Source organism: Streptomyces sp. NPDC001056, assembly GCF_053598955.1.
In genome coordinates this window covers 113,648-169,942 of the sequence record NZ_JBSFLI010000011.1, presented here as the reverse complement: position 1 = coordinate 169,942, position 56,295 = coordinate 113,648, and the positions used below count along the sequence as shown (strand labels likewise).

The 56,295-nt window shown below is 71.6% G+C and carries 56 protein-coding genes (2 of these 56 only partly in view); 42 read left to right on the top strand and 14 right to left on the bottom strand.

What is annotated here, in order from left to right; translation table 11 throughout:
* From mraY to ACWDD7_RS16090, 11 genes are all read left to right on the top strand, one after another.
* Positions 1–697: the 3' portion of a phospho-N-acetylmuramoyl-pentapeptide-transferase gene (gene mraY / locus ACWDD7_RS16140; protein WP_285553910.1), read on the top strand. 377 nt of this gene lie to the left of the window's left edge; 697 of the gene's 1,074 nt are visible here — the last part of the coding sequence; its start codon lies beyond the left edge, outside the window; it ends in the stop codon at positions 695–697.
* Complete coding sequence (gene murD, locus ACWDD7_RS16135; RefSeq protein WP_351876891.1) at positions 679–2,115, top strand: UDP-N-acetylmuramoyl-L-alanine--D-glutamate ligase; 1,437 nt, start codon at positions 679–681, stop codon at positions 2,113–2,115. Before mraY ends, murD begins: the two co-directional genes overlap by 19 nt.
* Before the next feature lie 68 nt (positions 2,116–2,183).
* On the top strand, positions 2,184–3,545 hold the full coding sequence (gene ftsW / locus ACWDD7_RS16130; protein ID WP_450457752.1) for a putative lipid II flippase FtsW: 1,362 nt from the start codon (positions 2,184–2,186) through the stop codon (positions 3,543–3,545).
* Between the two features lie 6 nt (positions 3,546–3,551).
* The gene (gene murG / locus ACWDD7_RS16125) at positions 3,552–4,640 is read left to right on the top strand and encodes an undecaprenyldiphospho-muramoylpentapeptide beta-N-acetylglucosaminyltransferase (RefSeq protein WP_351876893.1); all 1,089 of its coding nucleotides are present in this window, start codon (positions 3,552–3,554) and stop codon (positions 4,638–4,640) included.
* Between the two features lie 26 nt (positions 4,641–4,666).
* Positions 4,667–5,461, top strand: a complete 795-nt coding sequence (locus ACWDD7_RS16120) for a cell division protein FtsQ/DivIB (protein WP_450457751.1) — start codon at positions 4,667–4,669, stop codon at positions 5,459–5,461.
* 279 nt (positions 5,462–5,740) lie between these two features.
* Complete coding sequence (ftsZ, locus tag ACWDD7_RS16115) at positions 5,741–6,949, top strand: cell division protein FtsZ (RefSeq protein WP_285553903.1); 1,209 nt, start codon at positions 5,741–5,743, stop codon at positions 6,947–6,949.
* A complete protein-coding gene (gene pgeF / locus ACWDD7_RS16110; RefSeq protein ID WP_450457750.1) occupies positions 6,946–7,710 on the top strand; it encodes a peptidoglycan editing factor PgeF in 765 nt (254 codons plus the stop codon). The genes ftsZ and pgeF overlap by 4 nt, the downstream gene beginning before the upstream one ends.
* Positions 7,711–7,716: 6 nt before the next feature.
* Positions 7,717–8,436: a YggS family pyridoxal phosphate-dependent enzyme gene (locus ACWDD7_RS16105; RefSeq protein WP_392211216.1), complete on the top strand. Its 720-nt coding sequence runs from the start codon at positions 7,717–7,719 to the stop codon at positions 8,434–8,436.
* Positions 8,437–8,563: 127 nt separating this feature from the next.
* Positions 8,564–9,205 (top strand): cell division protein SepF, encoded by a 642-nt coding sequence (gene sepF / locus ACWDD7_RS16100; RefSeq protein ID WP_450457749.1) that lies wholly within the window; start codon positions 8,564–8,566, stop codon positions 9,203–9,205.
* A gap of 59 nt (positions 9,206–9,264) precedes the next feature.
* On the top strand, positions 9,265–9,555 hold the full coding sequence (locus ACWDD7_RS16095; RefSeq protein ID WP_285553895.1) for a YggT family protein: 291 nt from the start codon (positions 9,265–9,267) through the stop codon (positions 9,553–9,555).
* A 54-nt stretch (positions 9,556–9,609) separates the two neighbouring features.
* Complete coding sequence (locus ACWDD7_RS16090; protein ID WP_351876898.1) at positions 9,610–10,833, top strand: DivIVA domain-containing protein; 1,224 nt, start codon at positions 9,610–9,612, stop codon at positions 10,831–10,833.
* A gap of 304 nt (positions 10,834–11,137) precedes the next feature.
* Here ACWDD7_RS16090 and ileS read toward each other — a convergent pair whose 3' ends face one another.
* Positions 11,138–14,281, bottom strand: coding sequence for an isoleucine--tRNA ligase (gene ileS, locus ACWDD7_RS16085; protein WP_351879742.1), 3,144 nt, complete (start codon positions 14,279–14,281; stop codon positions 11,138–11,140).
* A gap of 592 nt (positions 14,282–14,873) precedes the next feature.
* Between ileS and ACWDD7_RS16080 the strand changes: the two genes are divergently transcribed.
* From ACWDD7_RS16080 to ACWDD7_RS16055, 6 genes are all read left to right on the top strand, one after another.
* Complete coding sequence (locus ACWDD7_RS16080; RefSeq protein ID WP_450457748.1) at positions 14,874–15,884, top strand: TraR/DksA family transcriptional regulator; 1,011 nt, start codon at positions 14,874–14,876, stop codon at positions 15,882–15,884.
* Between the two features lie 67 nt (positions 15,885–15,951).
* Positions 15,952–16,530: a signal peptidase II gene (gene lspA, locus ACWDD7_RS16075; RefSeq protein WP_351879736.1), complete on the top strand. Its 579-nt coding sequence runs from the start codon at positions 15,952–15,954 to the stop codon at positions 16,528–16,530.
* An 84-nt stretch (positions 16,531–16,614) separates the two neighbouring features.
* Complete coding sequence (locus ACWDD7_RS16070; RefSeq protein ID WP_392211221.1) at positions 16,615–17,559, top strand: RluA family pseudouridine synthase; 945 nt, start codon at positions 16,615–16,617, stop codon at positions 17,557–17,559.
* On the top strand, positions 17,556–18,017 hold the full coding sequence (locus ACWDD7_RS16065) for a GNAT family N-acetyltransferase (RefSeq protein WP_450457747.1): 462 nt from the start codon (positions 17,556–17,558) through the stop codon (positions 18,015–18,017). The genes ACWDD7_RS16070 and ACWDD7_RS16065 overlap by 4 nt, the downstream gene beginning before the upstream one ends.
* Positions 18,018–18,147: 130 nt before the next feature.
* Complete coding sequence (locus tag ACWDD7_RS16060) at positions 18,148–19,734, top strand: Na+/H+ antiporter (protein ID WP_450457746.1); 1,587 nt, start codon at positions 18,148–18,150, stop codon at positions 19,732–19,734.
* 96 nt (positions 19,735–19,830) lie between these two features.
* A complete protein-coding gene (locus tag ACWDD7_RS16055; RefSeq protein WP_351879724.1) occupies positions 19,831–20,571 on the top strand; it encodes an SDR family NAD(P)-dependent oxidoreductase in 741 nt (246 codons plus the stop codon).
* An 84-nt stretch (positions 20,572–20,655) separates the two neighbouring features.
* Here ACWDD7_RS16055 and ACWDD7_RS16050 read toward each other — a convergent pair whose 3' ends face one another.
* Positions 20,656–21,762 (bottom strand): mechanosensitive ion channel family protein, encoded by a 1,107-nt coding sequence (locus ACWDD7_RS16050; protein ID WP_450457745.1) that lies wholly within the window; start codon positions 21,760–21,762, stop codon positions 20,656–20,658.
* A gap of 175 nt (positions 21,763–21,937) precedes the next feature.
* Here ACWDD7_RS16050 and ACWDD7_RS16045 point away from each other — a divergent pair, with 175 nt between their 5' ends.
* Positions 21,938–22,516, top strand: coding sequence for a dienelactone hydrolase family protein (locus tag ACWDD7_RS16045; protein ID WP_392211226.1), 579 nt, complete (start codon positions 21,938–21,940; stop codon positions 22,514–22,516).
* 26 nt (positions 22,517–22,542) lie between these two features.
* Here the strand turns inward: ACWDD7_RS16045 and ACWDD7_RS16040 are convergent, their stop codons facing one another.
* The gene (locus tag ACWDD7_RS16040) at positions 22,543–24,213 is read right to left on the bottom strand and encodes an alkaline phosphatase D family protein (protein WP_450457744.1); all 1,671 of its coding nucleotides are present in this window, start codon (positions 24,211–24,213) and stop codon (positions 22,543–22,545) included.
* Between the two features lie 316 nt (positions 24,214–24,529).
* On the opposite strand from ACWDD7_RS16040, the gene ACWDD7_RS16035 reads away from it, so the two are divergent.
* Positions 24,530–24,856: a hypothetical protein gene (locus ACWDD7_RS16035; protein WP_450457743.1), complete on the top strand. Its 327-nt coding sequence runs from the start codon at positions 24,530–24,532 to the stop codon at positions 24,854–24,856.
* Between the two features lie 87 nt (positions 24,857–24,943).
* On the opposite strand, the gene ACWDD7_RS16030 is transcribed toward ACWDD7_RS16035, so the two are convergent.
* The 3 genes from ACWDD7_RS16030 to ACWDD7_RS16020 form a co-directional block, all read right to left on the bottom strand.
* Positions 24,944–25,768: a DsbA family protein gene (locus ACWDD7_RS16030; RefSeq protein ID WP_450457742.1), complete on the bottom strand. Its 825-nt coding sequence runs from the start codon at positions 25,766–25,768 to the stop codon at positions 24,944–24,946.
* 74 nt (positions 25,769–25,842) lie between these two features.
* A complete protein-coding gene (locus tag ACWDD7_RS16025) occupies positions 25,843–26,526 on the bottom strand; it encodes a hypothetical protein (protein ID WP_351873842.1) in 684 nt (227 codons plus the stop codon).
* An 89-nt stretch (positions 26,527–26,615) separates the two neighbouring features.
* On the bottom strand, positions 26,616–27,941 hold the full coding sequence (locus ACWDD7_RS16020; RefSeq protein ID WP_450457741.1) for a DUF2252 domain-containing protein: 1,326 nt from the start codon (positions 27,939–27,941) through the stop codon (positions 26,616–26,618).
* Between the two features lie 224 nt (positions 27,942–28,165).
* On the opposite strand from ACWDD7_RS16020, the gene dnaE reads away from it, so the two are divergent.
* Positions 28,166–31,705 carry a DNA polymerase III subunit alpha gene (dnaE, locus tag ACWDD7_RS16015; RefSeq protein ID WP_351873836.1) on the top strand — a complete coding sequence of 1,180 codons (3,540 nt, stop codon included), beginning with the start codon at positions 28,166–28,168 and terminating at the stop codon, positions 31,703–31,705.
* Between the two features lie 95 nt (positions 31,706–31,800).
* Here dnaE and ACWDD7_RS16010 read toward each other — a convergent pair whose 3' ends face one another.
* Complete coding sequence (locus ACWDD7_RS16010) at positions 31,801–31,980, bottom strand: hypothetical protein (protein WP_285553863.1); 180 nt, start codon at positions 31,978–31,980, stop codon at positions 31,801–31,803.
* Positions 31,981–32,205: 225 nt separating this feature from the next.
* On the opposite strand from ACWDD7_RS16010, the gene ACWDD7_RS16005 reads away from it, so the two are divergent.
* The 4 genes from ACWDD7_RS16005 (at position 32,206) to ACWDD7_RS15990 (ending at position 36,216) form a co-directional block, all read left to right on the top strand.
* Positions 32,206–33,426 (top strand): NYN domain-containing protein, encoded by a 1,221-nt coding sequence (locus ACWDD7_RS16005; RefSeq protein ID WP_450457740.1) that lies wholly within the window; start codon positions 32,206–32,208, stop codon positions 33,424–33,426.
* Between the two features lie 190 nt (positions 33,427–33,616).
* Positions 33,617–34,630, top strand: a complete 1,014-nt coding sequence (locus ACWDD7_RS16000) for an ABC transporter ATP-binding protein (protein WP_351873828.1) — start codon at positions 33,617–33,619, stop codon at positions 34,628–34,630.
* 73 nt (positions 34,631–34,703) lie between these two features.
* Positions 34,704–35,525 (top strand): ABC transporter permease, encoded by an 822-nt coding sequence (locus ACWDD7_RS15995; RefSeq protein WP_450457739.1) that lies wholly within the window; start codon positions 34,704–34,706, stop codon positions 35,523–35,525.
* A 34-nt stretch (positions 35,526–35,559) separates the two neighbouring features.
* Complete coding sequence (locus ACWDD7_RS15990; protein ID WP_450457738.1) at positions 35,560–36,216, top strand: AAA family ATPase; 657 nt, start codon at positions 35,560–35,562, stop codon at positions 36,214–36,216.
* 29 nt (positions 36,217–36,245) lie between these two features.
* On the opposite strand, the gene ybaK is transcribed toward ACWDD7_RS15990, so the two are convergent.
* The 4 genes from ybaK to ACWDD7_RS15970 form a co-directional block, all read right to left on the bottom strand.
* Positions 36,246–36,752 carry a Cys-tRNA(Pro) deacylase gene (gene ybaK / locus ACWDD7_RS15985; protein ID WP_450457737.1) on the bottom strand — a complete coding sequence of 169 codons (507 nt, stop codon included), beginning with the start codon at positions 36,750–36,752 and terminating at the stop codon, positions 36,246–36,248.
* Positions 36,753–36,763: 11 nt separating this feature from the next.
* Complete coding sequence (locus ACWDD7_RS15980) at positions 36,764–37,504, bottom strand: LON peptidase substrate-binding domain-containing protein (RefSeq protein ID WP_450457736.1); 741 nt, start codon at positions 37,502–37,504, stop codon at positions 36,764–36,766.
* Positions 37,505–37,515: 11 nt separating this feature from the next.
* Positions 37,516–38,601, bottom strand: coding sequence for a hypothetical protein (locus ACWDD7_RS15975; protein WP_450457735.1), 1,086 nt, complete (start codon positions 38,599–38,601; stop codon positions 37,516–37,518).
* A gap of 195 nt (positions 38,602–38,796) precedes the next feature.
* Entirely contained in the window at positions 38,797–40,374 is a 1,578-nt protein-coding gene (locus ACWDD7_RS15970; RefSeq protein ID WP_450457734.1) for an oxidoreductase, read from the bottom strand.
* 195 nt (positions 40,375–40,569) lie between these two features.
* On the opposite strand from ACWDD7_RS15970, the gene hisD reads away from it, so the two are divergent.
* The 10 genes from hisD (at position 40,570) to ACWDD7_RS15920 (ending at position 48,528) form a co-directional block, all read left to right on the top strand.
* Positions 40,570–41,895 carry a histidinol dehydrogenase gene (hisD, locus tag ACWDD7_RS15965; protein ID WP_351873807.1) on the top strand — a complete coding sequence of 442 codons (1,326 nt, stop codon included), beginning with the start codon at positions 40,570–40,572 and terminating at the stop codon, positions 41,893–41,895.
* Positions 41,892–43,004: a histidinol-phosphate transaminase gene (locus ACWDD7_RS15960; protein ID WP_450457733.1), complete on the top strand. Its 1,113-nt coding sequence runs from the start codon at positions 41,892–41,894 to the stop codon at positions 43,002–43,004. The genes hisD and ACWDD7_RS15960 overlap by 4 nt, the downstream gene beginning before the upstream one ends.
* Complete coding sequence (gene hisB, locus ACWDD7_RS15955) at positions 43,001–43,594, top strand: imidazoleglycerol-phosphate dehydratase HisB (RefSeq protein WP_351873802.1); 594 nt, start codon at positions 43,001–43,003, stop codon at positions 43,592–43,594. Before ACWDD7_RS15960 ends, hisB begins: the two co-directional genes overlap by 4 nt.
* 3 nt (positions 43,595–43,597) lie before the next feature.
* Positions 43,598–43,762, top strand: a complete 165-nt coding sequence (locus ACWDD7_RS15950) for a hypothetical protein (RefSeq protein WP_285553840.1) — start codon at positions 43,598–43,600, stop codon at positions 43,760–43,762.
* Positions 43,753–44,403 (top strand): imidazole glycerol phosphate synthase subunit HisH, encoded by a 651-nt coding sequence (gene hisH, locus ACWDD7_RS15945; RefSeq protein WP_450457731.1) that lies wholly within the window; start codon positions 43,753–43,755, stop codon positions 44,401–44,403. Before ACWDD7_RS15950 ends, hisH begins: the two co-directional genes overlap by 10 nt.
* A 3-nt stretch (positions 44,404–44,406) precedes the next feature.
* Positions 44,407–45,132 carry a bifunctional 1-(5-phosphoribosyl)-5-((5-phosphoribosylamino)methylideneamino)imidazole-4-carboxamide isomerase/phosphoribosylanthranilate isomerase PriA gene (gene priA, locus ACWDD7_RS15940; protein WP_351873796.1) on the top strand — a complete coding sequence of 242 codons (726 nt, stop codon included), beginning with the start codon at positions 44,407–44,409 and terminating at the stop codon, positions 45,130–45,132.
* Entirely contained in the window at positions 45,129–45,524 is a 396-nt protein-coding gene (locus ACWDD7_RS15935; RefSeq protein WP_450457730.1) for a RidA family protein, read from the top strand. Before priA ends, ACWDD7_RS15935 begins: the two co-directional genes overlap by 4 nt.
* Before the next feature lie 6 nt (positions 45,525–45,530).
* A complete protein-coding gene (gene hisF, locus ACWDD7_RS15930) occupies positions 45,531–46,301 on the top strand; it encodes an imidazole glycerol phosphate synthase subunit HisF (protein WP_351873790.1) in 771 nt (256 codons plus the stop codon).
* 126 nt (positions 46,302–46,427) lie between these two features.
* Positions 46,428–47,018: an ArsR/SmtB family transcription factor gene (locus ACWDD7_RS15925; protein ID WP_351873787.1), complete on the top strand. Its 591-nt coding sequence runs from the start codon at positions 46,428–46,430 to the stop codon at positions 47,016–47,018.
* Positions 47,019–47,277: 259 nt separating this feature from the next.
* A complete protein-coding gene (locus tag ACWDD7_RS15920; RefSeq protein ID WP_450457728.1) occupies positions 47,278–48,528 on the top strand; it encodes an MFS transporter in 1,251 nt (416 codons plus the stop codon).
* Positions 48,529–48,531: 3 nt separating this feature from the next.
* On the opposite strand, the gene ACWDD7_RS15915 is transcribed toward ACWDD7_RS15920, so the two are convergent.
* Both ACWDD7_RS15915 and ACWDD7_RS15910 read right to left on the bottom strand, forming a co-directional pair.
* Entirely contained in the window at positions 48,532–48,930 is a 399-nt protein-coding gene (locus ACWDD7_RS15915; RefSeq protein ID WP_351873781.1) for a VOC family protein, read from the bottom strand.
* A 16-nt stretch (positions 48,931–48,946) separates the two neighbouring features.
* Positions 48,947–49,582 carry a TIGR03085 family metal-binding protein gene (locus tag ACWDD7_RS15910; RefSeq protein WP_351873778.1) on the bottom strand — a complete coding sequence of 212 codons (636 nt, stop codon included), beginning with the start codon at positions 49,580–49,582 and terminating at the stop codon, positions 48,947–48,949.
* A gap of 82 nt (positions 49,583–49,664) precedes the next feature.
* On the opposite strand from ACWDD7_RS15910, the gene hisI reads away from it, so the two are divergent.
* Entirely contained in the window at positions 49,665–50,114 is a 450-nt protein-coding gene (gene hisI, locus ACWDD7_RS15905; protein WP_351873775.1) for a phosphoribosyl-AMP cyclohydrolase, read from the top strand.
* A gap of 11 nt (positions 50,115–50,125) precedes the next feature.
* Complete coding sequence (locus ACWDD7_RS15900; protein ID WP_450457727.1) at positions 50,126–51,622, top strand: anthranilate synthase component I; 1,497 nt, start codon at positions 50,126–50,128, stop codon at positions 51,620–51,622.
* A gap of 13 nt (positions 51,623–51,635) precedes the next feature.
* On the opposite strand, the gene ACWDD7_RS15895 is transcribed toward ACWDD7_RS15900, so the two are convergent.
* Positions 51,636–52,844, bottom strand: a complete 1,209-nt coding sequence (locus tag ACWDD7_RS15895) for a S53 family peptidase (protein ID WP_450457726.1) — start codon at positions 52,842–52,844, stop codon at positions 51,636–51,638.
* Between the two features lie 258 nt (positions 52,845–53,102).
* Here ACWDD7_RS15895 and ACWDD7_RS15890 point away from each other — a divergent pair, with 258 nt between their 5' ends.
* The 6 genes from ACWDD7_RS15890 to trpB form a co-directional block, all read left to right on the top strand.
* Positions 53,103–53,741, top strand: coding sequence for a TIGR02234 family membrane protein (locus ACWDD7_RS15890; RefSeq protein WP_392211250.1), 639 nt, complete (start codon positions 53,103–53,105; stop codon positions 53,739–53,741).
* A gap of 167 nt (positions 53,742–53,908) precedes the next feature.
* Positions 53,909–54,172 carry an HGxxPAAW family protein gene (locus ACWDD7_RS15885; protein WP_351873763.1) on the top strand — a complete coding sequence of 88 codons (264 nt, stop codon included), beginning with the start codon at positions 53,909–53,911 and terminating at the stop codon, positions 54,170–54,172.
* A 136-nt stretch (positions 54,173–54,308) separates the two neighbouring features.
* Entirely contained in the window at positions 54,309–54,860 is a 552-nt protein-coding gene (locus ACWDD7_RS15880; RefSeq protein ID WP_450457725.1) for a DUF2752 domain-containing protein, read from the top strand.
* A gap of 135 nt (positions 54,861–54,995) precedes the next feature.
* Positions 54,996–55,805, top strand: coding sequence for an indole-3-glycerol phosphate synthase TrpC (gene trpC / locus ACWDD7_RS15875; protein ID WP_351873757.1), 810 nt, complete (start codon positions 54,996–54,998; stop codon positions 55,803–55,805).
* A 20-nt stretch (positions 55,806–55,825) separates the two neighbouring features.
* A complete protein-coding gene (trpM, locus tag ACWDD7_RS15870) occupies positions 55,826–56,029 on the top strand; it encodes a tryptophan biosynthesis modulator TrpM (RefSeq protein WP_285553815.1) in 204 nt (67 codons plus the stop codon).
* 70 nt (positions 56,030–56,099) lie between these two features.
* Positions 56,100–56,295: the 5' portion of a tryptophan synthase subunit beta gene (gene trpB, locus ACWDD7_RS15865; protein ID WP_351873753.1), read on the top strand. 1,088 nt of this gene lie beyond the right edge of the window; the window shows 196 of its 1,284 coding nt (coding positions 1–196); the start codon lies at positions 56,100–56,102; its stop codon lies off the right edge, out of view.

The following is a 56,295-nucleotide window of genomic DNA, read 5'->3' as shown; positions in this document are numbered from 1 at the left end:
CTTCGCCGTGCTGGCGCTGATGTTCCCCGACGCCCGCGGCAACACGCCGGCCTCCACCAAGCTGTCGTTCATCACGGACTTCGGCTGGTCGATCGGCCCGGTGCTGTTCGTGATCTGGGCGCTGTTCATGATCCTCGCGATGTCGAACGGCGTGAACCTGACCGACGGTCTGGACGGCCTCGCCACCGGCGCCTCCGTCCTCGTCTTCGGCGCCTACACCTTCATCGGCGTCTGGCAGTACCAGGAGTCCTGCGCCAACGCGCAGACCCTGACCAACCCGGCCGCCTGCTACGAGGTGCGCGACCCGCTCGACCTCGCCGTGGTCGCCTCCGCGCTGATGGGCGCCTGCCTGGGCTTCCTGTGGTGGAACACCTCGCCGGCGAAGATCTTCATGGGCGACACCGGCTCGCTCGCCCTCGGCGGTGTCCTCACCGGTCTGGCCATCCTCTCCCGCACGGAGCTGCTGGTGGCCATCATGGGCGGCCTGTTCGTCCTCATCACCATGTCGGTCGTCATCCAGGTCGGCTCCTTCCGGCTCACCGGCAAGCGCGTCTTCCGGATGGCACCACTCCAGCACCACTTCGAACTCAAAGGCTGGTCCGAGGTCCTGGTCGTGGTCCGCTTCTGGATCATCCAAGGCATCTGTGTGATCGTCGGACTGGGCCTCTTCTACGCGGGATGGGCAGCGGAAAAGTGACCACCGGCTCGGCGCCCTACGACTTCCAGGGCAAGCACGTCACCGTCGCGGGACTCGGCGTCTCCGGCGTCCCGGCGGCCAAGGCGCTGCACGCGCGCGGCGCGATCGTCACGGTCGTCAACGACGGCGACGACGCCCGCGCCCGCGAGCAGGCCGCCGGCCTCCAGGCGCTCGGCGTCACCGTGCGCCTGGGCGACGGGGCCACCCTCCCGGAGGGCACCGAGCTGATCGTCACCGCGCCCGGCTGGCAGCCTGGCAAGCCGCTCTTCCGGGCGGCCGCCCAGGCGGGCGTGCCGGTCTGGGGCGACGTGGAGCTGGCCTGGCGGCTCAGGGGGCCCGACGCGGCCCCCTGGCTGGCCGTCACCGGCACCAACGGCAAGACCACCACCGTGCAGATGCTCGCCTCCATCCTGAAGGCGGCGGGCCTGCGTACGGCGGCCGTCGGCAACATCGGCGTCTCCCTGCTGGACGCCGTCCTCGGCGAGGAGACGTACGACGTCCTGGCCGTCGAGCTGTCCAGCTACCAGCTGCACTGGGCGCCCTCGCTGCGCGCCCATTCCGCCGCCGTCCTGAACCTAGCGCCCGACCACCTCGACTGGCACGGCTCCATGGAGGCCTACGCCGCCGACAAGGGCCGCATCTACGAGGGCAACAAGGTGGCCTGCGTCTACAACGTGGCCGACAAGGCCACCGAGGACCTGGTGCGCGAGGCCGACGTCGAAGAGGGCTGCCGGGCCGTCGGGTTCACCCTCGGCACCCCCGGCCCCTCCCAACTCGGCGTCGTGGACGGCATCCTGGTCGACCGCGCCTTCGTCGAGAACCGGCAGAAGAACGCGCAGGAACTGGCCGAGGTCTCCGACATCCACCCGCCGGCCCCGCACAACATCGCCAACGCCCTCGCGGCGGCGGCCCTCGCGCGCGCCTTCGGGGTGCCCGCCCAGGCCGTACGGGACGGACTGCGCGCCTTCCGGCCGGACGCCCACCGCATCGAGCACGTCGCCGACCTCGACGGCGTGGCCTACGTGGACGACTCCAAGGCGACCAACACCCATGCCGCGCAGGCCTCGTTGGCGGCCTACGAGTCGATCGTGTGGATCGCGGGCGGCCTCGCCAAGGGCGCGACCTTCGACGAACTGGTCGCCGCCTCGGCGAAGCGTCTGCGCGCCGTCGTCCTGATCGGCGCCGACCGGGCCCTGATCCGCGAGGCCCTCGCGCGACACGCGCCGGAAGTACCCGTGGTCGACCTCGACCGGACCGACACTGGGGCGATGCTCCAGGCGGTGACGGAGGCCAGGCGGCTCGCGGTCGCCGGCGACACGGTGCTCCTCGCTCCGGCCTGCGCCTCCATGGACATGTTCACCAACTACAACCAGCGCGGTGACGCGTTCGCGACGGCGGTCCGCGAACTCCGCGCCTGACCCCGGCCGCCCGCCGGGCGGATCCTGGGAGGGACGCGTGGGGCGGCAGACGTCCAGTGGAGGCGCCGATGGCCAGTAGCCGTACCGGAAAGCCCCCTGTGCAGCGGGCGTCCCGGCGTCCCGCCGTCCCCGGATCCGCGCGCGAGAACCCCGTGCAGCGGCTCGTCACGCGCGCCCGGCGGGCCTGGGACCGGCCCCTGACCGCCTATTACCTGATCGTCGGCGGCAGCATGCTGATCACGGTGCTCGGCCTGGTGATGGTCTACTCGGCGTCCCAGGTCACCGCGCTCCAGATGTCGCTGCCCGGGTCGTACTTCTTCCGCAAGCAGCTGCTGGCCGCCGTGATCGGCGGCGTCCTGCTGTTCGCGGCCTCCAGGATGCCGGTGAAGCTGCACCGGGCGCTCGCCTACCCGATCCTCGCGGGCGCCGTCTTCCTGATGGCCCTGGTGCAGGTGCCCGGGATAGGGATGGCGGTCAACGGCAACCAGAACTGGATCTCGCTCGGCGGCTCCTTCCAGATCCAGCCCAGCGAGTTCGGCAAGCTCGCGCTGGTGCTGTGGGGCGCGGACCTGATCGCCCGCAAGCAGGAGAAGAAGCTCCTGACCCAGTGGAAGCACATGCTGGTGCCGCTGGTGCCGGTCGCCTTCCTGCTGCTCGGGCTGATCATGCTCGGCGGCGACATGGGAACCGCGATCATTCTCACAGCGATCCTGTTCGGACTGCTGTGGCTCGCGGGCGCCCCGACCCGGCTGTTCGCGGGCGTGCTGTCGATCGCGGTCGTGATCGGGGTGCTCCTGATCGAGACCAGCCCCAACCGGATGGCCCGCCTCGCCTGCATCGGCGCCACCGAGCCCCGGGCCAAAGGCGCGGACTGCTGGCAGGCGGTGCACGGCATCTACGCGCTCGCCTCCGGCGGACTCTTCGGCTCCGGACTCGGCGCGAGTGTGGAAAAATGGGGCCAACTGCCGGAAGCGCACACCGACTTCATCTTCGCGGTCACCGGTGAGGAACTGGGCCTGGCGGGGACACTGTCGGTGCTCGCCCTGTTCGCGGCTCTAGGCTATGCGGGTATCCGCGTGGCCGGACGCACGAAAGACCCCTTCGTGAGGTACGCCGCGGGAGGCGTGACCACCTGGATCATCGCTCAGGCGGTGATCAACATCGGTGCGGTGCTCGGTCTGCTGCCGATCGCCGGCGTCCCGCTCCCGCTGTTCTCCTACGGAGGATCCGCCCTGCTGCCGACCATGTTCGCCATCGGGCTGCTGATCGCGTTCGCGCGCGACGATCCCGCTGCGCGGACGGCGCTTGCGATGCGGCAACCTCGCTTTGGTAGAAAGCGGGCGGGAGGCTCCGGTGCGGAGCGGGGGCCTCGGAGATGGAACACGATGCGACGGCGTGCCTCGGCGGCGCGTCCGTCCGGAGAGCGGTGAATTTCGGTGCATGTCGTACTCGCCGGTGGGGGGACCGCCGGCCACATCGAGCCCGCGCTCGCCCTCGCGGACGCCCTGCGCAGGCAGGACCCGAGCGTGGGGATCACGGCCCTGGGCACGGAGCGCGGCCTGGAGACCCGGCTCGTCCCGGAGCGCGGCTACGAGCTGGCGCTGATCCCGGCCGTGCCGCTGCCGCGCAAGCCCACTCCCGAACTGATCACCGTCCCGGGCCGGCTGCGGGGCACCATCAAGGCCGCCGAGCAGATCCTCGAACGCACCAAGGCGGACGCCGTGGCCGGCTTCGGCGGCTACGTCGCGCTGCCCGCCTACCTGGCCGCCAAGCGGCTCGGTGTGCCCATCGTGATCCACGAGGCCAACGCGCGCCCGGGTCTGGCCAACAAGATCGGCTCCCGGTACGCGGCCCAGGTCGCCGTCTCCACGCCGGACAGCAAGCTGCGCAACTCCCGGTACATCGGCATCCCGCTGCGCCGCTCCATCGCCACGCTGGACCGCGCCGCCGTCCGCCCCGAGGCCCGGCACCGCTTCGGCCTCGACCCCAACCTGCCCACGCTGCTGGTCTCCGGCGGCTCGCAGGGCGCGCGCCGGCTCAACGAGGTCGTCCAGCAGGTCGCCCCGTGGCTCCAGCAGGCCGGCATCCAGATCCTGCACGCGGTCGGCCCGAAGAACGAACTGCCGCATGTGCAGCAGATGCCGGGAATGCCGCCCTACATCCCGGTAAGTTACCTGGACCGGATGGACCTCGCGTACGCCGCGGCCGACATGATGCTCTGCCGCGCGGGCGCGATGACCGTCGCCGAACTCTCCGCCGTCGGGCTCCCGGCCGCCTATGTCCCGCTGCCCATCGGCAACGGCGAACAGCGGCTGAACGCCCAGCCGGTGGTCAAGGCAGGCGGCGGACTCCTCGTGGACGACGCGGAACTGACGCCCGAGTGGGTGCAGCAGAACGTGCTGCCGGTGCTCGCCGACCCGCACCGGCTCTACGAGATGTCGCGCGCCGCAAGCGAGTTCGGCCGCCGGGACGCCGACGACCTGCTCGTCGGCATGGTGTACGAGGCCATCGCCTCGCGCCGTTAGGACCGTATGACGAAAGGGCAGTGAGCGTGGCCGGACCGACGACCCGCGAACGCGGGGAACGCCAGCAGGAGTCGTCCGGCCCGCCGCTCGTCCGAAGGATCAGACGACTACGTCTTCGTACGACCGTCGTCCTGGCCGTGGCCGTGGCGCTCGCAGCGGCCGGTTCCCTCTGGGTGTTGTACGGCTCCTCGTGGCTGCGCGTCGAGCGCGTCCCGGTGTCGGGCACCCGGACGCTGACCCCCGGCGAGGTGCGCGACGCGGCCGCCGTTCCGGTCGGGGCGCCGATGGTGTCGGTCGACACCGATGTCATCGCGGCCCGGATGCGCCGGAAGCTGCCCCGGATCGACACGGTCGACGTGTCCCGTTCCTGGCCGCACGGCATCGAGCTGAAGGTGACCGAGCGGACCCCGGTACTGCTCGTCCGCAAGGGCGGGGACTTCGTCGAAGTCGACCACCAGGGCGTCCGGTTCGCCACGGTCGCCCAGGCGCCCACAGGCGTTCCGCTGCTGCGGATGTCCGTGTCGGCGTCGGGCCCGGCCGTCGCGAGCCTGCGCCGCTTCGGCACCGGTCGGCTGGTGCGCGAGGCGGTCCGGGTGGCCGGCGAACTGCCGGGTCCCGTCCGGACCCTGACCCGCACCGTCCAGGTCCGCTCCTACGACGACATCGAGCTGGAGTTGGCCGACGGCCGCACCGTCGCCTGGGGCAGCGCGGAGAACGGCCGTGCCAAGGCACGGACCCTCACCGCACTCATGAAAGCAGCTTCCGGCGCACGGCACTTCGACGTCAGCGCCCCCACAGCCCCTGCGTCATCCGGGAGTTGACGCACATCAGCGCAGGCCAGCACCCTGGTTGGGCACCGCTATGGCTGATCACATAGGGTGAAAAGAAAAACGGGAGGTTCGGCGTGTTCGTTGAACGGGCGCCACTTGTCGACTTAGTGTCCTGTTCAGAAGACTCCAGGGAACAGACACACTGGTAACCCTAAACTTCAGGCTTAGGGTTCGGGTCGGCGCTACGGACCGTCCCATTCGGCATCTGTCGTCCCGGCGCGGGGAACCGCCCGGCGGCGACGACGTAATTCGAGGCGAGAGGCCTTCGACGTGGCAGCACCGCAGAACTACCTCGCAGTCATCAAGGTCATCGGTGTCGGCGGCGGTGGTGTCAATGCCATCAACCGGATGATCGAGGTCGGTCTCAAGGGTGTCGAGTTCATCGCCATCAACACCGACGCGCAGGCGCTGTTGATGAGCGACGCCGACGTCAAGCTGGACGTCGGCCGTGAACTCACCCGCGGACTCGGCGCCGGCGCCAACCCGGCCGTCGGCCGCAAGGCCGCCGAGGACCACCGCGAGGAGATCGAGGAGGTCCTCAAGGGGGCCGACATGGTCTTCGTGACGGCCGGTGAAGGCGGCGGCACCGGCACCGGCGGCGCGCCCGTCGTGGCCAACATCGCGCGCTCCCTGGGCGCCCTCACCATCGGCGTGGTCACGCGCCCGTTCACCTTCGAGGGACGGCGCCGCGCGAACCAGGCCGAGGACGGCATCGCCGAGCTGCGCGAAGAGGTGGACACCCTCATCGTCATCCCGAACGACCGGCTGCTGTCCATCTCGGACCGCCAGGTCTCGGTCCTGGACGCCTTCAAGTCCGCCGACCAGGTCCTGCTCTCCGGTGTCCAGGGCATCACCGACCTCATCACCACTCCGGGCCTGATCAACCTCGACTTCGCCGATGTGAAGTCGGTCATGTCCGAGGCGGGTTCGGCCCTCATGGGCATCGGTTCGGCCCGCGGTGACGACCGCGCGGTGGCCGCGGCCGAGATGGCGATCTCCTCGCCGCTCCTGGAGGCGTCCATCGACGGCGCCCGGGGCGTGCTGCTGTCCATCTCCGGCGGCTCCGACCTCGGCCTCTTCGAGATCAACGAGGCGGCCCAGCTGGTCAGCGAGGCCGCGCACCCCGAGGCCAACATCATCTTCGGCGCGGTCATCGACGACGCCCTCGGCGACGAGGTCCGGGTCACCGTGATCGCGGCCGGCTTCGACGGCGGCCAGCCGCCGGCCCGCCGGGACAACGCGCTCGGCTCGGCCTCGACTTCGGCCCCGGCCCGCCGCGAGGAGCCCGCTCCGGTACGGCAGCCCGAGAGCCGCCCGTCCTTCGGCTCGCTCGGCAGCGTGAAGCCGAAGGAGGAGCCGGAGCCGGCCCCCGAGCCGGTGGCCGACATCCCGGTCGCCCCGCCGATCACCCCGGCGCCGCGGCCCGCCTACTCGGACAGCGCGGCCGAGGAACTGGACGTCCCGGACTTCCTGAAGTGATAGGACAGCGCGAGAGCGTGAGCGGCGCGCACTTCGCCTTCACCGACAGGTGGGGCGGGGTGAGCGCCGCTCCGTATGAGGAGCTGAACCTCGGGGGCGCGGTCGGCGACACGCCCGAGGCCGTGAGGGCCAACCGGGAGATCGCCGCCAAGGCGCTCGGCCTGGACCCCGCCCGCGTGGTGTGGATGAACCAGGTGCACGGCGCCGAGGTGGCCGTGGTGGACGAGCCCTGGGGCACGGGGGTCCACCCGATCGAGCGAAGCCGGGACGGGGGGAGCCCCGTGCCGGAGGTCGACGCCCTCGTCACCGCCCGGCGCGGACTCGCCCTCGCCGTGCTCACCGCCGACTGCGTGCCGGTGCTCCTCGCCGACCCCGTCGCCGGCGTCGTCGCCGCGGTCCACGCGGGCCGGCCCGGCATGGTCAAGGGGGTCGTCCCCGCCGCCGTACGGGCCATGGTCGAACTCGGCGCCGCGCCCGAACGGATCGTCGCCCGCACCGGACCGGCCGTCTGCGGCCGGTGCTACGAGGTGCCGGAGGCGATGCGGGCGGAGGTGGCGGCCGTGGAGCCGGCGGCGCACGCTGAAACCAGCTGGGGCACTCCGGCGGTGGACGTGAGCGCCGGAGTGCACGCGCAGCTCGAACGGCTCGGGGTGTGCGACCGGGCGCAGTCGCCGGTGTGCACGCTGGAGTCGGGCGACCACTTCTCATACCGTCGCGACCGCATCACCGGGCGGCTCGCGGGCTATGTCTGGCTGGACTGATGGGGAATGACGGACCGTAAGACCGAACTCGCCGAGAATCTGGCGAATGTGGAGGAGCGCATCGCCGGCGCCTGCGCGGCGGCCGGGCGGGGGCGTGAGGAGGTGACCCTGATCGTGGTCACCAAGACCTACCCGGCGAGCGATGTGCGGATTCTGTCGGAACTCGGTGTGCGTCACGTCGCCGAGAACCGCGACCAGGACGCCGCGCCGAAGGCCGCGGCTTGTGCCGATCTGCCGCTGACATGGCACTTTGTCGGTCAGTTGCAGACCAACAAGGTGCGTTCCGTGGTCGGTTACGCCGATGTCGTGCAGTCGATCGACCGCGCCCGGCTCGTCACCGCGCTGTCCAAGGAGGCGGTGCGCGCCGAGCGCGAGGTGGGGTGCCTCGTCCAGGTCGCGCTCGACGCGGACGCGAGCGGGCGGGGCGAGCGCGGAGGCGTGGCTCCCGGGGGAATCGAAGAGTTGGCCGATCTCGTCGCCGGTTCGCCGGGACTGCGGCTCGACGGTCTGATGACCGTCGCCCCGCTCACCGGGGAGTACGCGGGACGCGAACAGGCCGCGTTCGAGCGCCTCATGGATTTGTCGACCGACCTGCGCCGGGCCCATCCGGCTGCGACCATGGTGTCGGCAGGGATGAGTGCGGACCTCGAACAGGCCGTGGCTGCCGGGGCGACACATGTGCGCGTCGGCACTGCGGTACTCGGTGTCCGTCCCCGGCTCGGGTAACGTCGCCAGGAAGTCGGACCACAGCAGAAAATATGGTCAGTGTTCGCGAAACGGACACAACGACCGCGTGGATCGCGGGCACTTGGCAGTCGTCAGCCGATCCACCACAGAGCGGAGGACTCAGAGCATGGCCGGCGCGATGCGCAAGATGGCGGTCTACCTCGGCCTCGTGGAGGACGATGGGTACGACGGCCGCGGATTCGACCCCGATGACGATTTCGAGCCCGAGTTGGACCCGGAGCCCGAGCGGGACCACCGACGGCATGAGCCGTTGCATCAACCACATGAAGCGCATCAGCCCCAAAGGGATGAATCGGTGCGAGTGGTGCAGCCTCCGGCGCCGCGCGAACCGGTCTCCCGGGCGGCTTCGACGGCCGCGGAATCGGGCCGCCCGGCGCGGATCGCGCCCGTGGCGTCCATCACACAAGAACGTCAGTCCCTGGAGAAGAACGCGCCGGTGATCATGCCCAAGGTCGTGTCGGAACGAGAGCCTTACCGGATCACCACATTGCACCCGCGGACCTACAACGAGGCCCGTACCATCGGGGAACACTTCCGTGAGGGCACCCCGGTGATCATGAATCTGACTGAGATGGACGACACAGACGCGAAGCGACTTGTCGACTTTGCGGCCGGTTTGGTGTTTGGTCTTCACGGCAGTATCGAGCGGGTGACGCAGAAGGTGTTCCTGTTGTCTCCTGCTAACGTCGATGTCACGGCGGAGGACAAGGCCCGCATCGCAGAGGGCGGGTTCTTCAACCAGAGCTGAGACGCAGACCGGACCGCAGTACGCAAGAGCATGGAAACAGGGGAGAGGGAAGCGCAGCCATGAGCGTGTTCGCGCAGGTGATCTACATCGCGCTGATGGTGTTCCTCGTCGTGCTCATCTTCCGGCTGGTCATGGACTACGTCTTCCAGTTCGCCCGCTCATGGCAACCCGGCAAGGCGATGGTGGTCGTACTGGAGGCCACCTACACTGTCACCGATCCACCGCTGAAGCTTCTGCGGCGGTTCATTCCGCCGCTGCGTCTCGGGGGCGTGGCGCTCGACCTGTCCTTCTTCGTACTGATGATCATCGTCTACATTCTCATCGCCATCGTGCAGAACTTCGTGAGATGAGCCTGTGGACGATCCGGTCTTGCCGACTGCCGATGACTACGTTGAGGTGAAGAGATGCCGTTGACCCCCGAGGACGTGCGGAACAAGCAGTTCACGACCGTCCGCCTCCGAGAAGGCTATGACGAGGACGAGGTCGATGCCTTCCTCGACGAGGTCGAAGCCGAACTGACCCGTCTGCTCCGGGAGAACGAGGATCTGCGCGCGAAGCTGGCCGCTGCCACGCGGGCCGCCGCGCAGAACCAGCAGAACTCCCGGAAACCTCCGGAGCAGGAGCAGCAGCAGGGCATGCGAGGTCCCGGCGCTCCGGTACCCGCCGGGATATCGGGCCCGCCGCAGCAGCAGATGGGTGGCCCCATGGGTGGTCCGCCCCAGCTGCCGAGCGGTGCCCCGCAGCTGCCCGCCGGTCCCAGCGGTCAGGGTGGTCCACAGGGTCCCGGCCCGATGGGCCAGGGCCCCATGGGTCAGGGTCCCATGGGTCAGGGTCCGATGGGCCAGGGCCCCATGGGTCAGGGCCCGATGGGTCAGGGTCCGATGGGCCAGGGCCCCATGGGTCAGGGCCCGATGGGCGGCCAGTCGCCCATGCAGCAGCAGATGGGCGGCCCCATGGGCGGTCCTATGGGTGGCCCGATGGGCGGTCCTATGGGTGGTCCCATGGGCGGTCCCGGTCAGGGCCCCGGTGGCGACAGCGCCGCCCGTGTCCTCTCGCTGGCCCAGCAGACCGCCGACCAGGCGATCGCCGAGGCCCGCTCCGAGGCCAACAAGATCGTCGGTGAGGCTCGCAGCCGCGCCGAGGGTCTGGAGCGTGACGCCCGTGCCAAGGCCGACGCCCTGGAGCGGGACGCGCAGGAGAAGCACCGCGTCGCGATGGGCTCCCTGGAGTCCGCTCGCGCCACGCTGGAGCGCAAGGTCGAGGACCTGCGCGGCTTCGAACGCGAGTACCGCACGCGCCTGAAGTCGTACCTGGAGTCGCAGCTGCGCCAGCTGGAGACCCAGGCCGACGACTCGCTGGCCCCGCCGCGTACCCCGGCCGCCGCGTCCCTGCCGCCGTCCCCGGCGCCTTCCATGGCTCCGGCCGGCGCGAGCGCCCCGTCCTTCGGCGGCAACCAGACGATGGGCGGCTCGCCCGCCCCGGCGTCCGGCCCGTCCTACGGCGGTCAGCAGCAGATGACGCCCGCCATGACCCAGCCGATGGCTCCGGTCCGTCCCCAGGGCCCGTCCTCGATGGGCCAGGCCCCGTCGCCGATGCGCGGTTTCCTGATCGACGAGGACGACAACTGAGCACCGGGAACGGTGAGTAGTACGCCGTAGGCGTCGGCAGCGCTGAGGACGCGGCCCCGGATCGATGGATCCGGGGCCGCGTCCTTTTGTCTGCGTCCGTGTGTCTGCGGCGCGGTCTTCGTACCGGGGCGCGCTCTACGCGTGGGGCGCGTGGGGCGCGTGGAAGCTTCAGGGGCGCGGGACCGTACCGAAGTGCGGCTCCGCCGCGCGGGCGCACGGTCCGGCTTCCCAACCCCGCCCATGAAGCAGGGCCCGCCCTCCGAAACCGGAGGACGGGCCCTGCTCGGCCGGCCGTCGGCGGCGCTTACGCCTTCCGCAGCCGGAACGTCAGGCTCAGCCCCTCGTCGGTGAAGGCATCCCCATAGCTGTCGTCGGCCTCACCCTGACCGAAGTCGGTCGCCAAAACTTCCTCCGCGATCAGCTCGGCGTGTTCGGACAGCGCCGCGATCACCGCCGGGTCCGTGGACGTCCACCGCAGCGCGATCCTGTCGGCGACATCCAGGCCGCTGTTCTTGCGCGCCTCCTGGATGAGCCGGATGGCGTCACGGGCGAGACCCGCCTGCCGCAGCTCCTCCGTGATCTCCAGGTCCAGCGCCACCGTCGCACCGGAGTCGGACGCCACCGACCAGCCCTCGCGCGGCGTCTCGGTGATGATCACCTCGTCCGGCGCCAGGGTGATCGTCTCACCGTCGACCTCCACCGAGGCCGTGCCCTGCCGCAGCGCCAGCGACAGCGCGGCGGCGTCCGCGGCGGCGATCGCCTTGGCGACCTCCTGCACCCGCTTGCCGAACCGCTTGCCCAGCGCGCGGAAGTTGGCCTTGGCGGTGGTGTCCACCAGCGAGCCGCCGACCTCGGACAGCGACGCCAGCGAGGAGACGTTCAGCTCCTCCGTGATCTGCGTGTGCAGTTCGCGGTCCAGGGTCTCGAACCCGCTCGCCGCGATCAGCGCACGGGACAGCGGCTGACGGGTCTTGACGCCCGACTCGGCACGCGTGGCACGGCCCAGCTCCACGAGCCGGCGCACCAGCACCATCTGCTTCGACAGCTCCGGGTCGATCGAACCGAGGTCCGTCTCCGGCCAGGACGCCAGGTGCACCGACTCGGGCGCGCCCGGGGTGACCGGCGCGATCAGGTCCTGCCACACCCGCTCGGTGATGAACGGGGTGATCGGCGCCATCAACCTGGTGACCGTCTCCAGCACCTCGTGCAGCGTGCGCAGCGCGGCCTTGTCGCCCTGCCAGAAGCGGCGGCGCGAACGGCGGACGTACCAGTTGGACAGGTCGTCGACGAACGCGGACAGCAGCTTGCCGGCGCGCTGGGTGTCGTACCCCTCCAGCGCCTGCGTCACCTGGTCGGTGAGCGCGTGCAGTTCGGACAGCAGCCAGCGGTCGAGCAGCGGGCGCTCGGCCGGCGCCGGGTCCGCCGCGCTCGGCGCCCAGTTCGACGTACGGGCGTACAGCGCCTGGAAGGCGACCGTGTTCCAGTACGTCAGCAGCGTCTTGCGGACGACCTCCTGGATGGTGCCGTGGCCGACCCGGCGGGCCGCCCACGGGGAACCGCCCGCCGCCATGAACCAGCGCACCGCGTCCGCGCCGTGCTGGTCCATCAGCGGGATCGGCTGCAGGATGTTGCCCAGGTGCTTGGACATCTTGCGGCCGTCCTCGGCGAGGATGTGGCCGAGGCACACGACGTTCTCGTACGACGACTTGTCGAACACCAGGGTGCCGACGGCCATCAGCGTGTAGAACCAGCCGCGGGTCTGGTCGATCGCCTCGGAGATGAACTGCGCCGGGTAACGGCTCTCGAACAGCTCCTTGTTCTTGTACGGGTAGCCCCACTGCGCGAACGGCATCGAGCCCGAGTCGTACCAGGCGTCGATGACCTCCGGCACGCGCGTGGCGGTCTTGCCGCAGCCCTCGTGCGGGCAGCCGAAGGTGATCGCGTCGATGTACGGGCGGTGCGGGTCGAGGTCCGACTGGTCGGTGCCGGACAGTTCGGACAGCTCCGCGCGGGAGCCGACGCAGGTGAGGTGGTCGTCCTCGCAGCGCCAGATCGGCAGCGGGGTGCCCCAGTAGCGGTTGCGGGACAGCGCCCAGTCGATGTTGTTGTTCAGCCAGTCGCCGAACCGGCCGTGCTTGACCGTCTCCGGGAACCAGTTGGTCTTCTCGTTCTCCTGGATCAGGCGGTCCTTGATGGCCGTCGTACGGATGTACCAGGAGGGCTGCGCGTAGTAGAGCAGGGCGGTGTGGCAGCGCCAGCAGTGCGGGTAGCTGTGCTCGTACGGCAGGTGCCTGAAGAGCAGACCGCGCTGCTTGAGGTCCTCGGTGAGCTGTTCGTCGGCCTTCTTGAAGAAGACGCCGCCGACCAGCGGCACGTCCTCCTCGAAGGTGCCGTCGGGGCGCACCGGGTTGACGACGGGCAGGCCGTAGGAGCGGCAGACCTTGAGGTCGTCCTCACCGAAGGCGGGCGACTGGTGGACCAGACCCGTACCGTCCTCGGTGGTCACGTAGTCGGCGTTCACCACGTAGTGGGCCGGCTCGGGGAACTCGACGAGCTCGAACGGGCGTTGGTACGTCCAGCGCTCCATCTCGGCGCCGGTGAAGGTCTGCCCGGTGGGCTCCCAGCCCTCGCCGAGCGCCTTGGCGAGCAGCGGCTCGGCGACGACGACCTTCTCCTCGCCGTTCGTGGCGACGACGTAGGTGACCTCCGGGTGGGCGGCGACCGCCGTGTTGGAGACCAGGGTCCAGGGGGTCGTCGTCCACACCAGGAGCGCGGCCTCGCCGGCCAGCGGGCCGGAGGTGAGCGGGAAGCGGACGTACACCGAGGGGTCGACGACCGTCTCGTAGCCCTGCGCCAGCTCGTGGTCGGACAGGCCGGTGCCGCAGCGCGGGCACCAGGGGGCGACGCGGTGGTCCTGGACCAGCAGGCCCTTGCCGAAGATCTCCTTCAGCGACCACCAGACCGACTCCACGTACTCCGGGTCCATGGTCCGGTAGGCGTCGTCCAGGTCGACCCAGTAGCCCATGCGGGTCGTCAGCTCGGTGAAGGCGTCGGTGTGCCGGGTCACGGACTCGCGGCACCTGGCGTTGAACTCGGCGATGCCGTACGCCTCGATGTCCTGCTTGCCGGAGAAGCCCAGCTCCTTCTCCACGGCCAGCTCCACGGGCAGGCCGTGGCAGTCCCAGCCGGCCTTGCGGGCCACGTGGTAGCCCCGCATGGTGCGGAAGCGGGGGAAGACGTCCTTGAAGACGCGTGCCTCGATGTGGTGGGCGCCGGGCATGCCGTTGGCGGTGGGCGGCCCCTCGTAGAACACCCACTCGGGGCGGCCCTCGGACTGCTCCAGGGTCTTGGCGAAGATCTTCTGCTCGCGCCAGAAGTCGAGCACGGCGTGCTCAAGCGCGGGCAGGTCGACCTGTGCGGGCACCTGGCGGTACGTCGGCGCTGTCATCTGCGAGCATCCTCCAACGGACTTTCTGCCTTCCGTCGGAGGGACGAGAGCTTCGATTCCTCACGCCGTGTGCGGCGCGCTCCCGCGGTACCACCCTCCTTGGCCCGCCGCCGCGCCTCAGGCGCCGGTGAGCCCCCTCATTGGGTTCGCGAAACCGGTTCTACTGGCCTGGGCCCTCGGGCTGTGGCGTTCTTCCGGCGGCTCCGGGGTGATCTTCGCATCGCGCTCGCCCCCGGGCTTCCACCGTCCCCGGGTCGCTCTGGGCTGCGTACGCCGCTACTCGTCCCCATCCACGCTTTTCGCTCCGCCCAGTGTACGGCGCCGCGCGGACAGCGGCCGACCGCTTTTCGGGGTGGCGGTGGCCGCGGGTCCGGCCCGGGTGCCGGATGCCCCGAATGGCGCGGGTACGGGGGTGATACCGCGCGGGGCGGATTACCGGGCGGGGAGCTGGGCACAACGGATGCAGGCCCGTCGCGCGGGGGGTGCGGGCGGGCGAATCGGGCGGTGTGCCCCGTTGCCGCGGGAGTCAGGTCGATTTATCGTCCCAGCACGATTCGCGCGCAAGATCACAATATGTGAAGGGGCCGCGGCCATGGTGGCGAAGAGGACCGCGAAGAAGACCGTGGCCGACAGGACGGGTGCCGACAAGACCGCTGCCGGGAAGACCGCCGTCGGGAGGACGGCGGCGAAGAAGGCCGTGGCCCAGAAGGGGGACAGGAAGGCGGTGGCCGGGAAGGCCGCCGCCGAGAAGGGAGCCGCCGTGAAGCCGGTCCTGGAGCAGTCGGGCGTGGCCGGGGAGGCCGCCGCCCACCCGGTGGCGAAGAAGACGGCCGCCAAGAAGACGACGACCACGAAGAAGACGGCGGCCACCAAGAAGTCAGCCACCGGGAAGGCGGCCGCCGGAAAGACGGCTGCGGGGAAGGCGGCCGCCGGGAAATCGGCGGCCAAGAAGCCTGCGGCGAGGAAGACGGCCGCCAGGAAGACCGCGGCCAAGGACACCGCGGCAGCGGGAACCACCGCGGCGAAGGCCGCTGAGACGGCGGCCCCCGACGCGGAGCCGGACGAGAAGAGCAAGGCCAAGAAGGCGGGCGCGGCGCGGGCCGCGGAGCAGACGGGAGCCACGAGCGTGGTTGCGAAGAAGACTCCTGGTACGGCCACGGCGGAGGAGACCGCCCTGCCCCAGGCGCGGCTCGCCGCGGCGGAGCCCGGCGAGCTGGCGGTGCGCCCCGGCGAGGACCCCTGGACCGAACAGGAGGTCGCCGAGGCACGCGCCGAGCTCCAGTCCGAGATGGAGCGGCTGCGGCAGGAGATCAGCTCGTCCGAGGAGTCCCTCGTCGGCCTGATGCGCGACTCCGGGGACGGCGCGGGCGACGACCAGGCCGACACCGGCACCAAGAACATCACCCGCGAGCACGAGCTGGCGCTGGCCGCCAACGCGCGCGAGATGCTCGTCCAGACCGAGCGCGCGCTCGAACGGCTGGACGCGGGCACCTACGGTCTGTGCGAGAACTGCGGCAAGCCCATCGGCAAGGCCCGGATGCAGGCCTTCCCCCGGGCCACCCTGTGCGTGGAGTGCAAGCAGAAGCAGGAACGCCGCTCCTGAGCGTGTGGGGCCGTCCGAGCGTGCCGTAGTCTCGTCCTCAGTCAGGTACCTAGGTCGAGGGACGCACGTGGCAGAGGCGGAGCGCATCATCAACACGCCGGACACCCCGGGGGACGGCGCACAGGAGGCCCCGGAGGCGGCGCGGGACCAGCGGACCGGCCGGGGCCGCCGGATCGCGGTGCTGTTCGCCGTGGCCGCGTTCGCCTACGCGCTCGACCTGATCAGCAAGACGCTGGTGGTGGCCAAGCTGGAGGGCCACGCGCCGATCAAGCTCGTCGGGGACCTGCTGGAACTGCACGCCATCCGCAACCCCGGTGCCGCCTTCGGTTTCGGCGCGGCCTTCACCGTGATCTTCACGCTGATCGCCGCCGCCGTGATCGTGGTGATCATGCGCCTGGCCCGCAAGCTCTACAGCTTCCCCTGGGCGGTCGCGCTCGGCCTCCTGCTGGGCGGCGCGCTCGGCAACCTCACCGACCGGATCTTCCGGGCGCCGGGGGTCTTCGAGGGCCAGGTCGTGGACTTCATCGCGCCCAAGGGATTCGCGATCTTCAATCTCGCCGACTCGGCGATCGTGTGCGGCGGCATCCTGATCGTGCTGCTGTCCTTCCGCGGCCTGGACCCGGACGGCACGGTCCACAAGGACTGACGGCGTGGCCCCGGGGGACCGGGGCGGAGCCGGTTTTCCACAGGCTCGGTCGGGGTCGTTCCGCCCGTCCGGCATACTCGACGGGTGAGCACGATTCCCGAGATCCGTACCCTGCCCGTGCCCGACGGCCTGGAGGGCGAGCGCGTCGACGCCGCCATCTCCCGCATGTTCGGCTTCTCCCGCACGAAGGCGGCCGAACTGGCCGCGACCGGCAAGGTGCAGGTCGACGGCGCGGTGGTCGGCAAATCCGAGCGGGTGCGCGGCGGCGCCTGGCTGGAGGTCGAGATGCCGCAGGCGCCCGCGCCGGTGCAGGTGGTCGCCGAGCCCGTCGAGGGCATGGAGATCGTGCACGACGACGATGACGTGGTCGTGATCGTCAAGCCGGTCGGCGTGGCCGCGCACCCCTCCCCGGGCTGGACCGGACCGACCGTCATCGGCGGTCTCGCCGCCGCCGGCTACCGGATCTCCACCTCCGGCGCCGCCGAGCGCCAGGGCATCGTGCACCGCCTGGACGTGGGTACCTCCGGCCTCATGGTGGTCGCCAAGTCGGAGTACGCGTACACCTCGCTCAAGCGCCAGTTCAAGGAGCGCACGGTCGACAAGCGCTACCACACGCTGGTCCAGGGCCACCCGGACCCGACGAGCGGCACCATCGACGCCCCGATCGGCCGCCACCCGAACCACGACTACAAGTGGGCGGTCACCGCCGACGGCAAGCCCTCGGTGACGCACTACGACCTCATCGAGGCCTTCCGCGCCGCCTCCCTGCTGGACGTGAAGCTGGAGACGGGCCGGACCCACCAGATCCGCGTCCACATGGCCGCCCACCGCCACCCGTGCGTCGGCGACCTGACCTACGGCGCCGACCCCACCCTCGCCAAGCGGCTGCACATCACCCGCCAGTGGCTGCACGCCGTACGCCTCGGCTTCGAGCACCCGGGTGACGGCCGCTGGGTGGAGTTCGCGTCCGACTACCCCGAGGACCTCCAGCAGGCCCTCGACCAGGTGCGTGAGGAGACCTACGGATGACCCGCACCGTCCGGGTCGCCGAGGACCCCGCCGACCTTGAGGCCTGCTTCGCGGTCCGCAAGGAGGTCTTCGTCCGCGAACAGGGCGTGGACGAGACCATCGAGTACGACGCGTACGACGCCGTCGCCGTGCATGTGCTGGCCGTCCGCGCGGACGGAGTGCCGCTGGGCACCGGCCGGCTGCTGACCGGCGAGGCGGCCGTCGCCAAGACCGGCGCGGACCCGTCCGTCGGCTCCCTCGGGCGGCTCGCCGTCTCCCGTGAGGCGCGCGGGCTCGGCATCGGCGCCGCCCTGGTGCGGGCCATCGAGGACGCGGCCCGCGCGCGCGGCCTCGCCGCGGTGGACCTGCACGCGCAGACCCGGGCACTGGGCTTCTACGAGCGGCTCGGCTACGAGGCGTACGGCCCGGAGTTCCTGGACGCCGACATGCCCCACCGGGCGATGCGCCGCGCCCTGTAGCGGTCGGCGAAGGAGCCGGTGAGCGGGGGGCGCGGCGGCACCCCTGGGGCGATGCGCCGAAACGGCCGGTCCCCCGGCGGCATGGCAGGCTTGAAGCCTCTCGTGTCGTCCCGACCCCGGAGCGCCGGTCTTGGATCAGTTGGCTCTGCTGTTCGCCCTGCTGCTCGGGGCCCTGGTGAGCGTCCCGGTGGGCGACCGGCTCGGGGTGCCGGCCCCGGTGCTGATGACGCTGTTCGGCGGGGTCCTCGCGGTGGCCGACTTCGTGCCCAACGTGAACATCCCGCCCGAGCTGATCCTGCCCGGACTGCTGCCGCCGCTGCTGTACGCGGCCGTACGGCGTACCTCCTGGCGGCAGTTCGCGGCCAACAGACGCCCGATCCTGATGCTGGCCGTCGCCCTGGTGTTCGTGACCATGGTGTGCGTCGCCTTCGTCTCCCATGCGATCGTGCCCGGTCTCTCGGTCGCCGCCGCCGTTGCGCTCGGCGCCCTGATCGCCCCGCCCGACCCCGTCGCCGCGACCAGCGTCGCGGGACAACTCGGGCTGCCGCGCCGCCTGGTGTCGATCCTGGAGGGCGAGGGGCTGTTCAACGACGTCACCGCCATCGTGCTCTACCACGTGGCGATCGCCGCCGCGGTGAGCGGCGTGTTCTCGCCGTGGCGGGCCGGTCTGGCACTGGTGCTGTCCGCCGTGGTCGCGGTGGCCGTCGGGCTGCTGCTGGGCTGGGGCGCGAACCGGGTGATGGACCTGCTGGGCGACCCCACCCTCCAGATCGGCATGACCCTGCTGGTGCCGTACGCCTCCTACGTGCTCGCGGAGAAGCTCCAGGGCTCCGGCGTGCTCGCCGTGCTCACCACCGCCCTCTACCTCTCCGAGTACGCCACCGGCGCCGACGACGTGATGACCCGGCTGGCCGGGCACACCTTCTGGGACATCATCGACACCCTCGTCACGGGCGTCGCCTTCGGCCTGATCGGCCTGGAGCTGCACAACGCGATCCGCACGGCCAGCGGACGGTGGGGCGAACTGCTCGGCTGGGCGGCCGCCGTCGCCGGTGTGGTGATCATCGTACGGCTGCTGTGGCTGCTGCCGGCGACCTGGCTGACCAAACGGCTGCACGCCCGGCGCGATCTGGACGAGGAGATCCCGGCCAGCTGGCGGGAGACGGTGGTGATGTGGTGGGCCGGGATGCGCGGGGTGGCCTCGGTCGCGCTGGCGCTCGCCATCCCGCTGAAGACCGATGCCGGAAAGCCCTTCCCGGACCGGGACGAGATCGTCTTCATCGCCTTCGGGGTGATCGTCGCCACCCTGGTGCTCCAGGGGCTCACGCTGCCGTGGCTGGTCAGGCGGCTGCGGGTGCGGTCCGACTCCGGGCGGGAGAAGGAGCACGAGAAGGAGCTGGCGGTGCGCGCCGCCAGGGCGGCCAAACGCCGGCTGCGGGAGATCGAGCAGGTGGAGGAGCTGCCCGAGGACCTGTCCGAGCAGATGCTGCGGCAGGCCTTCGACATCGGCATCCGGATCAGCCCCGACATGGGCGGGGAGGAGCGGCGCGAGGCACAGCACCAGCGGGCCAAGCGGCTGAAGCGGGTCCGGCGCATCCAGGGCGAGATGCTCAGCGCGGCCCGGCACGAGGTGCTGGCGGCGCGCAGCGAGCCGGGGATGGACCCGGAGATCGTGGACCGGATCCTGCGCCACCTCGATGTGCGCAGCATGCGCTAGCGGTGCTCCGCTAGCTGTGTATATCCAGTCATACGAATACATGGCAGCTGTGGACAACCAGAAGCGCGGTCCGCGGCGGACTCCTACTCTCGGATCATGACTCGCAACATCGTGATCAGCGGAGGCGGTACCGGCATCGGGCTGGCGGCGGCGCGCGCCTTCGCCGCGGACGGGGACCGGGTGCTGCTCCTCGGGCGGCGCGCGGAGGTGCTGGAGAAGGCCCGGGTGCCGGGGGCACTCACCCACGCGGCCGACCTCACCGAGCCCGCCGACGTGCGGGGCGTCGCCCGCCTCGTCGCCCGGGAGTTCGGCACCGTCGACGTGCTCGTGCACAGCGCCGGCGGCTCCGGCGGCCTGGAACCCCCGGCAGACAGCGAGGACCCCCTCGACCGGGTGGCCCATGCCTGGACCGTCGCCTTCCGGCTCAACACCCTGACCGCGGCGCTGCTCACCGAGGCCCTTCAGGACCGGCTCGCCGAGCCCGGCGGGCGGGTGCTCTTCCTCAGCTCCATCGCCGCCTACCGGGGCTCGGGCAGCGGCGCCTACGCGGCGTCCAAGGCCGCGCTGCACCCCTACGCCCATGATCTGGCCCGCCGGCTCGGCCACCGCGGCATCACCGTGAACGTGGTCGCGCCGGGCTACATCGAGGACACCGACTTCTTCGGCGGCACCATGTCCGAGGAGCGGCACCGGCAGCTCGTCGCCGAGACGTCCACCGGCCGGGTCGGTGAACCGGGCGACGTCGCCTCGACCCTGCACTGGCTGGCCTCGCCCGCCGCCGGCCACATCACCTCACAGATCATCCAGGTCAACGGAGGCGCGGAACGCGGACACTGAGCCAGGGCGAAAGAGAGCGCCGAGCGAGGAGCCCGAGCCCGGCCGGCGAAGGGAGCCGAACACGATCACCGGTCCGCACCCCGTTCAGCCCCGCCCGGTGCGCGGGAAATCGTAGGCCCGGCGCAGGGAGTCGCGGTCCGGGGAGGGGACGCGGTAGGGCGGGAGCACCGCGTCCGAGGTGTTGACCCGGGGCAGCGCGTAGGGGTGCTCCGCGGACAGCCAGGTGATCATCTGCTCGCGGACGGCGACCCGCACCGTCCAGATGTCGTCCGCGTCCTTCGCGGTCACCAGCGCGCGCACCTCCACGGTGTTCGGGGTGGAGTCGGTGACCACGAGGCCGTAGGCGCGGCCGTCCCAGGCCGGGCACTCGCGCAGGATGTCGCGCAGCTTCTCGCGCATCGCCTCCATGGGCGCGCTGTGGTCGAGGTGCCAGAACACGATCCCGGTCATCTGCGGGGTGCCCCGCGACCAGTTCTCGAAGGGTTTGGAGGTGAAGTACGACACCGGCATGGTGATCCGGCGCTCGTCCCAGGTCCGTACCGTCAGGAAGGTCAGGGTGATCTCCTCGATCGTGCCCCACTCGCCGTCCACGACCACCGTGTCGCCGAGCCGCACCATGTCACCGAAGGCGATCTGGAGCCCGGCGAACAGGTTCGACAGCGTCGACTGCGCGGCCACGCCGGCCACGATGCCGAGGACACCGGCCGAGGCCAGCAGGGAGGCGCCGGCCGCGCGCATCGCCGGGAAGGTCAGCAGCATCGCGGCGACCGCGACCACGCCGACGATCGCCGAGACCACGCGCATGATCAGGGTGACCTGGGTGCGTACCCGGCGGACCCGCGCCGCGTCGTGGTGGGCGCGCGCGTAGCGGCTGTACGTCGTCTCGACCACGGCCCCCGCGATCCGGATCACCAGCCAGGCGGCGGCTCCGATCAGCACCAGGGTCAGGGTCCGTCCGACGCCGACCCGGTGCTCCTTGAGGAGTTCCGCCTGGTCGTAGGAGCCTCTGAGCAGGGCGGAGCACAGGACCAGCTGGTAGGGCACGCGGGCGCGCCGCAGTCGGTCCCACAAGGGGGTCTCGGGGTGGCGTTCGTCGGCCTTGCGCAGCAGCACGTCCGTGGCCCAGCCGATGAGGACGGTCAGGAACACGGACGCGCCGACCACGACCACGGGGCGCAGTACGGTCTCCATGCCTTGGAACGTAACCGGGTACGGCGATCGTGAACCTGTGACGTGGCCCGCTCCGGCGGGGAGGGGGAGGGAGGGCGAGAGGGGAGGGGGGAGGGGGGGAGGGGGGAGGCCCCCCCAGGCGGGCCGAGGCCGGCTGGGATAGGGGCGAGGCGGACGCGGCTGGCACCATGGCCTCATGAACATCATGCTCTTTCACTCGACCTACGGGCTCACGCCCGCGGTGCGTGACGCCGCGGACCGGCTGCGCATGGCCGGCCACGAGGTGTGGACGCCGGACCTCTTCGAGGGGCGGACGTTCGACACCGTCGAGGACGGCATGGAGTTCAGCGACGCGATCGGCAAGGAGGAGCTGCTGAAGCGGGCCGTGCTGGCGGCGGCGCCGTACTCGGGGCGCGGGCTCGTGTACGCCGGGTTCTCGCTCGGTGCCTCCGTGGCGCAGACCCTCGCCCTCGGTGACGACAAGGCGCGCGGGCTGCTGCTTCTGCACGGCACCTCGGACATCGCGCCGAACGCGTACGTGGACGATCTGCCGGTGCAGCTGCACGTGGCCGAGCCGGACCCGTTCGAGACGGACGACTGGCTCAGCGCCTGGTACCTCCAGATGGGCCGGGCGGGCGCCGACGTGGAGGTCTACCGGTACGCCGGGGCCGGGCACCTGTACACCGACCCCGGGCTGCCCGACTACGACGCGGAGGCCGCCGAGGCGACCTGGCGCGTGGCACTCGGCTTCCTCGACGGCCTGCGGTCCGCGTAGCGACCCGTACCGGTGTGAAGGGGGGCTTACACCGGGTCGTAGGAGCGCTCCACCTTCTGCGTGCCGGTGCGGGTGCGGTACGACCGCTCCCAGCGGGCGGTGGCGTTCGGGTCGGTGCGGTCGGACAGGACGTAGTAGTCCATCTGGGCGCGGTCGGCGGTGATGTCGAGCACGCCGAAGCCGTGCCGGTCGGTGTCCACCCAGTGGACGTGCCGGTTGGCGGCCTCGATCAGCGGCGCGGCGACGGCGGAGACCACGCCCTCGGGGACCTTGACGATGTCGTCGAGGTTGTCGGAGGTCACCGAGGTGATGACGAACTCGGTGGCGGCCGACTTCGACAGCGGGTAGGTGCCCGCGTCCACCGGCACGTCGTTGGCCCAGGACATGTGGATGTCACCGGTCAGGAAGACGGTGTTGCCGATGTTGTTCGACGTCAGGTGGTCGAGGAGTTCCCGGCGGTCGTGGGTGTAGCCGTCCCACTGGTCGGTGTTGACGCCTATGCCGTCCTGCGGCAGGTCGAGCAGCTGGGCCAGCGGCTTGAGCAGGTCGGCCGTGAGCGAGCCGATGACGAACGGCGCGATCATCACGGAGTTGCCGACCAGGCGCCACTTGGTGTCGGACGCCTTCAGGCCCGCCTTCAGCCAGTCGAGCTGGGCCCGCCCGGTGATGGTGCGGCTCGCGTCGTCCACCGAGCCGCTGGTGCCGGCCACCTGCTGGGAGCGGAAGGAGCGCAGGTCCAGCAGGGAGAGGTCGGCGAGCTTGCCGAAGCGCAGCCGGCGGTAGGTGGTGCCCTCGATCGCGGGGCGCACCGGCATCCACTCGAAGTAGGCCTGCTTGGCGGCTGCCTTGCGGGCGGTCCACGTGCCCTCGGCGCCCTCGGTGTGGTTGACCGCGCCGCCCGACCACGCGTTGTCGGCGAACTCGTGGTCGTCCCAGATCGCGATGACCGGCGCCTTCAGGTGCAGGGCCTGGAGGTCGGCGTCGGTCTTGTACTTGCCGTGCCGGGTGCGGTAGTCGGCGAGCGTGATGATCTCGTTGGCGGGGGCGTGCTGCCGCACCACCGTGCCGCGGGCCGCGTACGCGCCGGACTTGTACTCGTAGATGTAGTCGCCGAGGTGCAGCCAGGCGTCGAGGTCGTTGCGCGCGGCCAGGTGGCGGTACGAGGAGAAGTAGCCGGCCTCCCAGTTGGCGCAGGTGACCACGCCGAAGCGGAGCCCGGGGACGTCCGCGGTGGCGGCCGGGGCGGTGCGGGTGCGGGCGACCGGGGAGTCGGTGCCGCCGCAGGAGAAGCGGAACCAGTAGTCGGTGGCCGGCTGGAGGCCGCGGATGTCGGCCTTCACGGTGTGGTCCGAGGCGGCCGTCGCGGTGGTGGAGCCCTCGGCGACGATCTGGGTGAGCGCCTTGTCCTTGGCGACGACCCAGCTCACGACGGTGTCCGGGCCGATGCCCGAGCCGGGGGTCGCGTCCGGGGTCGGCGTGACCCGGGTCCACAGCAGGATGCCGTCGGGCAGCGGGTCACCGGAGGCCACGCCGTGCAGGAAGGCGGGGGCCTGGCCGGCGGCACGCGCCGGAAGAGCGGCGGCGAGTGGCCCGGCCAGCACAGCGGTCGCCGCCGCGGCCTTGACGACCGTACGGCGGCTGGGGGAAAGGGAGTTGAGGCCCTGGGAGGCCGGCAGTGATCTGATTCGACTGGTCACGGCCGATCAGGTTACCGAGCGGTAGAACAAAGGGCGGGCGAACGCGGAAAGTTCGCCCGCCCTTCACTCGACGGTCGGTTATCGGCTGGCTGTCAGGTCACACTCGGATGCCTTTTGTGTAAATGTCCGCCAAAGGTGTTTTTGGGAACTTTATATTCCTTCGACGATTGCCGACGGCGAGGTATGGTTGCTGATCATGAACTAGTGCATTGACCAGCACTAGGGGATTCAGCCTCATTCGGTTGAAAATTGAAAAAAGGGGGAGATTGTGGCTATCAAGGCTCTGCGGTATGCCGGAATAACTTCCGGCGCTCTCATGGCCGCCCTGGTCATGGGTGCGTCGCCTGCTTTCGCCAGCTGGAGCGGCAGCGTGACGACGACCGACAGTCACGACGGGGGCTACGCGCACTACGAGGCGTCGAACAAGACCGTCGCGGTGTGTGACCACAGCTCGGACGGTATGCGGGCCGTGGCGCGCATCGGGTCGGCGCCCTGGTTCGCCGACGCGAACGGCAACAACAACGTGTGCGTCTCGAAGAAGTTCAATCTGACCAAGGACATGAACTACAAGTTGGAGGTATGCCTGCAGGACGGCGCCTCCGGTCCGCGGAAGTACTGCAACTCGACTTGGGTCGAGTTTTAGTCACCCGCTCCTCGTCCTCATGCGAAAACGGAGTGTCCCGGCCTCTTCCGGTCCGGGGCACTCCGCTTTCCGGGCGTGGCTGAGGGATTACTGGCCCAGCGCCTTCTGGAGCGCGGTGTTGAATTCACCGACAGACATGGGGGCGTTCTGGCCGTCGCGGCCGGTCAGCTTCTTGCCGTCCATGAGAAGCGTAGGAGTGCCACTGAAGTTGTACTTTTTCCCGTCCGCGTTGAACTTGTCGTTCATGAGCAGCGCCCACTTGTCGAACGTGCCCTTCTTGACGTCGTTCTGGAACGCCGTGTTGCCCTTGAGCGCGCTGACCGTGTCGGCCACCTTGATCAGGTAGGCGTCGTCCTTGAACTTGTCGTCCTGCTCGTTCGGGTGCCACTTCGTGGAGTACAGCGCGGTCTTGTAGTCCAGGAACGCCTGGGGGCTGACGTTCAGCGCTGCGCCGAGCGCGCTCAGCGCGTTCTTCGAACCCACGCCGGGGAGGTTCACGTCGATGAAGGTGGCTCCGACGTACTGGAGCTTGTACTTGCCGGCGTCGACGTCCTTCTTCACCGTCGGTCCCACGGCCTCCTCGAACTGGGCGCACACCGGGCAGCGCGGGTCCTCGTATGTCACGAGGGTCTTCTTGGCGGTGCTCTTGCCGATGACGACGGTCGTGCCGTTCGCCCCGGTGGTGTTGGCCGGCTTGACCAGCTTCTCGTTCTTCACGGCGTCCCACCCGCTGGGCTTGTTGGCCTGCACGACGGCGTAGCCGATGCCGCCCGCGGCGGCCAGGACGACCACGACGCCGCCGGCCACGATCGCCTGCCTCCTCGCCTTGTCGCGCTTGGCCTGGCGTTCGCGTTCCTGGCGCAGCCGCTCGCGGGCCGCCGTCTTCGCCGTCTGGCTGTTCCGCTTGCTCATGTCGGTGTTCTCCCTGGGGGACGCGCAGCTGTCGTGCGCGGAAGGACGGGTGGAGGGTGCTCGGTCGCCGCCGCTCAGTGAGCGGCGAGCGGGGCGGAGCACGGTGGTCCACGCCGGCCCGGGGAGTGGGCGAGAAGGCGGTCGCGGGCGTCGGCCCGGCGCGGGGCCGGGCGGGGCGGCCGGCGGTCCGGCAGGAGTCGTACGGTGATCGCGGCCACCGCGAGCAGCAGCGGCCGGAAGGAGGCGGCGGCCACCGCGCGCAGCAGCTGGACCAGCGCCCGCTCGCCCCGGCGCAGCCAGGCGGCGGCCAGCAGGCCCACGCCGATGTGCGCGGCGAGCAGCAGCCAGGCGGTGGCCGGGCCGGGGTCCTCCAGCAGCCCGGCCGTCTGGCCGCGGCTCACCTGGGCCAGCGGGGTGCCCACGGCGCCGCCGTGGCACAGCAGGTCGAAGCCGAAGGCGTGCAGGGGACCGGCGACCGGGCCGCCCGCCCGGCCGTAACACGTCTGCTGGCCGGTGGTGAACACCGTGTCGGCGGCCAGTTCCAGCGGGATCAGCAGGGCCGCGATCCGGCCGAAGCCGCGCTCGCGGCCCGCCAGCGCGTACGCGCCGGCGAAGACGCCGGCGGCGACCGCGGCCACGGTCGGCGCCGGCAGCGGCGCCCGGGACAGCAGCACGTGCGACGCGGTGCCGAGGGTCACGACGAAGGCCGTGAACAGCACCGCGCGTACGGCTCTGAGCTGGGTCCCGGATATGTCCATAGCGATAGCAGAGTCTGTCACGAACCGGAGTAAGGGACCCCTAAAGGGGGCCTGTGAGCAGTCGCACGCTATCGCCTCGGAGCGATGTCCTACAGCCCCGGGATGCGGCCGTTGCGGAACAGGTCCACGAAGATGTGGTGGTCGGCGCGCGTGCGGGCGCCGTAGGCGTGCGCGAAGTCCGCCAGCAGGGGCGCGAAGCCCTCCTCGTCGGCCGCGATCGCCGCGTCGATGGCCCGCTCGGTGGAGAAGGGCACCAGGGACTCGCCGGAGGTGTCGTCCGCCGCCGCGTGCATCGTCGCCGTGGCCCGGCCCAGGTCGGCCACGACCAGCGCGATCTCCTCCGGGTCGTCGATGTCGCCCCAGTCCAGGTCGACCGCGTACGGCGAGACCTCGGCGACCAGCTGGCCCGCGCCGTCCAGCTCGGTCCAGCCCAGCCACGGGTCGGCGTGCGCCTGCAGGGCGCGCTGGGAGATCACCGTGCGGTGGCCCTCGTGCTGGAAGTACCCGGCGATGGCCGGGTCGGTGATGTGCCGGGAGACGGCCGGGGTCTGGGCCTGCTTGACGTAGATCACGACGTCGTTCTCCAGGGCGTCGCTGTGGCCCTCCAGGAGGATGTTGTACGACGGCAGCCCGGCCGAGCCGATGCCGACGCCCCGGCGGCCCACGACGTCCTTGACCCGGTAGGAGTCCGGGCGGGCCAGCGAGGAGTCCGGCAGCGTCTCCAGATAGCCGTCGAAGGCCGCGAGGACCTTGTAGCGGTCGGCCGCGTCCAGCTCGACGGTGCCGCCGCCCGGCGCGAAGCGGCGCTCGTAGTCGCGGATCTCCGTCATCGACTCCAGCAGTTCGAAGCGGGTGAGCGAGCGGGCCGCGCGCAGCGCGCCCAGCAGCGGGCCCTCCGCGGTGTCCAGGGTGAACGGTGGCACCTCGTCGCTCTTGGCGCCGGTGGCCAGGGCGTGGATCCGCTCGCGGTAGGCGGCCGCGTAGACCGTCACCAGCTCGGTGATCTGCTCGTCGCTGAGTGCCTTGGCGTACCCGAGCAGCGCGACCGAGGCCGCGAAGCGCTTCAGGTCCCAGGTGAAGGGGCCGACGTACGCCTCGTCGAAGTCGTTGACGTTGAACACCAGGCGGCCGTACGAGTCCATGTAGGTGCCGAAGTTCTCCGCGTGCAGATCGCCGTGGATCCACACGCGCGAGGTGCGGTCGTCCAGGTAGGGGCCGCCCCGCTTCTCGGCGTCGATGTCGTGGTAGAAGAGGCACGCCGTGCCCCGGTAGAAGGCGAAGGCCGAGGCCGCCATCTTCCGGAACTTCACCCGGAACGCGGCCGGGTCGGCGGCCAGGAGCCTGCCGAAGGCGGTGTCGAATACGGCGAGGATCTCCTCGCCGCGCTGCTCGGCGCTGAGCTTAGGGACCGACATCGCGGGATGCCTCCTGGTGCGGGAGTGGTGCGTCACTGTGCGTTCATGGGTACGACAGCGCTTTCGCCGTCTCCAACGGGCGACGCCACGCGGGAGTGCCCGGTTCCCGCCCGACCGTACGCGGAGATCCGCTCCCCCTGTCAGTGGCAGGGCATAGGATTCGACGCTGTCCCCCAGAGTGTCCGTCCGCCCGTCGCCTGACGTTTTCCGTTGGAGGCCATACCGTGTCAAAGCCGCCGTTCACGCACCTGCACGTCCACACCCAGTACTCGCTGCTGGACGGTGCCGCGCGGCTGAAGGACATGTTCAACGCCTGCAATGAAATGGGCATGACGCACATCGCCATGTCCGACCACGGCAACCTCCACGGCGCGTACGACTTCTTCCACTCCGCGCAGAAGGCCGGGATCACCCCGATCATCGGGATCGAGGCATATGTCGCCCCCGAGTCCCGGCGCAACAAGCGCAAGATCCAGTGGGGCCAGCCGCACCAGAAGCGCGACGACGTCTCCGGCTCCGGCGGTTACACCCACAAGACGATGTGGGCGGTGAACCGGACCGGGCTGCACAACCTCTTCCGGCTGTCCTCGGACGCGTACGCCGAGGGCTGGCTCCAGAAGTGGCCGCGGATGGACAAGGAGACCATCGCCCAGTGGTCCGAGGGCATCGTCGCCTCCACCGGCTGCCCCTCCGGCGAGGTGCAGACCCGGCTGCGCCTCGGCCAGTTCGACGAGGCTCTCAAGGCCGCCGCCGAGTACCAGGACATCTTCGGCAAGGACAAGTACTTCCTGGAGCTGATGGACCACGGCATCGACATCGAGCACCGGGTCCGCGACGGCCTCCTGGAGATCGGCAGGAAGCTCGGCATCCCCCCGCTGGTCACCAACGACTCGCACTACACCTACGCCCACGAGGCGGGCGCCCACGACGCGCTGCTGTGCATCCAGACCGGCAAGAACCTCTCCGACCCCGACCGCTTCAAGTTCGACGGCACCGGCTACTACCTGAAGTCCACGGACGAGATGTACGCCATCGACTCCTCGGACGCCTGGCAGGAGGGCTGCGCCAACACGCTCCTCGTGGCCGAGATGGTGGACACCACCGGCATGTTCGAGAAGCGCGACCTGATGCCGAAGTTCGACATCCCCGAGGGGTACACCGAGGTCACCTGGTTCAAGGAGGAGGTCCGCCGCGGCATGGAGCGCCGCTTCCCGGGCGGCATCCCCGAGGACCGCCAGAAGCAGGCGGACTACGAGATGGACGTCATCATCTCGATGGGCTTCCCCGGCTACTTCCTCGTGGTCGCCGACTTCATCATGTGGGCGAAGAACAACGGCATCGCGGTCGGCCCCGGCCGAGGCTCCGCGGCCGGTTCGATCGTCGCCTACGCCATGGGCATCACCGACCTCGACCCGATCCCGCACGGCCTGATCTTCGAGCGGTTCCTCAATCCCGAGCGCATCTCGATGCCCGACGTCGACATCGACTTCGACGAGCGCAGGCGCGCCGAGGTGATCCGGTACGTCACCGAGAAGTACGGCGCCGACAAGGTCGCCCAGATCGGCACCTACGGCACCATCAAGGCCAAGAACGCGATCAAGGACTCGGCGCGCGTGCTGGGCTACCCGTACGCGATGGGCGACCGCATCACCAAGGCCATGCCCGCCGACGTCCTCGGCAAGGGCATCCCGCTGTCCGGCATCACCGACCCCAACCACCCCCGTTACTCGGAGGCGGGCGAGGTCCGCTCGATGTACGAGAACGAACCGGACGTGAAGAAGGTCATCGACACCGCGCGCGGCGTGGAGGGCCTGGTCCGGCAGATGGGTGTGCACGCGGCCGGCGTGATCATGTCCAGCGAGACCATCACCGACCACGTCCCGGTCTGGGTCAGGCACACCGACGGCGTGACCATCACGCAGTGGGACTATCCGAGCTGCGAGTCGCTCGGCCTGCTGAAGATGGACTTCCTGGGCCTGCGCAACCTCACGATCATGGACGACGCGGTCAAGATGGTGAAGGCCAACAAGGGCCTCGACATCGACCTGCTGTCCCTGCCGCTGGACGACCCCAAGACCTTCGACCTGCTCCAGCGCGGTGACACCCTCGGCGTCTTCCAGTTCGACGGCGGCCCCATGCGCTCGCTGCTGCGGCTGATGAAGCCCGACAACTTCGAAGACATCTCCGCCGTCTCGGCCCTGTACCGGCCGGGCCCGATGGGCATGAACTCCCACACGAACTACGCCCTGCGCAAGAACGGGCAGCAGGAGATCACGCCGATCCACCCCGAGCTGGAGGAGCCGCTCAAGGAGGTCCTGGACGTCACCTACGGCCTGATCGTCTACCAGGAGCAGGTGCAGAAGGCCGCCCAGATCATCGCCGGTTACTCGCTCGGCGAGGCCGACATCCTCCGCCGTGTGATGGGCAAGAAGAAGCCCGAGGAGCTGGCGAAGAACTTCACCATCTTCCAGTCCGGCGCGCGCGGGAACGGCTACAGCGACGAGGCCATCCAGGCGCTGTGGGACGTGCTGGTGCCGTTCGCCGGCTACGCGTTCAACAAGGCGCACTCGGCCGCGTACGGCCTGGTGTCGTACTGGACCGCCTACCTCAAGGCCAACCACCCCGCCGAGTACATGGCGGGGCTGCTGACCTCCGTCAAGGACGACAAGGACAAGTCGGCGGTCTACCTCAACGAGTGCCGCCGCATGGGCATCCGGGTGCTCCCGCCGAACGTCAACGAGTCCGAGTCCAACTTCGCCGCCCAGGGCGACGACGTGATCCTCTTCGGTCTCTCCGCCGTCCGCAACGTCGGCACCAACGTGGTCGAGTCGATCATCAAGTGCCGCAAGTCCAAGGGGAAGTACGCCTCCTTCCCGGACTACCTGGACAAGGTCGAGGCGGTCGTCTGCAACAAGCGCACCACCGAATCGCTGATCAAGGCGGGCGCGTTCGACACCATGGGGCACACCCGCAAGGGCCTCACGGCGCAGTACGAGCCGATGATCGACAACGTGGTCGCGGTCAAGCGCAAAGAGGCCGAGGGCCAGTTCGACCTCTTCGGCGGCATGGGCGACGACGGTGCCGACGAGCCCGGCTTCGGACTCGACGTGCAGTTCACGGACGAGGAGTGGGACAAGACCTATCTGCTCGCCCAGGAGCGGGAGATGCTCGGTCTGTACGTCTCCGACCACCCGCTGTTCGGCCTCGAACACGTGCTGTCCGACAAGGCCGACGCGGGTATCTCCCAGCTCACCGGCGGTGAGCACACCGACGGCGCGGTGGTCACCATCGGCGGCATCATCTCGGGCCTGCAGCGCAAGATGACCAAGCAGGGCAACGCCTGGGCGATCGCCACCGTCGAGGACCTCGCGGGCTCCATCGAGTGCATGTTCTTCCCGGCCACCTACCAGCTGGTGTCGACCCAACTGGTCGAGGACGCCGTGGTGTTCGTCAAGGGCCGCCTCGACAAGCGCGAGGACGTGCCCCGGCTCGTCGCCATGGAGCTGATGGTCCCGGACCTGTCCAACGCGGGCGCCAACGCGCCGGTGGTCCTCACGATTCCGGCGACCCGGGTCACTCCGCCCATGGTCAGCCGCCTCGGCGAGATCCTCAGCCACCACAAGGGCGACAGCGAGGTGCGGATCAGGCTCCAGGGGCCGCGCAAGACCACGGTGCTCCGCCTGGACCGGCACCGGGTCAAGCCCGACCCGGCGCTCTTCGGCGACCTGAAGGTGCTGCTCGGCCCGTCCTGCCTCGCGGGCTGAACCGCCCGGCCCGACCCGGCGCCGTCGTCAGCGCGAAGGGGCGCACCCGCAAGCGGGTGCGCCCCTCGTTTCACGCAATGGGCGTCAACTGCCCTTTAGTTGTGGCCGAAGCTCTTCTGCTTCTTGCCGTGCGCGGTGTCCGAGGCGCTGCCCTGGATGTGCGACACCGGGGACTCGTGCTCCGGGGAACGCTGCGCGTGCTCGTGGGCCGGGCCGGACTGCTGCGCGGCGCGGTTCTGCGAGCCACCCTGCTTGCGGTTCTTGTTCTTGGCCATGGTGATCTGCCTCCTGTGGGGGATCTAGGGGCCAGGACCGGGACCAGATTCACATACGCCGACATCGATCGCATGTCGGACAATTACCCTGTGTGACAGGGTAGGTTGGCCGGCGGGGGCCGCAAACGCCACGCCGAAGATCGAGTTCAGGCCGTTAACCCCCGCGTGGTCGGGCAGACTCGAAGGAAGTCCGAAGCAATACCTCCCGGGAAGAGGGTGAGTCGCGTGGACCGCTGCATCGTCCTGGTGGACGCCGGGTACCTGCTGGGCGCAGCCGCCAGCCTCCTCGCGGGTGAGCCCTCGCGGTCCCGGATCACCGTCGACCACGCCGCACTGATCCAGGCGCTGCGCGAGCGCGCGGAGTCCGACACCGAGCGGCCCCTGCTGCGCATCTACTGGTTCGACGGCGCCCCCGACCGCGTTCCCCAGCCGGAGCACCGCCGTCTGCGCGTCATGCCCCGGGTCACCGTCCGGCTGGGCGCCCTCACACGCAGCGACGGACGCTGGGCGCAGAAGGGCGTGGACGCCGCCATGCACGCCGAGCTGACCGAGCTGGCCCGCAACCGGGCCTGCTCCGACGTCGTCCTCGTCACCGGCGACGGCGATCTGCTGCCGGGCATGATGGCGGCCAAGGAGCACGGTGTCGCCGTGCACCTGTGGGCCGTGCAGGCGGCCGACGGCGACTACAACCAGTCCGAGGACCTGGTCGCCGAGGCCGACGAGCGGCGCGTGCTCGACCGGGCCTGGATCACCCAGGCCGTCCGGGCGAAGGAACTGACCGGCGTCTGCGCCCCGCCGCCCGCGCCCCGGCCCGAGATCGCCGCGATCCTCTCCGCCCCGCTGCCCGAGTCCGCGCTCGCCGCGGCCGCCGAGCGCCCCGCCGGGCAGGGGGCGCGCCCGTCGGCCACCGCCGGCGAGAACGGCGGCCAGGAGCGGTCGCCCGCGTCCAAGGGCGTCCCCACCCCCAAGGACCTCGCCGCGCTGCGTGCCCCCGGCGCCGCCCAGCCCGTCCAGCACCCGGCCACCGCGACCCTGCGCTGGTCCTCCGACAAGGGCTGGGTGGACCGGCCCGGCGCGGTGCCCGAACCGGCCGAGGCCGCCGCCATGCCGACGCTCGCCCAGCTCACCACGGCCGAGCAGCGCTGGGCCGACCGCGAGGAGGACATCACCACCGTCGGCGGCGATCCGTACGAGGTGGGGCAGGTCTTCGCCCGCCGCTGGATGTCCCGGCTCGGCGACCAGAGCCATCTGCAGCGGCTGTCCCAGATGTACCCGCGCATCCCGCACCGCATCGACGGGGAGCTGTTGCGCTACGCGGCCCGCTTCGGCCTGCTCGCGCACAAGGACGACCAGATCGACGAGCACGACCGTTACGCCATCCGGGCAGGCTTCTGGCGCGAGTTCGACATCCCGGCCGCGGCGGAGCACGCGAGCGCGGGGGAGTGAGCCGGGGACGGGGCCCGGGGCGAACCCGGGTCCGAGGCCGGCGGCACGGCCCTCCGCCCGACCGTGGCGTGGCCTCTGGTCCGGACGGGGCCGCGGCACCGTCCCGACCAGGGACGAGGGCCCCGGGCGGTGGCGGCCCGGGTGGCCCCAAGGGCGAGTAAAGGCCCCCGACCCCGTACCCTCTCCCTTTGTGAGTACGCGTGTGGGGCAGGCACTTCGGCAGGACGAGGTCGTCCGCGTGCGCGGGCTCCGCAAGACCTATCCGGCCGTCAAGGGCCGCCGCGGCGCCCCGGGCACGCCCGAGGTGCGGGCCACCGACGCCCTTGAGCTGGACGTACGGCGCGGGGAGATCTTCGGGCTGCTCGGCCCCAACGGCGCCGGCAAGTCCACCCTCGTACGCCAGCTCACCGGGCTGCTGCGCCCCGACGCGGGCAGCGTCGAGATCCTCGGCCACGACATCGTGCGCCATCCCGAGCGCGCGGCGCGCCTCCTCGCCTACCTCGGTCAGGAGTCCACCGCCCTGGACGAGCTGACCGTCTCCCTCGCCGCCGAGACCACCGGACGCCTGCGCGGCCTGGACGCCCGCACGGCGCGGGCCGAGCGGGACGCCGTACTGGAGGAGCTGGGCCTCACCCCGATCGCCGGACGGGCCCTGAAGAAGCTGTCCGGCGGGCAGCGGCGGCTCGCCTGCTTCGCCGCCGCCCTCGTCGGCGAGCGCCCGCTGCTGGTCCTGGACGAGCCCACGACCGGCATGGACCCGGTGGCCCGGCGCGCGGTCTGGGCGGCCGTGGACCGGCGCCGCGCCGAACGCGGCACCACCGTCCTCCTGGTCACCCACAACGTCATCGAGGCCGAGACCGTGCTCGACCGGGTCGCCGTGCTCGACCGGGGCCGGGTCATCGCCTGCGACACCCCCGCCGGGCTCAAGGAACAGGTCGCGGGCGAGGTACGGGTGGAACTGGTGTGGCGGGAGCGGGCGCCGCTGGACGTGCCCGAGGTCGCCGTGCTGCGCGAGCGCGCGGTGGAATCGGGGCGGCGCTGGACGCTGCGGCTCGCGCCCGAGGAGGCCCGCGCCGCCGTCGCCACGGTGACCGGCGGTGCCGCCTTCGCCGCGCTGGACGACTTCACGCTCGCCACGCCCAGCCTGGAGGACGTCTATCTGGCGCTGGGCGGCGCCGCGCGGCAGGGGCTGGTGAAGGCATGAGCACACGGGCCGCACGGGCCGCCGTGCGCAACGGGGTCGGTACGACCGCCGCAGGGAAGAGGAGCTGCTCGTCGTGAGTGTCGTACCCGCGCAGGTGCTGCCGGACGGAGCGCGGACCGTGCCGGAGGCGGGGCCGGTCGCGGCCGAGCTGGCCCCCGCGGCGCGGCTGTGGCCTTCGCTGGCGGCCGTGTACCGGGCGCAGCTGTCCCGGGCCCGGGTGGCCCGGATCCCGCTGCTGTTCGTGGCGACCTTCCAGTCCGTCGGCATCACCGTGATGATGCGCGGCGTGGTCGACAACGGCTTCGAGGCGCGGTCCGTGGTGGCCGGCTCGTCCGTGCTGGTCGTCGCCTTCGTCGCGCTCAATCTGCTGGCCCAGTACTTCGGGCAGCTGCGGGCCGGCGGCGGGCTCGACCACTACGCCACGCTGCCGGTGCCGCCGGCCGCGGTGGTGCTGGGCGTGGCGGCGGCGTACGCCTCCTTCACCGTGCCGGGGACGCTGGTGACCGCCGCCTTCGGCTGTGTGCTGTTCGGGCTGCCGCTGTCCAACCTGTGGGTCCTGCTGGCCGTCGTACCGCTCGCCGGGGCCGCGCTGTCCGGGCTCGGCGCGGCGCTGGGGCTGCTGGCGCCCCGCCCCGAGCTGGCCACGCTGCTCGGGCAGCTCGGCATGTCGGCGGCGCTGCTGCTCGGGGTGCTGCCGGCCGACCGGATGCCGGAGATCGTCCGGCTGGCGCGCGATCTGCTGCCCTCCACCTACGGCGTGGAGGCGTACGCCGGCACGTTCGGGGCGCACCCGGACTGGGCCGTCGTCCTCGCTGACCTGGGGGTGTGCGCGGGGGTCGGGGTGGTCTCGCTGGCCGTGGCGGCGTGGGCGTACCGCAGGGCCGCCGTCCGGTGACGCGGCGCACAGGCCGACCTGGCACGATGGCAGGGTGACCGCACCGCTGAATCCGCCACCGCCCCCGCACGACCACTCCGCGCGCCAGGTCTGGCAGGCGCCGCCCGCCGGGGCGCCGGTCGTGGGCGCCCACGAAGAGGACGGCCCCGGGATGAGGACCGAAGCGCGCGAGGGCGCCGTGATCACCGTGCTGGTGACGGTGTGCGGGGCGCTGCTCGGGCTGCTGTGGTGGCGGTTGGCGCCGCATGTGCCGCTGGTCGGCGACCAGTCGGGCAAGAGCTGGGTGGTCTATCTCAAGGACACCGAGGGCGAGCAGGCGATCGGGGTGGACGGCACGTTCACCCTGCTGGCGCTGGCGTTCGGCGCGGTGAGCGGGCTGGCGGTGTTCCTGTGGCGCAGGCGCGGCGGCGTACCGCTCGTCGTCGGCCTGGGACTCGGCGGTCTGCTCGGCTCCCTGCTGGCCTGGCGGCTCGGCGTCTGGCTGGGCCCCACGTCGAACGTGATCGCCCACGCGCGGGCGGTCGGCAAGGGCGTCACCTTCCCGGCCCCGCTGCGCCTCGGCGCGAAGGCGGCGCTGCTGTCGTGGTCGTTCGCCGCGGTGCTGGTCCACCTCGGCCTGACGGCGCTGTTCGGCCCCCGTGACCCCGAACCGCGGTACCCGGGCGACGCGCCGGTGACGCCCGCCCCGTAGGCCCCGGCACCGCCCGGCGGGCCGCCCGCTCAGCCCCGCCCGATGGGCGCGAGCAACGCCTCCGTCAGCTTCGCCAGGTCCTCGGGCGCCAGCTCCACCTCAAGTCCCCGCCGCCCCGCCGAGACGCAGATCGTCGGATGGGCGGAGGCCGAGTCGTCCAGGACGGTGGTGAGCTTCTTGCGCTGGCCGAGCGGGGAGATACCGCCGCGGACATAGCCGGTGGTGCGCTCGGCCAGCGTCGGGTCGGCCATGGCGGCGCGCTTGCCGCCCACCGCGGCGGCCAGGGCCTTGAGGTCGAGGGTGCCGGCGACCGGGACCACGCCGACGACCAGCGCGCCGTCCACGTCGGCCACCAGGGTCTTGAAGACCCGGTCGGGGGAGACCCCCATCGCCTCCGCGGCCTCCTCGCCGTAGGAGGGGTGGGCGGGGTCGTGGTCGTAGGCGTGGACCGTGAACTCCACGCCCGCGGTGGTCAGCGCGACCGTCGCCGGAGTTCCCGCCCCTTTGCCCTGCTGCTTCTTCGACTTCTTCGCCATGGGTTCTCGACTCAGTTCAGACTGGTCGGCGTCCGCGTCAGCTCGAACGCGGGCAACGACGGCAGATTACGGATGATGGCGGTCTCGCCGCGCAGGATCTTCAGCTCGTCCCGCAGCCGGGACGCGGTGTCCGGCGCCTGAAGCAGCCGCTGCTTGGTCGGCGTGTCGTGCACCATCGCGGCCGCCACCAGGTACGACACCACGCTCGGGTCGTCCGGCAGCTCGGCGCTCGTCGCGAGCGAGCGCTCCCGCGCCCCCGCCAGCCGCTTCTGGTACTGCCGAAAGGCCCGCAGCACGCCCTCCGCGAGCGCCCCCGCCTCGTCGCCGGGCTCCTCCGCCAGCTCCTCCAGCTCGGCCGTCAGGAAGGGGCCCGAGGCGTCCACGGACAGCAGCCGCACCCGGGTCGTGCCGGTCGCGAGCACCTCGAAGGTGCCGCCGGTGCGCTCCCGGATGGTCGCCGCGTCCGCGATGCAGCCCACCTGGTGGAAGGCCGCGAGCGGGTCGGGTCCGAAGCCCGCGGCCGGCCCCCGCGCGGGCTCGGCCGTGGGGTCGGGCATGCCGGGGGCGCTCGGCGCCACCTCGTACCCGTCGCGGATGGCCACGACGGCGAACCGCCGCGGCTCCTCCTCGGGGGTCTTCAGCAGTTCGCGCATCATGGCGCGATAACGCTCCTCGAAGACGTTCAGCGGCAGCACGAGCCCCGGGAAGAGGACCGTGTTGAGCGGGAAGAGCGGCAGACGGACGGTGGTCACGGCGCCCCAGCCTAATGGTCGGCGGCGCGGCCGTGCCCGCGGTGCCCGGGCAGGACGTCCTCGGGCACCGGCAGCAGCCCGGCCGGAGCGGGCGTGTCGGCCCCCGACAGCAGGTGTTCGCGCAGGCGCAGGAAGTGGCCGAGCGGGTCGTCCGAGAACCGGTCCCAGGGGCAGGAGGTCACATACGGGCCGATCAGCCGCAGCTGGGCGCGGGCGTCCTCCCGGCGGTCCAGGCGCAGCAGCACGTACAGCAGTTTGTTGCGCACCCCCGCGGGCCACGGGTCGGCCGCCGCGAACCGCGCCGACAGGGCGATCGCGCGGTCGGCCGCCGAGTCCAGCCGCTCCCGGGCCACCCCGGGGCCGCCGCCCTCGGTCAGATAGCCGACGGCGGCCCACGCGGGAAGCATCTGCACCAGCGAGTCCGCCGGGGCGTCCTGCGCGGCCAGCTCGGCGAAGTCGAAGCACTCGCGGTGCGCGGTGCTCGGCACGTGCGGCGTGTCGCCCCAGCGCACGCAGCAGAACGCGGCCAGGTAGCGCAGGGCGGCCACATGGCAGCCGTAGTGGTGCGGGGCGCGGCGCAGCGCCGCCTCCCACAGCTCCTCGAAGTACCGGTGCCCGGCCCGCGAGCCGCGCGCGTGGTCCAGGGCGATCCGCCAGGGCACCGGGTCCCGGTCGTCGGCCCGCGCGGCGGCCGTGATCAGCGGGCTGACCTCGCGCAGCAGCTCCGCGCGGGCCGGCGAGGTCCACACCCGGTCCACGGCCAGCTGGGCCGCGACCAGCAGGGCGCCCGGGTCGTCCGGCTCGGCCGTCCGCCACTCCTCGAACCACTCCGGCCGCAGCCGGGCGAAGGCGGCCAGCCGCCGGGCGTAACGGTCGTGGTTCTCCCATTCGGCCGCGGCCCGGGTGCCGGCCAGCAGCTCGGCCGCGGCCCGGTACTCGCCCCGACCGGCCGCGACCAGCGCGGGCGAGAGCCGGTCGTCGGGCGCGTCGAGCACGGCCTCCTCCCCGGGACCGATCCCTCCGGCCGGGCGCGCGGAACGTCGGGACGGCCAGGAGCGGCGGATGAACGCGGGTAGCGGAACCATGGTGCGGACCATTGAAAGTCCGCAGGTCGGGGCCGCGCCAGAGGGTTGGGGGAAGTCGGGGAAGGTTGTACGCCCAAAGGTCAAGGGCCGGTAAAGGGCGACTGTTCGACTTTTGTCCGGCGGGAGAAGGATCTTCACGGAAGGAGGATCTTCACGGACATGTGTCCTGGTGCGTCCGGCCCGGGTCCGCGCGGACAGGCCCGCGCGTCAGCCGCGCCGCAGCAGCCGGGTCGCCCCCGCCGCCACCGTCGTCGCCAGGATCCAGCCGAGCAGGATCATCGCGGCCGCCAGCCACTGCCAGGCGCCGCGCAACTGCCACTCGCCGACCTGGCCGAGGTCGATGACCGGCAGCAGCAGGTCCAGGGTGAACAGGGCCGGGCTCCAGTAGGGGTGGTCGTCGTGGTTCATCGGGGGGTGGGCGGCATGGGAGAAAGCCAGGGTGCCCGCCGCCCAGAGGACCGCCATCCAGACCGCGGCGCGGCCGGGCCGGTAGCCGTACGCGACCGCCAGGTCCTGGGCGTAGCCCCAGAGCTTGCCCGCCAGCGGCAGCGTCTCGCGGCGTCTGCGCTGCTTGGCGAGCAGCACCTCACGGGCGTCCTCGTCCTCCCCGGCCCCCCGCAGCACCGCGGCCAGCCGCTCGTACGGCTCCGGGGCGTACTCGGCGGTGGCCGCGGCTATCCAGTCCAGGCGCCGGGTCAGCGGGAACGGCCCCTGCGGCACCAGGTTCTCGTAGGTGAAGCCGCCCATGTGCAGCCGCCCGGCGCCCGGCCAGGCGCCCGCGCGGTCCACCAGGTTCACGATCCGCGCCCCGGAGAGGACCACCTTGCCGCACTGCGGACCGTCCCCGAGGAAGCGCAGCTCGGGCGCGTGCACCCGGCGCAGCGACAGCTCCTGGTCGTCCGTGAGGGTGAACCGGGCCCGCTCCAGGTCCACCGCGTCCCCGAACCGCCCGTCGTCCAGCCGCAGCCCGCCCTGGCACTCGAACCGCTGTATCCGGGTGCCGCGCGCCGGTGTGGTGCCGCTGAGCAGCGGGTTCCCCACCCCCGCCGGGGTCAGGTACAGGGTGCGCTCCACGCTGAGCTGGGGTGCGTTCAGGGCCAGCCGGGAGTACGGGTTGGACAGCCGCGCACCGCGCAGGCTCAGCGAGACCCCGATCTGGGCGCCGCGCAGCCGCAGTTCGCCGTGCGACTCCAGCAGCTCGGCCTGGAGGTCCTGGCCGACCGACAGGCCGTCCGCCGAGATCGACCGGCCGCTGCGGTCCCGGTACACGATCGCCTGGTTGAGCAGCAGATCGGTGCCGATGCGCGCGTCGGTCAGCCGGACCCCGTTCTGGAACCGGCAGCGCGGCAGATGCAGATCGCCCTCGGTGTGCACCCGGGCCGCCTCCAGGCGCGGCACCGAGCAGTTCACCAGGCGCAGCGTGCTGAACCGCGCCTCCGGCACCAGCACCTGGTCGTCGAAGCGGCAGTCGCGCAGCTCGGTGTACGGGCGCACGCTGCCGCCCGCCAGATCCAGGGTGCCGGTGACGCGCACCCCGGCGAGCTTCAGCGCGGACACCCGCCCGGCCAGCGCCGGCGGCCCGTCCAGGAGCAGCCAGCACAGGACGCGCGCCCGCACGGACCGCTCGGGCCCCCACGGATGCCCGCCGTGCGGGTCGTCCACGACGCGGTCGCCGCTGCTCAGGTCGTACACACTGCCGTTGCGGAAGGCCTGCCACATGCCCGCCTCGGCCGCGGTCAGGTCGTCCGGCAGGTCCCCGGCGGCGAAGCCGGTCCCCTCGGTCACCGCTGTTCCTTCTTTCTCCGCTGTTCGGGTGTTTCGTCCAGCCGTTGATGCCCGCTGAGTGACACCCGGAACACCAGGGGTGAAGGGGATCTTCCGGGTTCCGGCCAGCGTATGTACCAGGCATTGGTCCATGTCCTGTATCAGCCACTGATACGTGCGGACGACGACGGACGGCGGTCTGAGAGAATTGGGACTGTGATTTCCCGAATCGATCTGCGCGGCGACGCCCTCCCCGAGGGCCCCGCCCTGCGTGACCTGCTGCCCCGAGCCGACTTCGACGTTCAGGCCGCCCTGGAGAAGGTGCGTCCGATCTGCGAGGACGTGCATCATCGTGGCGACGCGGCGTTGATCGACTTCGCGGAGAGGTTCGACGGAGTACGGCTGGAATCCGTCCGTGTCCCGGCCCAGGCGCTCGCCGACGCATTGGCCGGCCTCGACCCGCAGGTGCGTGCCGCCCTGGAGGAGTCCATCCGGCGCGCCCGCCTCGTCCACCGCGCGCAGCGTCGTACGACGCACACCACCCAGGTCGTCCCCGGCGGCTCGGTGACCGAGAAGTGGGTTCCGGTCGAGCGCGTCGGGCTGTACGCGCCGGGCGGCCGCTCCGTCTACCCCTCCTCCGTGATCATGAACGCGGTCCCGGCCCAGGAGGCCGGTGTCGAGTCCATCGCGCTCGCCTCCCCGGCGCAGGCCGAGTTCGACGGGCTCCCGCACCCGACGATCCTGGCCGCCTGCGCGCTGCTCGGCGTGGACGAGGTGTACGCGGCCGGCGGCGCCACCGCCGTCGCGATGTTCGCCTACGGCACCGAGTCCTGCCCGCCCGCCAACATGGTCACCGGCCCCGGCAACATCTGGGTGGCCGCCGCCAAGCGCTACTTCACCGGCCGGATCGGCATCGACACCGAGGCCGGCCCCACCGAGATCGCGATCCTCGCCGACGACACCGCCGACCCGGTGCACGTGGCCGCGGACCTGATCAGCCAGGCCGAGCACGACCCGCTCGCGGCCGCCGTCCTCGTCACCGACTCCCCCGACCTCGCGGACGCGGTGGAGAAGGAACTGGAGCCGCAGGTCGAGGCCACCAAGCACACCGACGACCGGATCCGCCCGGCCCTCGCGGGCAAGCAGTCCGCGATCGTCCTCGTGGACGGCGTCGAGGAGGGTCTGAAGGTGGTCGACGCCTACGGTGCCGAGCACCTGGAGATCCAGACCGCCGACTCCGCCGCCGTCGCCGACCGGGTGCGCAACGCGGGCGCGGTCTTCATCGGCCCCTGGGCCCCCGTCTCGCTCGGCGACTACGCGGCCGGGTCCAACCACGTGCTGCCCACCGGCGGCTGCGCCTGCCACTCCTCGGGCCTGTCCGTGCAGTCCTTCCTGCGCGGCATCCACATCGTCGACTACACCAAGGACGCGCTGGCCGAGGTCGCGCACCACGTGGTGACGCTGGCGGAGGCGGAGGACCTCCCGGCGCACGGTGCGGCGATCAAGGCGAGGTTCGGCTGGAAGGTACCGGAAAGCAAGTGAGCGACGTGAGGATCGACGATCTCCCCATCCGGGACGAGCTGCGCGGCAAGTCCCCCTACGGAGCGCCCCAGTTGGACGTTCCGGTACGGCTGAACACGAACGAGAACCCCTACCCGCTGCCCGAGCCGCTCGTCGAGCGGATCGCGGAGCGGGTCCGGGAGGCCGCCCGCGACCTGAACCGCTACCCCGACCGGGACGCGGTCCTGCTGCGCACCGAGCTGGCCCGGTACCTCACCAGGACCGGCGGGTTCCCGCTCACCCTGGCCAACGTGTGGGCGGCGAACGGCTCGAACGAGGTCATCCAGCAGCTGCTCCAGACCTTCGGCGGGCCCGGCCGCACCGCGATCGGCTTCGAGCCGTCGTACTCGATGCACGCGCTCATCGCCCGCGGCACCGGCACCGGCTGGATCTCCGGGCCGCGCACCGAGGACTTCGGCATCGACGTCGCCGCCGCCGGGAAGGCCGTCGCCGAGCACAGGCCGGACGTCGTCTTCATCACCACCCCCAACAACCCCACGGGCAACGCGGTTCCGCCGGAGACGGTGCTCGCGCTGTACGAGGCGGCGCAGGCGGCCAAGCCGTCGATGGTGGTCGTGGACGAGGCGTACGTCGAGTTCAGCCACGGCGACTCGCTGCTGCCGCTGCTCGCGGGCCGCCCGCACCTGGTGATCTCGCGCACCATGTCCAAGGCGTTCGGCGCGGCGGGCCTGCGCCTCGGCTACCTCGCGGCCGACCCGGCCGTCGTGGACGCCGTCCAGCTGGTCCGGCTGCCGTACCACCTGTCGGCGATCACCCAGGCGACCGCGCTGGCCGCGCTGGAGCACACCGACACCCTGCTCGGCTATGTCGAGCAGCTGAAGTCCGAGCGGGACCGGCTGGTCGCCGAGCTGCGCGCGATCGGCTACGACGTCGTCGAGTCCGACGCCAACTTCGTGCAGTTCGGCCGGTTCGCCGACGCCCACGAGGCCTGGCGGAGAATCCTCGACCGGGGCGTCCTGGTCCGGGACAACGGCGTGCCGGGGTGGCTGCGGGTCTCCGCGGGCACGCCCGAGGAGAACGACGCGTTCCTCGACGCCGTACGGGAAGTCAAGAAGGAGCTTGAGGCATGAGCCGCGCAGGGCGCGTCGAGCGCACCACCAAGGAGACCTCGGTCCTGGTCGAGATAGACCTCGACGGCACCGGGCGGACCGACATCGCCACGGGCGTCGGCTTCTACGACCACATGCTCGACCAGCTCGGCCGCCACGGTCTGTTCGACCTCACCGTGAAGACCGACGGCGATCTGCACATCGACTCCCACCACACCATCGAGGACACCGCCCTCGCGCTCGGCGCCGCCTTCCGGCAGGCGCTCGGCGACAAGGTGGGCATCTACCGCTTCGGCAACTGCACGGTCCCGCTGGACGAGTCCCTCGCCCAGGTCACCGTCGACCTCTCCGGCCGCCCCTACCTCGTGCACACCGAGCCCGAGCGCATGGCGCCGATGATCGGCGAGTACGACACCACGATGACCCGGCACATCCTGGAGTCGTTCGTGGCCCAGGCGCAGATCGCCCTGCACGTTCACGTACCGTACGGACGCAACGCCCACCACATCGTGGAGTGCCAGTTCAAGGCGCTGGCCCGGGCGCTGCGTTATGCCTCCGAGCGCGACCCGCGCGCGGCCGGCATCCTCCCGTCGACGAAGGGCGCGCTGTAACCCATGACCGGTCTGTCGACCATCCTGATCGTCGTCGGCCTCTTCCTGGTCGGCGGCATCATCTCCTTCGCCAAGCAGAAGATGCCCACGAGCCTGATCGTGCTCCTCTCCCTCGCGGCCGGCCTGTGCCTGGTCGCGGGCGTCATGCGGCTGGAGGTGTGGAATTGAGCGCTGCCGCGAAGAAGGTCGTGGTCTTCGACTACGGCTTCGGCAACGTCCGCTCGGCCGAGCGCGCTCTCGCGCGGGTCGGCGCCGACGTGGAGATCACCCGCGACTTCGACAAGGCGATGAACGCGGACGGCCTGCTGGTGCCGGGCGTCGGCGCCTTCGCCGCCTGCATACGGGGCCTGCGCGCCGCCCGCGGTGACTGGGTCGTGGACCGCCGGCTGTCCGGCGGGCGCCCGGTGATGGGCATCTGCGTCGGCATGCAGATCCTGTTCGCGCGCGGCATCGAGCACGGCGTGGAGGCCGAGGGCCTGGAGGAATGGCCGGGAACGGTCGGACCCCTGGAGGCCGACGTGGTGCCCCACATGGGCTGGAACACCGTCGACGCCCCCGCCGACTCCGAGCTGTTCGCGGGCCTGGACCCCGACGCCCGCTACTACTTCGTGCACTCCTACGCCGTCCACGAATGGACGCAGGAGACCAACAACCCGGTGATCGCCGCGCCCAAGGTCACCTGGGCCACGCACGGCAAGCCCTTCGTGGCCGCGGTGGAGAACGGTGCCCTGTGGGCCACCCAGTTCCACCCCGAGAAGTCCGGCGACGCCGGCGCCCAGCTCCTCACCAACTGGATCGGAACCCTGTAGACCATGGCCAAGCTCGAACTCCTCCCCGCCGTCGACGTCCGCGACGGCCAGGCCGTACGCCTCGTCCACGGCGAGTCCGGGACCGAGACCTCCTACGGCTCCCCGCTGGAGGCCGCCCTCGCCTGGCAGCGGTCCGGCGCCGAGTGGCTGCACCTGGTCGACCTGGACGCGGCCTTCGGCACCGGTGACAACCGCGCGCTGATCGCCGAGGTCGCCAAGGCCATGGACATCAAGGTGGAGCTGTCCGGCGGCATCCGCGACGACGACACCCTCGCCGCCGCCCTCGCCACCGGCTGCACCCGCGTCAACCTCGGCACCGCCGCCCTGGAGAGCCCCGAGTGGGTCGCCAAGGTGATCGCCGAGCACGGCGACAAGATCGCCGTCGGCCTGGACGTGCGCGGCACCACCCTGCGCGGCCGCGGCTGGACCCGCGACGGCGGCGACCTCTACGAGACGCTGGACCGCCTGAACAAGGAGGGCTGCGCGCGCTACGTCGTCACCGACATCGCCAAGGACGGCACCCTCCAGGGCCCCAACCTGGAGCTGCTGCGCAACGTGTGCGCGGCCACCGACCGCCCGGTCGTGGCCTCCGGCGGCGTGTCGTCCCTGGACGACCTGCGCGCCATCGCCGAGCTGGTACCCCTCGGTGTCGAGGGCTCCATCGTCGGGAAGGCCCTGTACGCGAAGGCGTTCACCCTGGAAGAGGCCTTGGAGGCTGTGTCGTCATGATGTCGGAAGCCGTACGGCGGGTGCAGAGCGGAAGTCCCTGGGAAGAGAGTTTCGGTTTCGCACGCGCCGTCGCGGCGGGGGACCGGGTGTCGGTGGGCGGCACCACGTCCTTCAAGGGCACGGTCCTGTACGGCGAGGGCGATCCGTACGAGCAGACCCGGATCGCCTTCGGCAACGCCCTCGAAGCGCTGAAGGAGTTCGGGCTCGGCGTCGAGTCCGTGATCCGGACCCGTATGTTCCTGAACCATGTGCGCGACGTCGACGAGGCCGGGCGGGCCCACAAGGAGTTGTTCGACTCCGTGCGCCCGGTGTCGACCCTGCTGGTGGTCGAGGGCTTCGTCGACCCGCGCATCCTGGTCGAAGTAGAGCTTGAAGCATTCAGAGGAGCCTGAGCAGTCATGACCCTGGCGGTCCGAGTCATCCCCTGCCTGGACGTCGACAACGGCCGGGTCGTCAAGGGCGTCAACTTCCAGAACCTGCGCGACGCGGGCGACCCCGTCGAGATGGCCAAGGTGTACGACGCCGAGGGCGCCGACGAGCTGACGTTCCTGGACATCACCGCGTCCTCGGGCGACCGGGAGACGACGTACGACGTGGTGCGCCGCACCGCGGAGCAGGTGTTCATCCCGCTGACCGTGGGCGGTGGCGTCCGGTCGGCCGAGGACGTGGACAAGCTGCTGCGGGCGGGCGCCGACAAGGTGGGCGTGAACACCGCGGCGATCGCCCGCCCCGAGCTGATCCGCGAGATCGCCGAGCGCTTCGGCCGCCAGGTGCTGGTGCTGTCGGTCGACGCCCGCCGCACCCCTTCCCGCGGCGGCTCGTCCGGGTCCTTCGAGGTCACCACCCACGGCGGCCGCCGGGGCACCGGCATCGACGCCGTCGAGTGGGCGCACCGCGCCGCGGAGCTGGGCGCGGGTGAGATCCTGCTGAACTCGATGGACGCCGACGGCACCAAGGACGGCTACGACCTGGAGATGATCGCGGCCGTCCGCAAGCACGTCTCCGTCCCGGTGATCGCCTCCGGCGGCGCCGGCAAGCTGTCCCACTTCCCGCCGGCCATCGCCGCGGGCGCGGACGCGGTGCTCGCCGCCTCCGTCTTCCACTTCGGCGATCTGCGGATCGGCGAGGTGAAGGAGACGCTGCGGGAGGCGGGGCACCCGGTGCGCTGACGCGGGGCGCGATCGGAGGTCGGACCCCGGTGGCCGGAGCCGCCGGGGTCTTTTCATGCCCAATACGAAAGAAATCTTGCGCAAAATATATTGCGCAAGATTTCTTTCGTATCTACGGTGGCTGTCATGACGGAGAGGGAGAGAGACCGCCGGATCAGGGACGTGGGCACGCTGAAGGCGCTCGCGCATCCGCTGCGGGCCCAGCTGTACCGCGCCCTGACCCTGGCCCGCACCGCGACCGCGTCCCAGCTGGCCGAGCAGGTGGACGAGGCGGTGTCCCTGGTCAGCTACCACCTGCGCAAGCTGGCCGAGCACCAGCTCATCGAGGAGGCCGAGCCGCAGCGCGCGGACGGGCGGGAGCGGTGGTGGCGGCCGGCGTCCGAGGGCGTCGCCATCCGGGACGAGGACTTCCGCGACGCCCCCGAGAAGGCCGCCGCGCACACCGCCGCCAGCCGCCTCTTCTTCGAGCAGCGCGCCGACATGTACCGGCGCTATCTGGACGAGCGCGCCCACTGGGGCGAGGAGTGGAACGACGCGGCGGAGTCCTCCGAGTCCGCGCTGCGCCTCACCGCCGCGGAACTCGCCGAGCTGACAGGGGAGATGCTCGCGCTGCTGCGGCGCTACGACGAGCGCGGCCGGGCCGCGGAGGCCGCCGGGGACGTGACGGGCCGCGAGAACGTCGCCGTGCACACCTACGCCTTCCCGTTCCGCGCCTGAGGCCCGCCGCGGCATCGTCACGCGCCCGCTCCGCGCCGGAACGCCGCCGCGGCACCGCGTGCCGTGCCGTGTCCGCGTGCCCGAGTGCCTTCGGCACCGTGTTCCGATCCGTTGTGGTCCGAGCGCCGCCGTGGCATCGGCGCCTTCCGTTCCGTGTCCGGGCCGCACCACCGTGCCGGTGCACCACCGTGCCCCTGCCGCGGCTCCGCGAGGAGCCCGCCCCGACCCGTTCCCCTCCCGGCCTCACCAGGAGCCCGCCTTGAGCTCGACCGTCGCGTCCACCCCCGCCGGGTCCCGGCCCGAGCGCGTCGCCCACCGGGACGGCAACGTCCTGCGCTGGCTGGGCGGTTACGTCGGCTCCGCGGTCGGCGACAACGTCTACTACCTGGCGCTGTCCTGGGCCGCCGTCCAGGGCGGCACCCCCGCCCAGGCCGGGCTCGTCACCGCGGCGAGCGCGCTCCCGCGGGCCCTGCTCATGCTGGGCGGGGGAGTGGTGGCCGACCGCTACGGGCCGCGCCGGGTCGTGCTGGCGAGCACCGGAGCGCGCACGGTGCTGGTCCTCACGGCCGCCGTACTGCTGCTCGCCACCCGCCCCGGGCTGTGGGGCCTCGGGACGGTGGCCGTGCTGTTCGGTGTCGTCGACGCGGTGTTCCTGCCCGCCGTCGGCGCCCTGCCCGCCCGGCTCGTCGGGCCTGACCAGCTCGCCCGTGTCCAGGGCATGCGCGGCCTCGGCACCCGGCTCGCCCTTGTGCTGGGCGGCCCGATCGGGGGGCTCGGCGTCGCACTGGGCGGTACCGGCGGTGCCTTCGGGCTCGCCGCCCTTCTGATGGGCACGTCCCTGATCGCCCTGTCCGCCGTGCGGGTGAGACAGCTGCCGGCGCAGGACGCACCGGCACGGCGTGGGGTCCTCGCCGAACTGCGCGACGGGCTGCGGCACATCGGGCGCGACCCCGTCCTGCGCGTCCTCGTCCTCTCCATCGCCCTGAACGACCTGGGCTTCGTCGGCCCCATGAACCTCGGCCTGACCCTGCTCTCCCAGGAGCGCGGCTGGGGTTCCGCGGGCATGGGCCTGGTGCTCGCCGGGTTCGGCGTCGGTGCCGCAAGCGCCTCCGTGCTGCTGGCCTGGCGCGGCCGTGTGCCGTGCGCCGGGCGGGTGATGGCCGCCTCGACGATCGCCGGGGCCCTCGCGATCGCCGCCCTGGCACGTGTCCCGTCCGCCGCGGGCGCGGCCGGTGCGGCCCTGGTCGTCGGACTGCTCGCGGGCCTCTCCGGGGCCCTCGCCGCCGCGCTCGTCCAGAGCAACGCGGGCGCCGCCTACGTCGGCCGGGTCACCTCGGTGTCCACGCTGGTCAGTTACGGCGTCGCGCCGCTCACCTTCCCGCTGGTCGGCTGGTCCGTGGCCCGCTGGGAGGCCGGCCCGGTGTTCGCCTCAGGCGCCGGGGTGTGCGCCCTCGGCGGGGTCGTCGCCCTCGTCGCACCGGCCCTGCGCCGCGCGGAACTGCCCCGCTGAGGCTCACCCTCTCGGCTGAACCAGCTGCACCAGATTGCCGCACGTGTCGTCGAACACCGCCGCCAGCACCGGTCCCTGCTCCCGCGGTCCGTGCGGGAAGCGGACACCCAGGCCGCTGAGGCGCCGGTGTTCGGCGGCGAGGTCGTCCACGGAGAAGACGATGCAGGGGATGCCCGCGTCGTACAGCGCACGGCGGTAGGAGTCGGCGATGGGGCCCTGGCCCGGTTCGAGCAGCAGCTGGAGGTCCGGCTGGCCGCCCTCGGGCGCGCCCACCGTGATGAACGGGGTGCCGTCCCCGAGGTCCCTGCGGGTGCGGGTCTCGAAGCCGAGGACCTCCGTGTAGAAGGCGTGCGCCTTCGCCACGTCGTCCACGTACACCCCCGTCATCGCGACCTTGATCACGGGCCGGCCTCCTTGGTCAGAACCCCAGCTGCTTGGAGGAGTGCAGTTTGTCGATCGCGTCCGCGTCGCCCTCCAGCTCCACCCGCGCCGCCCGGTCCCGGCCGAACGCGAACAGCAGCAGCTCCGACGGCTCCCCGGTCGCCGTGACCACCGGCGCGCCCTTGTGCGCCACCACGGTCTGCCCGTCCGGCCGGCGCAGCACCAGCCCCGTCGGCACCCCGCGCCCCAGCAGCCGCGCCGTCCGCTCCAGGCGCGACCACAGCGCGTCCTGGAACACCGGGTCCAGCTCCCGCGCGCTCCAGTCCGGCTGCGCCCGGCGCACGTCCTCGGTGTGGACGTAGAACTCCACCGTGTTCGCCGCCTCGTCCACCTGCTTGACCTGGAACGGCGAGAACCGCGGCGGCCCGGTACGGATCAGCTGGATCAGCTCCTCGTACGGCTTCGCGGTGTACTCCGCCATCACCTTCTCCAGGCGCCCGGCGAGCTGCTTGATCAGCGCGCCCCCGGCCGCGTCCGGGCGGCGCTCGCGCACGATCACGTGCGCGGCCAGGTCCCGGGTCCGCCAGCCCTCGCACAGAGTCGGCGCGTCCGGGCCCACGGTTTCCAAGAGGTCGGCGAACAGGAGCCGTTCACGCTTGGCGAAGGTCGACATGGGGTCAGCCTACGGCCAGCCACCGGTCCGCGCAGTGGACACCCGCCCGGTGCTGCCGGCAGGGCGCGGCACAATGGCATCCATGACCAGTACGCCCGGCCCGCCCGCCCGTCACCCGAGCACCGCCCCGCAGGGAGGCGCGTCGCGCCGCGGTGTCCCCGCCAGCGGCCTCGCCCCGGAGATCGCCGCCCGCCTCAAGCGCAGCGCCGACGGCCTCCTGCCCGCCATCGCCCAGCAGCACGACACCGGAGAGGTGCTCATGCTCGGCTGGATGGACGACGAGGCGCTGCACCGGACCCTGACCACCGGCCGCTGCACCTACTGGTCGCGCAGCCGCCAGGAGTACTGGGTCAAGGGCGACACCTCGGGCCACGTCCAGTGGGTCAAGTCGGTCGCGCTGGACTGCGACGCCGACACCGTGCTGGTCCAGGTCGACCAGGAGGGCGCCGCCTGCCACACCGGCGCGCGCACCTGCTTCGACGAGGACGTGCTCCTCAAGGACGCCGGTCTGCCGTCCGGCGCGGACCAGTGAGGCCCGCCGACATGGACCTGGAGACCTTCCGCAAGCTCGCCGCCGACCGGCGCGTCATCCCGGTCACCCGCAAGCTCCTCGCCGACGGCGACACCCCCGTCGCCCTCTACCGCAAGCTGGCCGGCGAACGCCCCGGGACCTTCCTGCTGGAGTCCGCGGAGAACGGCCGTACGGCCTTCCAGTGGTCGCGCTACTCCTTCGTGGGCGTCCGCAGCGCCGCCACCCTCACCACCCGCGACGGCGCGGCCCACTGGCTGGGCACCCCGCCGGTCGGCGTCCCCGTCGACGGCGACCCGCTCAAGGTCCTGCGCGCCACCCTCCAGACCCTGCACACCCCGCACGAGGAGGGCCTGCCGCCCTTCACCGGCGGCATGGTCGGCTACCTGGGCTACGACATCGTGCGCCGTCTGGAGAAGATCGGCCCCGGCGAGCGCGACGACCTGGGGCTGCCCGAGCTGACCATGCTCCTGACCAGCGACCTCGCCGTGATGGACCACTGGGAGGGCTCGGTCCTGCTGATCGCCAACGCGATCAACCACAACGACCTGGACACCGGCGTGGACGAGGCGTACGCCGACGCGGTGGCCCGCCTCGACGCCATGGAGGCCGACCTGGGCCGCCCGGTGGCCCAGCCCCCGGCCGCGCTGCCGCCCTCCGAGCTGCCCGAGTACACCGCGCTGTGGGGCGGCCCCGACTTCCGGCGCGCCGTCGAGGACGTCAAGGAGCGCATCCGCGCGGGCGAGGCCTTCCAGGTCGTACCGTCCCAGCGCTTCGAGACCCCGTGCACGGCGAGCGCGCTCGACGTCTACCGGGTGCTGCGGGCGACGAACCCGTCGCCGTACATGTACCTGTTCCGGTTCCCCCACGGGGACGGAGGCGCCTTCGACGTCGTCGGCTCCTCGCCCGAGGCCCTGGTCAAGGTCGAGGACGGGCGTGCCATGGTGCACCCCATCGCCGGCACCCGGCCCCGCGGCGCCACTCCGCAGGAGGACCAGGCGCTCGCCGAGGAGCTGCTCGCCGACCCCAAGGAGCGCGCCGAGCACCTGATGCTGGTCGACCTCGGGCGCAACGACCTCGGGCGGGTCTGCGAGCCGGGCTCGGTGGAGGTGGTCGACTTCATGTCCATCGAGCGCTACTCGCACGTGATGCACATCGTCTCCACCGTCACCGGGCGGGTCGCCGGCGGCCGTACCGCCTTCGACGTGCTCACGGCCTGCTTCCCCGCCGGCACCCTCTCCGGCGCCCCCAAGCCCCGCGCGATGCAGATCATCGACGAACTGGAGCCGTCCCGGCGCGGTCTGTACGGCGGCTGCGTCGGCTACCTGGACTTCGCGGGGGACTCCGACACCGCGATCGCGATCCGTACCGCGCTGCTGCGCGACGGCACGGCATACGTGCAGGCCGGAGCCGGCATCGTCGCCGACTCCGACCCGGTGGCGGAGGACCAGGAGTGCCGCAACAAGGCGGCGGCGGTCCTCCGCGCCGTTCACACGGCCAACCGGCTCTGACTCACCGGAGCGTTCAGCCGGTGAAGGCGGCGGTGCCGTTCGGGACGCCGAGCCCGGACGGACCGTCGTACCCGGTGGTGCCGGTGCACAGGTAGGAGCCGCCGCAGCTGCCGTTGGAGCCGCTGGTCACGTCGTACAGCGCCGAGGTGTGCGCGTACGGGAAGGACGCCGGGTAGGAGCCGGCCGACGGGGCGCCGCCCAGCGCGTAGGTCGCCGCGATCAGCGGGGAGGAGGCGCTGGTGCCGCCGAAGACCATCCAGCCGGTGGCCGAGCGGTAGCTGTCGTACACCGCGACACCGGTGTTCGGGTCGGCGACCGCCGAGACGTCCGCGACCGTGCGCAGGGCGCAGCCGGTGTCCTTCTGCCAGCTCGGCTTGGAGCTGTACTTGGAGCAGCCGGAGCCCGCACCGCTCCACACGCTGTCGGTCCAGCCGCGGGAGTTGGAGGCCGAGTTGAGGGAGGTGCCGCCCACCGCCGTCACGTACGGGGAGGCCGCCGGGTACTCGGTGCCGTAGCCGTTGTCACCGGAGGAGACGGTGATGGCGACACCCGGGTGGTTGAAGTACGAGGAGTCGTACGTCGAGTCGCTGGAGGACTCGGAGCCGCCGTAGCTGTTGGAGACGAACTTCGCGCCCAGCTTCACCGCGGTGTTCACGGCGGTGCCGAGGTTGGTCATGCTGGCCGAACTGGCCTCCACCAGCAGGATCTTGCAGTTGGGGCAGGCGGCGCTGACCATGTCGAGGTCGAGGGAGATCTCCTCGGCCCAGCCGGAGTCGCCGCGCGGGTAGCTGGTGCCGCCGTTCTGGTCGACCTTCTTGAAGCAGCCGTTGGCCGTGGTGCAGGCGGACAGGCCGTACTGGGAGCGGTAGACGGCGAGGTCGGCCTCGGCGTTCGGGTCGTCGTAGGCGTCGACGATCGCCACCGTCTGGCCCGAACCGCCCGTCGCGGAGGGCAGGTTGTAGGCGGCCTGGAGCGAGGCGGGGCCGTAGCCGGAGGGAGCGGCGGCCGCGGTCAGGTCGGTCTCGGCGTGCGCCGACTTCGGGGTGCCCCCGGTGACCTGGAGGGCCTTACAGGCCATCTGGCCCTTCGCCGGGGCGGCGCAGGCGTGGGCGACGGTGACGCCGTGGGAGGTGGCCTGGGCCGCCTGGCCGACGGGGGCGGCCAGGGCGAGGGCGGCCGTGGCAAGGGTGGCCACGGTGGTGAGGGAAACGGTTCTGCGCAACGTACGTCCTCCGCGAGACGGGTAGGGCGGAAAGGGCTGTGGGGGGTGCGCGATTCGACCTGGTGGCACGGGTGCGCCCGGGTCGCGCAGAACGTACGGATGTCGGGAGCACGTCAACAAGACGGATACCGGGCCGGGGATCTTCCTTTGCCGTATCTGTAATGTTCATGCCGTGTTACTGGGTGATTCATGACCGAAAGAAGGCGCGGCCGTGGGTTGACGGACCCGGATGACGGTTCCATGGAGGGTCAGGCGATAGTGGAGTACGTGACTGCCGTTCCTCACCCCCGTTCCGAAGCCGCCGCGCCCACCCGGTCCGGCCGCCGGAGCCTCGCCATGGCCCTCCTGTTCGGCGCGCTCGGCGCGGCCGTGGCGCTGCTCGCCAGCCGGCAGCGCTGGGCGGAGGGCACCGCGTCGGTGGCCGGCGGCGCGTTCCCGCTCACCGCGAAGGGCAGCGACGTCACGGGCGTGCCCGCGGCCCTCGCCATAGTGGGCCTCGCCGCGCTCGTCGCCGTCTTCGCCGTACGCCGGGCCGGCCGGGTCCTGGTCGCCGGACTGCTCGCGCTCTCCGGTGTCGGCATCATGGCCGCCGCCCTGGTCTCCGCCTCCGACAGCACCGCGCTGGACGAGAAGGCCGCCCAGGCCAGCGGCGACACCACCGCCACGGTCGCGTCCCTGACCCACACCGGCTGGCCCTACGTGGCGGCCGCCGGCGGTCTGCTGATCCTGCTCGCCGGGCTGCTCGCCCTGCGCTTCGGCCGTGCCTGGCCCGCCATGTCCGGGCGCTACGAGCGCGGCACCGACCGCCCGCGGAAGACGGCCCGGCCGGTCGACCCGGAGCGGCCCGAGGAGATCTGGAAGGCCCTGGACCGGGGCGAGGATCCCACCGGCGCCTGACCCCGCGGATGTGGCGAACCAGACGCCACCCCCGCGTCCGGCGCGCGTGCGCGTACGGAACAATGGACGACGAGCGTCCGGCTCGGACAGTGATCGGGCGGGCTCGGAGCCGTACGACACGTACGTCGCTCTTCTGGGACACGTACACAGCAACGAGGAGCACAGACATGGCGGGCAGCAGCCACGGCCACGGTCACACCCCGGCCGCCTGGACCGGCGTCATCATTTCCTTCATCGGTTTCCTGGTCGCCGGCGCCCTGATGGTGATGGGCAGCGTCGTCGGCTTCTGGGCCGGCATGGCTCTCATCATCGGCGGCGCGGTCGTCGGCGGGATCATGAAGGCCATGGGCCTCGGCCACGACGCGAAGCCCCTCGCGATGGTCGGCGGCACCCCGGTCGCCGCGCGCGAGCCGGTCGCGGTGGAGAGCTGAGCGGCCGAGTACGGCACCGCTTCTTCCAGGGCGGCCCGGTGTTCCTGACGGAGCCGGGCCGCCCTTCGCGGTCGACGGGGTCCGCGCGCCGGTCTTTTCCCGCGCGCGCGGCGGCCGTCTCGGCGAGAATGCTCCCGTGACCGTCGCCAACCGACCGGCCCCGCCCGCCGCGCCCCCCGCCCTCGTCCCGGCCGACCTCGGGCCGGCCACCGCAGCCGCCCCGGCCGGCCCGTGGCCCGGGGGCGCCGTCCCGGCCGCCGCCCGGCCCGGTGCCCCGGCCGCCCCGCCCGCGCCCCGGTGGCGGCGCCTCGTCACCCCCGCCGGTGTGCTCGCGGCCGTCGTCGGCGCCTTCGCCTACGTCGGGGCCGTCGATCCGAACCACCCCGGCCACTACCCGGTCTGCCCCCTCTACCGGTTCACCGGCCTGTACTGCCCCGGCTGCGGCGGACTGCGCAGCGCGCACGCGTTCGTGCACGGGGACCTGACGGCCGCGCTGCACGACAACGCGCCCGCCGTGGCCGGCTACTTCCTCTTCGCCGTGCTGTGGGTGGTCTGGGCCGCACGGGCATGGCGCGGCCGGCCCGCACAGCTCCGGCTCGGCTCCGCCCAGATGTGGGCCGTCGGCGCGCTGCTGCTGGTGTTCACCGTCGTGCGCAATCTGCCGTTCGGCGCCTGGCTGCACCCCTGACCTGCGACGCCGGTGTCCAAGGAGTGAAACCGGCGTCCACCGGATGCGAGGCCTCGGCCCTGCTCCGGATACCATCGAGGGACCACGGGTTTTCATCACCTGAAGGAATCGACCGTCTGGAAGGGGGCCGCTCGCGTGAGTGTGCTCGACGAGATCATCGACGGAGTCCGTGCCGACCTCGCGGAGCGGCAGGCGCGCGTCAGCCTCGACGAGCTCAAGGAGCGCGCGGCCAAGGCGCCCGCCGCCAAGGACGGGGTGGCCGCGCTCAAGGGCGACGGCGTCAAGGTGATCTGCGAGGTCAAGCGCTCCAGCCCCTCCAAGGGCGCGCTCGCCGCGATCGCCGACCCGGCCGGTCTCGCCGCGGACTACGAGGCGGGCGGCGCGTCCGTCATCTCCGTCCTCACCGAGCAGCGCCGCTTCGGCGGCTCCCTCGCCGACCTGGAGGCCGTCCGCGCCCGCGTGGACATCCCGGTGCTGCGCAAGGACTTCATCGTCACGTCGTACCAGCTGTGGGAGGCCCGCGCGTACGGCGCCGACCTCGCGCTGCTGATCGTGGCCGCCCTGGAGCAGCCGGCCCTGGAGTCCCTGATCGAGCGTGCCGTCTCCATCGGTCTCACCCCGCTGGTCGAGGTGCACGACGAGGAGGAGGCCGAGCGCGCCGTCGCCGCGGGCGCCCGGGTCATCGGCGTCAACGCGCGCAACCTCAAGACCCTTGAGGTCGACCGCGGCACCTTCGAGCGGATCGCCCCCGAGATCCCGGAGAACATCGTCAAGGTCGCCGAGTCCGGCGTCCGCGGCCCGCACGACCTGATCGCCTACGCCAACGCCGGCGCCGACGCCGTCCTGGTCGGCGAGTCCCTGGTCACCGGCCGCGACCCGAAGACCGCCGTCGCCGACCTGGTCGCCGCGGGCGAACACCCCGCGCTGCGGCACGGCCGCGACTGATCTCCCGCTAGGCTGACCCCGTGATCACCGTGACGACCGTGGACCGCTACGCCCGCCTGGCGCGCGGCTGCCGCCCGAGGGGCTGCCGCGCCCCCGCCCGGCGCGTCCACGGCCGCCGGGTGCGCTACGTCATCGGTGACGAGCCGGGACAGGTGAACGGACGTCGATGGCATCGCGCCCCCATGGGGCGCGGGGAACTGCGCGACCGGCCACGTACGGCCTGAAGTCGCCCCATCAGCTCCGCCCCCACGGCGAACAGTGTCTTTTCACACGCACTCACCGTGAGGTACTGGCATGCCCAGCAACTACTTCTTCCCTGCCCCGGAGGGTCAGGTCCCCAGTTCCGAAGGCTACTTCGGGGCGTTCGGCGGCAAGTTCATCCCGGAGGCCCTCGTCGCCGCCGTGGACGAGGTCGCCGTCGAGTACGACAAGGCCAGGCAGGACCCCGAGTTCGCCCGCGAACTCGACGACCTGATGGTCAACTACACGG

What these genes read in the sequence shown, in the direction of transcription:
- murD (WP_351876891.1), top strand. Translation starts at nt 679, where the DNA reads ATGGGCAGCGGAAAAGTGACCACCGGCTCGGCGCCCTACGACTTCCAG.
- ftsW (WP_450457752.1), top strand. Translation starts at nt 2,184, where the DNA reads ATGGCCAGTAGCCGTACCGGAAAGCCCCCTGTGCAGCGGGCGTCCCGG.
- ACWDD7_RS16105 (WP_392211216.1), top strand. Translation starts at nt 7,717, where the DNA reads ATGACGGACCGTAAGACCGAACTCGCCGAGAATCTGGCGAATGTGGAG.
- sepF (WP_450457749.1), top strand. Translation starts at nt 8,564, where the DNA reads ATGGCCGGCGCGATGCGCAAGATGGCGGTCTACCTCGGCCTCGTGGAG.
- ACWDD7_RS16095 (WP_285553895.1), top strand. Translation starts at nt 9,265, where the DNA reads ATGAGCGTGTTCGCGCAGGTGATCTACATCGCGCTGATGGTGTTCCTC.
- ACWDD7_RS16090 (WP_351876898.1), top strand. Translation starts at nt 9,610, where the DNA reads ATGCCGTTGACCCCCGAGGACGTGCGGAACAAGCAGTTCACGACCGTC.
- ileS (WP_351879742.1), bottom strand. Translation starts at nt 14,281, where the DNA reads ATGACAGCGCCGACGTACCGCCAGGTGCCCGCACAGGTCGACCTGCCC.
- ACWDD7_RS16080 (WP_450457748.1), top strand. Translation starts at nt 14,874, where the DNA reads ATGGTGGCGAAGAGGACCGCGAAGAAGACCGTGGCCGACAGGACGGGT.
- ACWDD7_RS16065 (WP_450457747.1), top strand. Translation starts at nt 17,556, where the DNA reads ATGACCCGCACCGTCCGGGTCGCCGAGGACCCCGCCGACCTTGAGGCC.
- ACWDD7_RS16055 (WP_351879724.1), top strand. Translation starts at nt 19,831, where the DNA reads ATGACTCGCAACATCGTGATCAGCGGAGGCGGTACCGGCATCGGGCTG.
- ACWDD7_RS16050 (WP_450457745.1), bottom strand. Translation starts at nt 21,762, where the DNA reads ATGGAGACCGTACTGCGCCCCGTGGTCGTGGTCGGCGCGTCCGTGTTC.
- ACWDD7_RS16045 (WP_392211226.1), top strand. Translation starts at nt 21,938, where the DNA reads ATGAACATCATGCTCTTTCACTCGACCTACGGGCTCACGCCCGCGGTG.
- ACWDD7_RS16035 (WP_450457743.1), top strand. Translation starts at nt 24,530, where the DNA reads ATGGCCGCCCTGGTCATGGGTGCGTCGCCTGCTTTCGCCAGCTGGAGC.
- ACWDD7_RS16030 (WP_450457742.1), bottom strand. Translation starts at nt 25,768, where the DNA reads ATGAGCAAGCGGAACAGCCAGACGGCGAAGACGGCGGCCCGCGAGCGG.
- ACWDD7_RS16025 (WP_351873842.1), bottom strand. Translation starts at nt 26,526, where the DNA reads ATGGACATATCCGGGACCCAGCTCAGAGCCGTACGCGCGGTGCTGTTC.
- ACWDD7_RS16020 (WP_450457741.1), bottom strand. Translation starts at nt 27,941, where the DNA reads ATGTCGGTCCCTAAGCTCAGCGCCGAGCAGCGCGGCGAGGAGATCCTC.
- ACWDD7_RS16010 (WP_285553863.1), bottom strand. Translation starts at nt 31,980, where the DNA reads ATGGCCAAGAACAAGAACCGCAAGCAGGGTGGCTCGCAGAACCGCGCC.
- ybaK (WP_450457737.1), bottom strand. Translation starts at nt 36,752, where the DNA reads ATGGCGAAGAAGTCGAAGAAGCAGCAGGGCAAAGGGGCGGGAACTCCG.
- ACWDD7_RS15975 (WP_450457735.1), bottom strand. Translation starts at nt 38,601, where the DNA reads ATGGTCCGCACCATGGTTCCGCTACCCGCGTTCATCCGCCGCTCCTGG.
- hisB (WP_351873802.1), top strand. Translation starts at nt 43,001, where the DNA reads ATGAGCCGCGCAGGGCGCGTCGAGCGCACCACCAAGGAGACCTCGGTC.
- ACWDD7_RS15950 (WP_285553840.1), top strand. Translation starts at nt 43,598, where the DNA reads ATGACCGGTCTGTCGACCATCCTGATCGTCGTCGGCCTCTTCCTGGTC.
- priA (WP_351873796.1), top strand. Translation starts at nt 44,407, where the DNA reads ATGGCCAAGCTCGAACTCCTCCCCGCCGTCGACGTCCGCGACGGCCAG.
- ACWDD7_RS15935 (WP_450457730.1), top strand. Translation starts at nt 45,129, where the DNA reads ATGATGTCGGAAGCCGTACGGCGGGTGCAGAGCGGAAGTCCCTGGGAA.
- hisF (WP_351873790.1), top strand. Translation starts at nt 45,531, where the DNA reads ATGACCCTGGCGGTCCGAGTCATCCCCTGCCTGGACGTCGACAACGGC.
- ACWDD7_RS15925 (WP_351873787.1), top strand. Translation starts at nt 46,428, where the DNA reads ATGACGGAGAGGGAGAGAGACCGCCGGATCAGGGACGTGGGCACGCTG.
- ACWDD7_RS15910 (WP_351873778.1), bottom strand. Translation starts at nt 49,582, where the DNA reads ATGTCGACCTTCGCCAAGCGTGAACGGCTCCTGTTCGCCGACCTCTTG.
- hisI (WP_351873775.1), top strand. Translation starts at nt 49,665, where the DNA reads ATGACCAGTACGCCCGGCCCGCCCGCCCGTCACCCGAGCACCGCCCCG.
- ACWDD7_RS15900 (WP_450457727.1), top strand. Translation starts at nt 50,126, where the DNA reads ATGGACCTGGAGACCTTCCGCAAGCTCGCCGCCGACCGGCGCGTCATC.
- ACWDD7_RS15885 (WP_351873763.1), top strand. Translation starts at nt 53,909, where the DNA reads ATGGCGGGCAGCAGCCACGGCCACGGTCACACCCCGGCCGCCTGGACC.